General features: G+C 59.7%; 55 protein-coding genes and 3 pseudogenes (2 of these 58 only partly in view). 27 read left to right on the top strand and 31 right to left on the bottom strand.

Annotation, left to right across the window (positions count from 1 at the left end; genetic code table 11):
• Positions 1–392: the 5' end (the start) of an MFS transporter gene (locus QA648_RS11155; protein ID WP_283046914.1), read on the bottom strand. Its footprint begins 1009 nt before the window's first position; the window shows 392 of its 1401 coding nt (coding positions 1–392); its start codon is at positions 390–392; the stop codon falls past the left edge of the window.
• A 121-nt stretch (positions 393–513) separates the two neighbouring features.
• Here QA648_RS11155 and QA648_RS11150 point away from each other — a divergent pair, with 121 nt between their 5' ends.
• From QA648_RS11150 to QA648_RS11120, 7 genes are all read left to right on the top strand, one after another.
• Positions 514–1509, top strand: coding sequence for a LysR family transcriptional regulator (locus QA648_RS11150; RefSeq protein WP_283046912.1), 996 nt, complete (start codon positions 514–516; stop codon positions 1507–1509).
• Positions 1510–1528: 19 nt separating this feature from the next.
• The gene (locus QA648_RS11145; RefSeq protein ID WP_283046910.1) at positions 1529–2047 is read left to right on the top strand and encodes a GNAT family N-acetyltransferase; all 519 of its coding nucleotides are present in this window, start codon (positions 1529–1531) and stop codon (positions 2045–2047) included.
• A 128-nt stretch (positions 2048–2175) separates the two neighbouring features.
• Positions 2176–3285: a hypothetical protein gene (locus QA648_RS11140; protein WP_104823926.1), complete on the top strand. Its 1110-nt coding sequence runs from the start codon at positions 2176–2178 to the stop codon at positions 3283–3285.
• 397 nt (positions 3286–3682) lie between these two features.
• Positions 3683–4255, top strand: coding sequence for a PE-PGRS family protein (locus QA648_RS11135; RefSeq protein WP_104823925.1), 573 nt, complete (start codon positions 3683–3685; stop codon positions 4253–4255).
• 124 nt (positions 4256–4379) lie between these two features.
• Positions 4380–6119: a type I secretion system permease/ATPase gene (locus tag QA648_RS11130; protein WP_104823924.1), complete on the top strand. Its 1740-nt coding sequence runs from the start codon at positions 4380–4382 to the stop codon at positions 6117–6119.
• Positions 6116–7558: an HlyD family type I secretion periplasmic adaptor subunit gene (locus QA648_RS11125; RefSeq protein ID WP_283046908.1), complete on the top strand. Its 1443-nt coding sequence runs from the start codon at positions 6116–6118 to the stop codon at positions 7556–7558. The genes QA648_RS11130 and QA648_RS11125 overlap by 4 nt, the downstream gene beginning before the upstream one ends.
• Positions 7559–7671: 113 nt before the next feature.
• Positions 7672–7950 (top strand): transposase, encoded by a 279-nt coding sequence (locus QA648_RS11120; protein ID WP_028751823.1) that lies wholly within the window; start codon positions 7672–7674, stop codon positions 7948–7950.
• Position 7951: 1 nt separating this feature from the next.
• Here the strand turns inward: QA648_RS11120 and QA648_RS11115 are convergent, their stop codons facing one another.
• The 12 genes and pseudogenes from QA648_RS11115 to QA648_RS11060 all read right to left on the bottom strand — a co-directional run bounded on the left by QA648_RS11115 (position 7952) and on the right by QA648_RS11060 (position 20479).
• Positions 7952–8671: a response regulator transcription factor gene (locus QA648_RS11115; protein ID WP_104823921.1), complete on the bottom strand. Its 720-nt coding sequence runs from the start codon at positions 8669–8671 to the stop codon at positions 7952–7954.
• A 625-nt stretch (positions 8672–9296) separates the two neighbouring features.
• Positions 9297–10493: an acetate/propionate family kinase gene (locus QA648_RS11110; protein WP_104823920.1), complete on the bottom strand. Its 1197-nt coding sequence runs from the start codon at positions 10491–10493 to the stop codon at positions 9297–9299.
• A 184-nt stretch (positions 10494–10677) separates the two neighbouring features.
• Positions 10678–10803: pseudogene (gene cydX, locus QA648_RS11105) on the bottom strand (cytochrome bd-I oxidase subunit CydX).
• Positions 10804–10826: 23 nt separating this feature from the next.
• A pseudogene (gene cydB / locus QA648_RS11100) lies at positions 10827–11980 on the bottom strand (cytochrome d ubiquinol oxidase subunit II).
• Positions 11981–11985: 5 nt separating this feature from the next.
• Positions 11986–13587: a cytochrome ubiquinol oxidase subunit I gene (locus QA648_RS11095; RefSeq protein WP_283046904.1), complete on the bottom strand. Its 1602-nt coding sequence runs from the start codon at positions 13585–13587 to the stop codon at positions 11986–11988.
• Between the two features lie 80 nt (positions 13588–13667).
• Positions 13668–15359 (bottom strand): thiol reductant ABC exporter subunit CydC, encoded by a 1692-nt coding sequence (gene cydC, locus QA648_RS11090; protein WP_283046903.1) that lies wholly within the window; start codon positions 15357–15359, stop codon positions 13668–13670.
• Positions 15356–17110 (bottom strand): thiol reductant ABC exporter subunit CydD, encoded by a 1755-nt coding sequence (cydD, locus tag QA648_RS11085; RefSeq protein WP_283051300.1) that lies wholly within the window; start codon positions 17108–17110, stop codon positions 15356–15358. The genes cydC and cydD overlap by 4 nt, the downstream gene beginning before the upstream one ends.
• A 3-nt stretch (positions 17111–17113) precedes the next feature.
• Positions 17114–17689, bottom strand: a complete 576-nt coding sequence (locus tag QA648_RS11080; RefSeq protein ID WP_104823915.1) for a GbsR/MarR family transcriptional regulator — start codon at positions 17687–17689, stop codon at positions 17114–17116.
• Positions 17690–18084: 395 nt separating this feature from the next.
• The gene (locus QA648_RS11075) at positions 18085–18606 is read right to left on the bottom strand and encodes an arsenate reductase ArsC (protein ID WP_104823914.1); all 522 of its coding nucleotides are present in this window, start codon (positions 18604–18606) and stop codon (positions 18085–18087) included.
• Between the two features lie 178 nt (positions 18607–18784).
• Entirely contained in the window at positions 18785–19198 is a 414-nt protein-coding gene (locus tag QA648_RS11070) for a DoxX family protein (protein ID WP_283046900.1), read from the bottom strand.
• A 177-nt stretch (positions 19199–19375) separates the two neighbouring features.
• On the bottom strand, positions 19376–20170 hold the full coding sequence (locus QA648_RS11065; protein WP_283046899.1) for a polysaccharide deacetylase family protein: 795 nt from the start codon (positions 20168–20170) through the stop codon (positions 19376–19378).
• Between the two features lie 147 nt (positions 20171–20317).
• Positions 20318–20479 (bottom strand): hypothetical protein, encoded by a 162-nt coding sequence (locus tag QA648_RS11060; protein WP_283046897.1) that lies wholly within the window; start codon positions 20477–20479, stop codon positions 20318–20320.
• Between the two features lie 250 nt (positions 20480–20729).
• On the opposite strand from QA648_RS11060, the gene QA648_RS11055 reads away from it, so the two are divergent.
• On the top strand, positions 20730–21545 hold the full coding sequence (locus QA648_RS11055) for a DUF2971 domain-containing protein (RefSeq protein WP_158704487.1): 816 nt from the start codon (positions 20730–20732) through the stop codon (positions 21543–21545).
• Between the two features lie 52 nt (positions 21546–21597).
• On the opposite strand, the gene QA648_RS11050 is transcribed toward QA648_RS11055, so the two are convergent.
• Positions 21598–21864: a hypothetical protein gene (locus QA648_RS11050; RefSeq protein WP_260303089.1), complete on the bottom strand. Its 267-nt coding sequence runs from the start codon at positions 21862–21864 to the stop codon at positions 21598–21600.
• Between the two features lie 272 nt (positions 21865–22136).
• On the opposite strand from QA648_RS11050, the gene QA648_RS11045 reads away from it, so the two are divergent.
• Entirely contained in the window at positions 22137–22343 is a 207-nt protein-coding gene (locus tag QA648_RS11045; RefSeq protein WP_283046893.1) for a hypothetical protein, read from the top strand.
• Positions 22344–22807: 464 nt separating this feature from the next.
• On the opposite strand, the gene QA648_RS11040 is transcribed toward QA648_RS11045, so the two are convergent.
• The 6 genes from QA648_RS11040 to QA648_RS11015 are packed head-to-tail and all read right to left on the bottom strand — an operon-like array spanning position 22808 to position 30243.
• Complete coding sequence (locus QA648_RS11040) at positions 22808–25003, bottom strand: TniQ family protein (protein WP_283046892.1); 2196 nt, start codon at positions 25001–25003, stop codon at positions 22808–22810.
• On the bottom strand, positions 25000–26022 hold the full coding sequence (locus tag QA648_RS11035) for an ATP-binding protein (RefSeq protein WP_283046890.1): 1023 nt from the start codon (positions 26020–26022) through the stop codon (positions 25000–25002). Before QA648_RS11035 ends, QA648_RS11040 begins: the two co-directional genes overlap by 4 nt.
• Before the next feature lie 13 nt (positions 26023–26035).
• Entirely contained in the window at positions 26036–28411 is a 2376-nt protein-coding gene (locus tag QA648_RS11030) for a Mu transposase C-terminal domain-containing protein (RefSeq protein ID WP_283046888.1), read from the bottom strand.
• A gap of 3 nt (positions 28412–28414) precedes the next feature.
• Positions 28415–29200: a hypothetical protein gene (locus QA648_RS11025; RefSeq protein WP_283046887.1), complete on the bottom strand. Its 786-nt coding sequence runs from the start codon at positions 29198–29200 to the stop codon at positions 28415–28417.
• Entirely contained in the window at positions 29190–29396 is a 207-nt protein-coding gene (locus QA648_RS11020) for a hypothetical protein (RefSeq protein ID WP_283046885.1), read from the bottom strand. Before QA648_RS11020 ends, QA648_RS11025 begins: the two co-directional genes overlap by 11 nt.
• Positions 29397–29412: 16 nt before the next feature.
• Complete coding sequence (locus QA648_RS11015; protein WP_283046883.1) at positions 29413–30243, bottom strand: hypothetical protein; 831 nt, start codon at positions 30241–30243, stop codon at positions 29413–29415.
• A gap of 39 nt (positions 30244–30282) precedes the next feature.
• Between QA648_RS11015 and QA648_RS11010 the strand changes: the two genes are divergently transcribed.
• Together QA648_RS11010 and QA648_RS11005 are read left to right on the top strand one after the other, a co-directional pair.
• Positions 30283–30933 (top strand): hypothetical protein, encoded by a 651-nt coding sequence (locus tag QA648_RS11010; protein WP_283046881.1) that lies wholly within the window; start codon positions 30283–30285, stop codon positions 30931–30933.
• Between the two features lie 50 nt (positions 30934–30983).
• Positions 30984–31397 (top strand): hypothetical protein, encoded by a 414-nt coding sequence (locus QA648_RS11005; RefSeq protein WP_283046880.1) that lies wholly within the window; start codon positions 30984–30986, stop codon positions 31395–31397.
• On the opposite strand, the gene QA648_RS11000 is transcribed toward QA648_RS11005, so the two are convergent.
• Positions 31350–31745, bottom strand: coding sequence for a hypothetical protein (locus QA648_RS11000; RefSeq protein WP_283046878.1), 396 nt, complete (start codon positions 31743–31745; stop codon positions 31350–31352). The two genes, QA648_RS11005 and QA648_RS11000, sit on opposite strands and share 48 nt — an antisense overlap.
• Positions 31746–31929: 184 nt before the next feature.
• On the opposite strand from QA648_RS11000, the gene QA648_RS10995 reads away from it, so the two are divergent.
• From QA648_RS10995 to dnaE2, 7 genes and pseudogenes are all read left to right on the top strand, one after another.
• Positions 31930–33018: a dsDNA nuclease domain-containing protein gene (locus QA648_RS10995; protein ID WP_283046877.1), complete on the top strand. Its 1089-nt coding sequence runs from the start codon at positions 31930–31932 to the stop codon at positions 33016–33018.
• Entirely contained in the window at positions 33015–33248 is a 234-nt protein-coding gene (locus QA648_RS10990) for a hypothetical protein (RefSeq protein WP_283046875.1), read from the top strand. Before QA648_RS10995 ends, QA648_RS10990 begins: the two co-directional genes overlap by 4 nt.
• A complete protein-coding gene (locus QA648_RS10985; RefSeq protein WP_283046873.1) occupies positions 33202–34770 on the top strand; it encodes a hypothetical protein in 1569 nt (522 codons plus the stop codon). Before QA648_RS10990 ends, QA648_RS10985 begins: the two co-directional genes overlap by 47 nt.
• 95 nt (positions 34771–34865) lie before the next feature.
• The gene (locus tag QA648_RS10980) at positions 34866–36206 is read left to right on the top strand and encodes an AAA family ATPase (protein WP_283046871.1); all 1341 of its coding nucleotides are present in this window, start codon (positions 34866–34868) and stop codon (positions 36204–36206) included.
• A 113-nt stretch (positions 36207–36319) separates the two neighbouring features.
• On the top strand, positions 36320–36937 hold the full coding sequence (locus QA648_RS10975) for a hypothetical protein (RefSeq protein ID WP_283046870.1): 618 nt from the start codon (positions 36320–36322) through the stop codon (positions 36935–36937).
• A 56-nt stretch (positions 36938–36993) separates the two neighbouring features.
• Complete coding sequence (locus QA648_RS10970; protein ID WP_283046868.1) at positions 36994–37599, top strand: hypothetical protein; 606 nt, start codon at positions 36994–36996, stop codon at positions 37597–37599.
• A gap of 5 nt (positions 37600–37604) precedes the next feature.
• A pseudogene (dnaE2, locus tag QA648_RS10965) lies at positions 37605–38103 on the top strand (error-prone DNA polymerase); the annotation flags it as partial.
• Here dnaE2 and QA648_RS10960 read toward each other — a convergent pair.
• From QA648_RS10960 to QA648_RS10950, 3 genes are all read right to left on the bottom strand, one after another.
• Positions 38103–38819, bottom strand: coding sequence for a hypothetical protein (locus tag QA648_RS10960; protein WP_283046866.1), 717 nt, complete (start codon positions 38817–38819; stop codon positions 38103–38105). The pseudogene dnaE2 and the gene QA648_RS10960 overlap by 1 nt on opposite strands.
• 434 nt (positions 38820–39253) lie before the next feature.
• The gene (locus QA648_RS10955) at positions 39254–40378 is read right to left on the bottom strand and encodes a LuxR C-terminal-related transcriptional regulator (protein WP_283046865.1); all 1125 of its coding nucleotides are present in this window, start codon (positions 40376–40378) and stop codon (positions 39254–39256) included.
• A gap of 316 nt (positions 40379–40694) precedes the next feature.
• Positions 40695–42251, bottom strand: a complete 1557-nt coding sequence (locus tag QA648_RS10950) for a hypothetical protein (protein ID WP_283046864.1) — start codon at positions 42249–42251, stop codon at positions 40695–40697.
• A 272-nt stretch (positions 42252–42523) separates the two neighbouring features.
• Between QA648_RS10950 and QA648_RS10945 the strand changes: the two genes are divergently transcribed.
• The 4 genes from QA648_RS10945 to QA648_RS10930 are packed head-to-tail and all read left to right on the top strand — an operon-like array spanning position 42524 to position 46084.
• Positions 42524–43141: a hypothetical protein gene (locus QA648_RS10945; protein WP_283046863.1), complete on the top strand. Its 618-nt coding sequence runs from the start codon at positions 42524–42526 to the stop codon at positions 43139–43141.
• 42 nt (positions 43142–43183) lie between these two features.
• On the top strand, positions 43184–45100 hold the full coding sequence (locus QA648_RS10940) for an AAA family ATPase (protein WP_283046861.1): 1917 nt from the start codon (positions 43184–43186) through the stop codon (positions 45098–45100).
• A 12-nt stretch (positions 45101–45112) separates the two neighbouring features.
• Positions 45113–45640: a hypothetical protein gene (locus QA648_RS10935; RefSeq protein ID WP_283046859.1), complete on the top strand. Its 528-nt coding sequence runs from the start codon at positions 45113–45115 to the stop codon at positions 45638–45640.
• Between the two features lie 39 nt (positions 45641–45679).
• Positions 45680–46084: a hypothetical protein gene (locus QA648_RS10930; RefSeq protein WP_283046857.1), complete on the top strand. Its 405-nt coding sequence runs from the start codon at positions 45680–45682 to the stop codon at positions 46082–46084.
• On the opposite strand, the gene QA648_RS10925 is transcribed toward QA648_RS10930, so the two are convergent.
• Entirely contained in the window at positions 46056–46520 is a 465-nt protein-coding gene (locus QA648_RS10925; RefSeq protein WP_283046855.1) for a hypothetical protein, read from the bottom strand. The two genes, QA648_RS10930 and QA648_RS10925, sit on opposite strands and share 29 nt — an antisense overlap.
• Before the next feature lie 120 nt (positions 46521–46640).
• Between QA648_RS10925 and QA648_RS10920 the strand changes: the two genes are divergently transcribed.
• A complete protein-coding gene (locus QA648_RS10920; protein ID WP_283046853.1) occupies positions 46641–48203 on the top strand; it encodes a hypothetical protein in 1563 nt (520 codons plus the stop codon).
• A gap of 38 nt (positions 48204–48241) precedes the next feature.
• Here QA648_RS10920 and QA648_RS10915 read toward each other — a convergent pair whose 3' ends face one another.
• From QA648_RS10915 to QA648_RS10900, 4 genes are all read right to left on the bottom strand, one after another.
• Complete coding sequence (locus tag QA648_RS10915; RefSeq protein ID WP_283046851.1) at positions 48242–48763, bottom strand: hypothetical protein; 522 nt, start codon at positions 48761–48763, stop codon at positions 48242–48244.
• Positions 48764–49143: 380 nt separating this feature from the next.
• A complete protein-coding gene (locus QA648_RS10910; protein WP_283046849.1) occupies positions 49144–49506 on the bottom strand; it encodes a hypothetical protein in 363 nt (120 codons plus the stop codon).
• Complete coding sequence (locus QA648_RS10905; RefSeq protein ID WP_283051298.1) at positions 49499–50371, bottom strand: DNA cytosine methyltransferase; 873 nt, start codon at positions 50369–50371, stop codon at positions 49499–49501. The genes QA648_RS10910 and QA648_RS10905 overlap by 8 nt, the downstream gene beginning before the upstream one ends.
• A complete protein-coding gene (locus tag QA648_RS10900) occupies positions 50293–51378 on the bottom strand; it encodes a DNA cytosine methyltransferase (RefSeq protein WP_283046847.1) in 1086 nt (361 codons plus the stop codon). Before QA648_RS10900 ends, QA648_RS10905 begins: the two co-directional genes overlap by 79 nt.
• Before the next feature lie 427 nt (positions 51379–51805).
• Between QA648_RS10900 and QA648_RS10895 the strand changes: the two genes are divergently transcribed.
• The 3 genes from QA648_RS10895 to QA648_RS10885 all read left to right on the top strand — a co-directional run bounded on the left by QA648_RS10895 (position 51806) and on the right by QA648_RS10885 (position 53750).
• Complete coding sequence (locus tag QA648_RS10895; RefSeq protein ID WP_283046845.1) at positions 51806–52474, top strand: hypothetical protein; 669 nt, start codon at positions 51806–51808, stop codon at positions 52472–52474.
• Positions 52475–52820: 346 nt separating this feature from the next.
• The gene (locus tag QA648_RS10890) at positions 52821–53405 is read left to right on the top strand and encodes a hypothetical protein (protein WP_283046843.1); all 585 of its coding nucleotides are present in this window, start codon (positions 52821–52823) and stop codon (positions 53403–53405) included.
• 12 nt (positions 53406–53417) lie between these two features.
• A complete protein-coding gene (locus QA648_RS10885) occupies positions 53418–53750 on the top strand; it encodes a hypothetical protein (protein WP_283046841.1) in 333 nt (110 codons plus the stop codon).
• Positions 53751–53774: 24 nt separating this feature from the next.
• On the opposite strand, the gene QA648_RS10880 is transcribed toward QA648_RS10885, so the two are convergent.
• The gene (locus QA648_RS10880) at positions 53775–54464 is read right to left on the bottom strand and encodes a LuxR C-terminal-related transcriptional regulator (protein WP_283046840.1); all 690 of its coding nucleotides are present in this window, start codon (positions 54462–54464) and stop codon (positions 53775–53777) included.
• 213 nt (positions 54465–54677) lie between these two features.
• On the opposite strand from QA648_RS10880, the gene QA648_RS10875 reads away from it, so the two are divergent.
• Complete coding sequence (locus tag QA648_RS10875) at positions 54678–55235, top strand: recombinase family protein (protein ID WP_283046839.1); 558 nt, start codon at positions 54678–54680, stop codon at positions 55233–55235.
• 21 nt (positions 55236–55256) lie between these two features.
• Here QA648_RS10875 and QA648_RS10870 read toward each other — a convergent pair whose 3' ends face one another.
• Positions 55257–56819, bottom strand: the 3' portion of a protein-coding gene (locus tag QA648_RS10870; RefSeq protein ID WP_283046837.1) for a flagellin. 126 nt of this gene lie beyond the right edge of the window; the window shows 1563 of its 1689 coding nt (coding positions 127–1689); its start codon lies off the right edge, out of view; the stop codon is at positions 55257–55259.

Genomic DNA, 56819 nt, shown 5'->3' with positions numbered 1-56819 from the left:
TCCCCAAATACGGACAGCAGCAGAGCGAGTGCCGCCGGCGCGGTGAAGGCTGCGGCAATGCCCTTGATCAGACGTGCGGCGATCAAGGTCGGCGCGCTGTCGACGAAACCGCCGGCGATGCTGGCGGCGGCGAAGACGCCGAGCGACCAGAGGAAGACGCGGCGATGGCCGAAAAGATCGGCGACGCGGCCGCCGAGCAGCAGAAAGCCGCCATAGCCGAGCACATAGGCACTGACGGCCCATTGCAGCGATGTCGCCGGAATGCCGAGCTCTGTCTGGATTGCGGGCAGGGCTACGCCGATGGTGGAGACATCCATGGCGTCCAGGAAGTTGGCGGCGCAAAGCAGCAGCAATGCCAGCCCGGCTCCGCTTCGTGGTTTGGAATAAGTCATCGGGATCGTTCCTTCCTATGCTGCCGCCTCTCGGGAGGTTGGCGGGCGGCAGGGAACGAGAAAATGTACAGCTTCCAACCCTATTGCAAATTGATAGTAACCATGTCAGGTATTACTGGCGATGATGAACGACGCCACGCTTCGAAAGATCGACCTCAATCTGCTGCTCGCCTTTTCCGTGCTCATGCAGGAACGGAATGTGAGCCGTGCCGCCGAGCGCCTCTTGCTTGGCCAGCCCGGCCTGTCCGCTGCTCTGCGCCGGCTGCGCGAGACGCTCGATGACGAATTGTTCGTGCGCGTCGGACGCGGCTTGCAGCCGACGCCTCGCGCTCTTTCCATTGCCCCGGCCATCGAGGATGCGCTTTCGGGCATCGAGCGCGCCATCCGCCCGCCGGCGGCCTTCGATCCCGGGAGCTGGGAGGGTGAGTTCCGCATCGGGCTATGCGACAATTTGGAATCGGCTTTCTTCGGGCCACTAGCGGCGCGGTTGCGGAAGCTGGCGCCCGGCGTTCGGTTGGGCAGCGTGGCGTTCGACAGGCGCGATGCCGCGCGCCTGCTGGACGAAGGAGCCTATGAGTTCAGCATCTCGGTGCATGACGAACCCGCCTCCTGGCATATTCGTGCGCCTTTGTTCGAACAGGCCTCGTTGTGTATCTATGATGCCCGGCATTTGAAATGCGCGATGCCGCTGAGCCTGAAGCAGTTCGCGAATGCGCCGCATGTGACGGTGTCACTCGAGGGCGCCATATCGACCAATGTCGATGTCGCTCTTGCACGCCTCGGCCATCGCCGCCAGGTGGTGGCGACAGTGCCGCGTTTTTCCGCTTTGCCGCCGACATTGCGCGCCATTCCGGCCATTGCGACCGTTCCGGAGTCCATTGCCCGCTGCATGGCGCAGCTTCACGATCTGACGATTTCAGCGCCGCCGTTCGAATTGCCGGCTGACCCGGTGACGATGCTCTATCGCCGCGTCGATCAGGCCGACAGCCGGTCGGTCTGGCTGCGTCGCTTGTTCGTGGAAGTCGTGGCGGAAGCGCTGAAGGCGAGTGGCTGCAGCATGGGCGTTTCCACGGCTGCCTGCTGCTTCGATAAGGTTCCTTTGGACGAGGCGGTGTGAACTTCGAGAGAGGGATCCCATGCCATTACCTTTGGTTCGACGCACGAAGCGCCTGCTGTTGCGCTCGCCCGTGGAAGCGGACCTCGACTTCGTGACTGCCCTCTTTGCCCGGCCGGAACTCGTCGCGCACCGGCCCGATCCGACGCCGGATACGCCTGACGCAAGTGCGCGACGACTCTCTCGTGACATGGATCACTGGTGTCACCATGGGTTCGGCCGCTTGGCTGTGGAGGCGGATGGCAGGCTGATCGGCTTCGGCGGCGTGACCGTGTCGAAGGAATTCAATGGTCTCAACCTGTCCTATCATTTACATCCGGATAGCTGGGGACATGGCTATGCGACCGAATTGGTGAGCGATGTTTTATCTTTCGCGTTCAATAGCTTACATGCAGAACAGGTGATCGGCCTCGTCCGCTCGGCAAATGCCGCTTCCAGACGCGTCCTGGAAAAATCCGGCTTCGCCTTCGAGCGGGAAGTCATGCTGCACGGTGCGCCGACCAATCTCTTCGTACTCTCCGCCTACGGCCAAAGAGTATGACCGCCAAATGGCTGTTATCCTGCCCATATGGGCGTAGACGAATTGCAGGCTCTTCTTTTTGTCCGTCCCACTCCACAATGGGGCTCGACAATCCGCGCCATGCGCGAGACTGCAAGGGGGAGACCGCGATGACGGAAACTCGTCTGACAGGGGAAGACGCGTCCAACGCGAGCATGAGTCAAAACGTGCTCTCCGGTTCCGGTGCAGGACATTTGGCGCTGGTTCCCACATGGATGCCGTTGGATCTTGCATCGAACCAAAACGTCAATTCCGCAGGAAGCGGCGGCGACGGAATCGCGACCGGCATTATCAGCAGCAATCCCCTCGCTATCTTCACCCCATCCAACATGGCGATAGCCGGCCCTCATTCGACAGCGGACGCCTTTCAGGGCAATGGTGCGCTTATCAATCAACACTCCACCGAAATGGCCGGCCTTGGCGGCGATGGCGGCAGCGGCAATATCGCGCTCGGCGGTATCGGCAGCACCTCCGTCAACCATGCCGGAACCGGCGGCAACGGCCTGTTTTTCGGCGGTATCGTGAGCTCTGATGTTGCCGTCTTCGCGCCGGTGAATACCGCCGTTGCTGGCGGTGAGGGATCCGTGGCGCATTCGGAACAGACGAACAACGCAGCGTTTCTGCAAGGCGCAACCCAGATCGGCGGCGTCGGCGGCTCGGGCGGCGACCATAATCTGGCCGCTGGTGGCGGAGGGACGGAGAGTGCCGCTTCAAGTGCCGCAAACACCCTCATTTTCAATGGTGACAACTATGCTGGCCATGGTGGCGACGGCCACTTCATCGGCAGCATGATCGATGTGAACGTCGCCATCTTTTCGCCAATCAACATCGCGGTCGGCGCTGCTGGCGGCTCGGCGGAAGCTCATCAGACGAACGATGTGATTTTTGACCAGGGCGGTATCCAGATGGCGGGTATCGGCGGCAACGGCGGCGGTTTCAACCTGTCGTCGGACACGATCTTCACCGGAAACAGTATGGGCGGCGGTGGCGGAGCGGGTTCTGCGAACGGAAGTTTCGTCGATGTCAGCATCGGGTACTTCCATCCCATCAACATTGCCGTTCCCGCCGGCGGCACGGCCGACGCCCAGCAGATCGACCATATCCTCACCGATCAGCATACGCTGCAACTGGCGGGCATTGGCGGTCATGGCGGTGAGGGTAACCTGACGGATGCCCATTCGGCTCTCGTCGATGACATCCTCAATTTCATGCATAGCTAGGTCGGCTGAGCCGTTCAGAGACTGCTTTATCTTTTGTTTTTTCGCAGTTGCGGATGGAAAAGCCGCTCAGCATTTTTGTCGAAATTGCGTCAGAAGCGCGTGTTCGCTGGAACACGCGCAGATCATTTCAGTTCCGCGTTCCAACTCTCAACGGAAGTGTTCGTGGAGAGCATCGCCCCCTTTTTGCGAGCCCCGTGCCTGCTGTTATTTCGGCATAACCATTTGGGATACATCCTCTTTCCCGGCCATACCCCACCCAAAGGGACATCTCCGAATATCCGGCTGGTTCACCGGTTGAATTGCGAGCACTGTCTGCAAGCGGTTTTCTTGCCTGGTAATGACGTACCGGCATCGGGCCGTGGGAGACTTTCGGACCGAATAGGAGAGGAGTTAAACTATGCCTATTCCACAGATAACTGATACGATCAATCTCACCGATCCCACTGCAGGCAACGCCAATGCCGGCAATGGCGGCGACGGATACGGCAACGGGAATATTCATTACGATCCCACTGCCTATGTCAATAACTACCAGGACGTCTACGGGGCCTCAACTGATCTCCATAATGGCGATCACGTTCACCAGATGGCTGACTGGGATGCCGGCGGCGGCGGAGCTGGCGGATTGGCCCAAGCTTATAACGCCGCGCTTTCCGCACTCACCGCAACCGGTGGAGCTGGCGGGAGCGCCACTTCGAACGGTAGCCAAGGCTCTGTGAGCGGCGGCGACGTAGCAGCGGTTTCTGCAGCCACGACAGCCACGCAAGACACTACATCGTTGATCGACCAGCATGCCACCATCATATCCGGCATGGGTGGCAATGGCGGTAACGGCAACACGGCACTAGGCGGTAGTGTATCGACTGCGTTGGTTCATACGGACACCATCAGCACGGCCGTATCGAATGCCTTCGATCATTTCGACAATTCTTTTGGCGGCAGCATCGACGTGCACCACCTCGGTACGTGATCGATTATGCCAACCGGCCCGTGAATTCGGGTCCTGAGGATCGCAGGTTCCGGCCAGCGATCCTCGTATTTATGACAGTTCGACCAAGCATTCGCCTTGTCATAATCCGGAGCTGCGAGATCTGATGACGCCAACAAATCTTGCACAAGCCCAGCGCCAGCAGACACAACTGGTCATAGCCCTTCGGGCCTGCGCCGGAGCCTTCGGCTTGGTTTTTCTTTATAGCTGCGGCTACAATCTCTTTCTTCTCGCCCCTTCCATCTATCTCTTGCAGATATACGATCGGGTGATGTCGAGCCGCAGCATCGATACGCTGATAATGCTGACGCTCATCATCTCGGTTGCGGTAGTGGTCGGCTCCACTCTTGATATTGTGCGCAGAGCAGCACTTTCGCGCATCGGCAGTTGGCTGGACCATCGATTGCGTCCGGATGTCCTGAACGCTTCATTCGAATATGCGTCCCGTGCAGATAGCAGCGTTGCGGCCGATTGTTACCGCGACCTTGCCTCGCTGCGCCAGTTCCTCGATTCGCCGGCAAGTGCGCTTCTCTTCGATATTCCCTGGGCGCCGATTTTCCTGCTGCTGCTCTTTCTCGTTCATCCCCTGCTGGGTGCGATCGGTCTTCTAAGTGCAGTCGCTCTCCTGTCGCTTGCCCTCCTGACGGAACTGGCGACACAGCAGCCGATCGCGCAGGCCAATCTCGCGCTGTCCCGAAGCTATGGGCGGCTTGCGACCGCTCTCCGATATATTCAGGTGATCCGCGCCATGGGGATGCAGGACGGTGCGGCGCAAATCGTCTATCGCGATGCCGAGGCGGCCAGAAAAGCGCAAGACACCGCCATGCACCGCACTGAGATCATTCTGGGATTCTCGAAGTCCATCAGGACATTAACGCAGATTCTGGTCATGGGGGCAGCCACATGGCTGGTGCTCGAGGATAACAGCAGCCCCGGCATCATCTTTGTCGCAAGCCTGTTGCTCGGCCGCGGTCTTGCGCCGGTCGAGGGCGCGATCGGCGCGTGGCGCTCGTTCGCGTTTGCACGTAACTCCTTCAATCGTCTCAACAAGATGCTGATCGTGGTTTCTTCGCAGGATGATCTCCGCACGATACCTGTCCCCGATCCCAGCGGTCTCATCCTCGACAATGTCGGCTACGCCCTGCCGTTTGCCGCCCGACCCATATTGAAAGGCGTCACGCTGCACCTGATGCCAGGTGACTGTGTTGCGCTCATCGGCCCGTCCGGGTCCGGGAAGTCGACACTCGGCCGGATCATGGCCGGCGTCCTGCATCCGACAAGCGGATGCACGCTCCTGGGCGGCGTCGACATTTCTGCGCTGCGCCTCTGCGCCAACACGCGTCATGTCGGCTATCTGCCGCAGGATATCGAACTTTTCGGTGGAGCCATCAAGGATGTCATCGGACGCCTGGATGGCGCAGATCCCACCAGGGCCATCGAAGCGGCAAAGCTGGTCGGGCTGCATGAGACCATCATGCGGCTGCCGCAGGGCTACGAGACCGACATAGGCGAAGGGGGAAACCTGTTGCTGCGCGCTCAGCGGCAGCAGCTCGGATTGGCGCGCGCCGCCTACGGCAATCCCTCGCTGGTGGTGCTCGATGATCCGAATTCCAGCCTGGACTATGAAGGCGAACGCATCCTGTTCAACGCGATCGAACGCATGAGATCCAGGCGAATGATCGTGGTCATCATTACCCACCGAATGGGAGTTCTTCCCGTCACCAACAAGATCGCGATCATGCGCAATGGCATGGTCAATGCGTTTGGAGAAAGCGAGCATATCTACGACACCTATCTTCGCCCGCCATCGCCGACGCAGACACTGGAAGGAAAGGCCGCGTCATGACCACCATCCTTCCTTCCGGCGCCCCAGCTAAATTCATAAACGCGTCAAACCCAAGCAGCCGGTCTGCCCAGAGATTGGAAGCCGCCAAGAAATTCCTGAGCTATGCGCCGGTTCTCGATGCGGATTTCATGAGGCTGGCGCCGCCGTCGCCGATGCCGGTGCTGCGGTCGGTGAAGCGGACGGGCAACCTGCTGATCTGCATCTTCATCCTCGGTTTCGGGATATGGTCGCTCCTGGCTCCGCTGAAGAGCGCAGCCGTCGCGTCCGGTGTCGTGGAGCCGGAGTTCAGCCGCAAGACCATCCAGCATCTGGAGGGCGGAATCATCAGGCAGATTCTCGTCAAGAACGGCGACGCCGTCACCTCGGGACAGGTGCTCATCCAACTCGACGATACGAAGTCGCGGTCGGAGCGCGACAGTGTTCAGGGGCAACTCTGGGACACCGAGGGCATGCATGCGCGCCTGGTTGCCGAAGAGAGCGGCACCGACCAGATCACCTTTCCTCCAGACCTTGTCGCGTTGATGAACGACACTCCGTCGGTCAGAGCTATCATGGTTGGGCAGCAAAGGATATTCGAGACACGCCGCCAGGTGATGCTGTCCGAGATTGGGATCACGCAGGAGAAGATGAGGCAGGTCCAGCAGGAGATCATCGGGCTCGGCGCGCAGAAGGCATCGCTCGCCGACAGGGCCGAAATCTCGCGGCAGGAGATGGAGTCGGCTACCAGCCTCGTTTCCAAAGGAGCTGAGAGAAAGAGCAGGATTTTCAACCTCGGACGCGAGAAGGCAGATATCGACGGTCAAACCGGCGAGGTGGACGCCCAGATATCGCGCGCCTATCAGGTGATCAGCGAGGCACAGGCCAATTTGGTGAAACTGCAGAGCGATCGGCTGAATGAAGTCGCCCAGGGTCTGCGAGATAGCGAAAGCCAGATCCTGCAGTTGAGCGAACGTTTGCGGGCGATCGACGATCAGCTTGCCAGAACCGAAGTCCGGGCGCCCGAGGACGGGGTAGTCATGGACCTGCGTTTCCATACGGCAGGCGGCGTGGTCGGCGCGGGCGAACCGCTCGTCGATCTGGTGCCGCGCGAAGCCCATCTCGTGATATCGGCACATGTACGGCCGGAGGATATTAATTTGGTGCATCCGGGGTTGGAAGCACAAGTTCATCTTCTACCTTATAATCAGAGGCGTGTTCCGCTGCTGAAAGGTATAGTGGATTATGTCTCGGCAGATCGCCTTGTCGATAAGCAGACCGGTCAGGCCTACTATGCGGCGACGATCCGCGTAACAGACGAACGATTGGCGAAGATGCACGATGTCGCGATGGTTCCGGGCATGCCCGCCCAGACATTGATTGAAACGGGCAAGAGCAGTGTCGCGTTTTATGCAATCAGACCGCTTCTGGATAGCTTCAACAGAGCGTTTCGTGAGGACTGAAGCGAAACCCGGAGCAGGGCTCGGAAATGCGACGCGAATATGGATTGGTACTCCCACCATTCCTTCCTGGCGCCTCTGAATTTCTAGCATGTCGCCGTCGAAGGGACGCAGTGATGGGTAAACGAAAATTCAATGATGACAGGATCATGGACATTCTGAAGGAGCATCAGGGTGGCATGACGGTGACGGACGTGTGCAGCAAATACGGGATCAGCGAACCGACCTTCTATCGGTGGCAATCCCTGCAGCTCAAGAATGTCGGCTTCGACGTCAAAAGGCTGAAGGCTTTGGAGGAGGAAAACCGGAAGCTCAAGAAGCTCTTGGCTGAAACCATGCTCGCAGCGGCAACGTTAAGCGAAATGCTTGAAAAGACATCCAAGGAAAGCGCTTAGTTTACGATGCCGCCGCATCATGTCCGTTGGTTAGCCTGTAACCCAAACGGGCGACGACTTCGGTCCGGTTCTGGACCTGCAGCTTGCGCATGATGTGCTGCACATGCATTTTTACCGTGTGGCCCGAAAGGTTGAGCTTTCCTGCAATCACCTTATTCGAACAGCCACGCTGCAGTTCGGCGAGCACATCCGCTTCGCGCGGCGTGAAGTCGGCAAGATCGGGACTATGCGCCCGCGCCTCTATCATCCTTTGACTATCATCATGAGAGTCGGCGTGCCTGGCTAAACCGTTCGTCAGCGCATCCAACGGCTGCGGGTAGAATATGCCGCCCGCGAGAACCAGCCGCAGCCCGGCAAGCGCGATCTCTATGGGAATGGAGGTGGTGAAAAAGCCACGAATGCCCATTTTCAGCGCCTGGGACGCGATAGAGGCGTCATCCGTACTCGACAACAGTGCGACCGGCGCTTCGGAAAAGCGTTCTGCGATAGCCGTGAGATCGTCCAGCAGTCCCGCGCTTTCTACGCTCCTGCCCTCCAAGCCCAAAGCAATCAGACGGACGTCCATTCCGAGAGCCCTATCAAGACTCTCAGTAGAGACCATATCAACAAACTCCCAGCCGACGAGTTCGTGCTCGAGAAGCTTCACGATAGTCGTACGGGCAAGTGTATGGTGGTCTATGATGATGACCGTCGGAGCATTGCGCCCGATCCGGCGTTTCATTCCTGAACTGATGGACACGTGTTGCCCCCCAAGGATAAATGCGTTCCATCTAGGCCCGCGAATATTATACCGCTTGTTGTGTCATGTCATGATAAAATGGGGATTAATCCGCCTGCAACCCAGTGTGACGCAATATAAGCATCTTCTAATCACAACCTTTAGACGTATTTCTATGGCCCCAGAGGTGCTCTCGCAAGGCCGTTTTCAGGTGCTGTTTTTTTGAATATCCGCCGCCCGAAAAGCTTGACTACAGTAGCGCGGCAATAGTCACCATCGTTTGATAGAGAGGCGAGAGCTATTGAAAAATAAGGAACGTTGGGGTCGTTCGGCGCTATCCCAGCGAACGGGCAAGGCAAGATCACCCAATCCCGTATCTGCGTCCGGCCCGAATGTCGATGCTTGCGGAGGCTGCGATTCAACGTTGGATGGAAGGTTATCAGAGTTCACTATCTTGCTCCTGTTACCGGCCGTCTTCTGCGGACGGTTCGGGGTGTGCAACGCAATGTAAGATTCCGCACATATCCTATCAACAAACTTGCTAGACTTTGATCGGTATCCGATAAATTTGTAGGTCGAGGCTTCAAAGGTCTTTCGAATACGAAACTATCGCCGACCGGCGCGGCGCTTATGATCTGGATCGCTCGCCCGCAAAAATCGACAGGGCCTCATCGGCAATGATCTGCTCTTCGTCCGTCGGAATGACGAAAGCTGTAATAGAACTTGATGATGTGCTGACGATAGGCGCGTTGGCGGCGTTCGCGTCCTCGTCGATCTCAAGGCCCAGCCATCGCAGGCGGTCGCAGATATCCGTGCGAATTTCCGGCTGGTGCTCGCCGATGCCGGCGGTGAAGACAAGACTGTCCAGGCCGCCGAGCGTCGCCGCCATTCGCGCGACCTCGCCGGCAATGCGCAGACAAAACAGATCGATCGCCTCTCGCGCTTCCAGCTTCGAGCTTTTCAATAGGTCGCGCGTGTCGGCGCTGATGCCGGAGACACCGAGCAGACCGGATTTGTGATAGAGCATGTCTTCCACATCTTTCGGCGTCCTGCCTTCCGGCCCAAGAAGATGCAGCAGCACGCCGGGATCGAGATTGCCGCAGCGCGTCGCCATGGGAATGCCGTCCAGCGTCGAGAACCCCATGCTGCAGTCCCGGCTTTCGCCCTTGTCGAGGGCGCAGAGGCTGGCTCCGCTGCCAAGATGGGCGACGATGACCCTGCCGGCCGCGGCCTGGGGTGCCCGCCGCCGCAGTTCGGCGGCGATGAAGGCATAGGAAAGGCCGTGAAAGCCGTAACGTTTGATCCCTTGATCGTGCAGCGTGCGCGGAAGGGCGAAACGGCGAACGAGATCGTTCTGCGTAGCGTGGAAGGCAGTGTCGAAGGAGGCAGTCTGTGCGAGCGCCGGTCGCAAATGCTTGACGGCGCGGATCAGGCGCAGCGCCTGTGGCTGGTGCAGGGGCGCGAGCACGGTCAGATCCTCAATGTCGCGGATGCGGTCTTCATCGAGGCGCACCGGGCCGGTGAACATATCGCCCCCGTGGACCACGCGATGGCCGATGGCGTTTATCGCGGACATGTCGAAATGCTCGCCGAGGATGCCGAAAGTTTCCTCCACGACCTCGTGCAAGTGCTCGACCGCATCCGTTTGTAGAGAGCGATCGAAGGTGGCCCGGCCTGCCGTCAAATGGAAGGCGAGGGGTTGGAGGCGAAAGTCGATCTGGCCCTTGCCGACGCGGCAGGCTTTGTCTTCCCGGACCTCGAACACGCCGATTTTGACGGTCGAGGAGCCGGCATTGAAAGTCAGAAGCAGGTTTCCGCTCGTCATGGGCCGGTCTCGTCGTGAGAGTGAGAGACTTAAATTTGCCGCCATATGCAAAGCGAAGACTGGAACGCCACCAAACCGCAGGATTCATAGCGGCAAAAGATAATTTCGGCTGCTGTTTGTTCCATTGGAACCGAAATGTCGGGCCAGGCGCGACGAACCCGCGCCTGGCAAATCGGCAAAATCTTCAGGGAGCCTTCTTCGGCCCCCCTTGCGTCTTTGCATTGTCGTCGACGAGTTCATACCACATTGCATTGAGGACGGCGAAGGCGGCGGCTAGGGGGAAGCCGAGGAGTCAGGCGAAATACCACATGTTCTTTCTCCTTCTTTGAGATATCAGTAGGCGTGGCCGCCCTTATCGTTGACCGTCTCCGCGTCGATCTTGCCCCAGAGAACCCGGTAGACCCAGGCCGTATAGAGAAAGATGATCGGCAGGAAGATCAGCGAAACCACCAGCATGATGAACAGTGTCATATGGCTGGACGACGCATCCCAGACAGTGAGGCTGGAGCGCGGGTCGAGCGAGGAAGGCAGGATGAAAGGAAACATCGAGACGCCGACCGTCGAAATGATGCCGAAGATGGCGAGTTTGCTGAAGAGCAGCGGTGCCACTTCACGGCGGGCAAGCATCGACAGAAGGGCTGCGATCGCGCCGAGGAAGCCGATGATTGGAGCGACCAGCATCCAGGAATGGCTGGCATAATTGCCGAGCCAGGCACCGGCCGCGTGATCGACGGTTTTCAAAAGCGGATTGGACGGCCCGATCGGGCTGATCTCGCTGGTGATGCGGTAGCCATCGACGCCGTACCACAGGGCGAGGCCGCCGAGGGCAAAGAGCACGATCGTTGCGAGCGCCGCCAGGCTGCCATAGCTGCGGGCCCGCTCCGCTACGATGCCATTCGTCTTCAACTGCAGCCATGCCGCGCCGTGCATGACAAGCATGGCGACGGAGAGCAGACCGCAAAGCAGGGCGTAAGGATTGAGCAGGCCGAAGAAGGAGCCTTCGTAATAGATCCTCATATCGTCGGCGAAGCGGAACGGCACACCCTGCAGCACATTGCCGACAGCGACACCGAAGATCAGCGAGGGGACGAAACCGCCGATGAACAGCGCCCAGTCCCAACCGGCCTTCCAGCGAGCGCTGTCCCGCTTGGCGCGATATTTGAAAGCCACCGGCCTGAGGATTAGTGCGAAGAGGATCGCGAACATCGCCAGATAAAAGCCGGAGAAGGAGACCGCATAAGCGGCGGCCAGGCGGCGAAGATGGCGCCGCCGCCGAGGATCAGCCAGACCTGATTGCCTTCCCAGGTCGCGCCGATCGAATTGATGGCGATGCGCCGTTCGGTATCTGTCCTGGCAACGAAGGGCAGGAGCGTGCCGACGCCGAGGTCGAAGCCGTCGGTCACCGCAAAGGCGATCAGCAGAACGCCGAGCAGCAGCCACCAGATGACACGCAGGGTTTCGTAGTCGATCAATTCATGAAGGATCATGGTGGTTACTCCGCAGCGGGAACGAGGGTTTCGGAAATGAGGTCGGCTTCCGGCTCGTCATCCGGTTCCGGGCCCTTGCGAATGGCCTTCACCATCAGCGTCATCTCGATGACGATCAGCACGGTGTAGAGCGCAGCGAAGCCGAGCAGGGTGAGAAGCACGCTACCGGCTCCGAGATTGGAGACGGCGGCGGCGGTTGGCAGCACGCCTTCGATAACCCAGGGCTGGCGGCCGAACTCGGCGACGACCCAGCCAAATTCGATGGCAACCCAAGGCAGCGGAATGGCAAGAACGGCGATCCTCAGCAACAGGGGGTAACGGTCGAGCTGGCGGCGGGCCGAGAGCCAGAAGAAGGTTACCGTCAGCAGGATGAAGAACATGCCGAGGCCGACCATGATGCGGAAGGACCAGAAAAGGGTCGGCACGTTCGGAATGGTATCGCGGGCGGCCTGATCGATCTGGGCGTCGGTCGCCTGGCGGGGATCGTCGACATAGCGCTTCAGAAGCAGGGCGTAGCCGAGCTCATGACCGATATCCTCGAAGGAGGCGCGCGCCTGCTCAGTGGAGGTGTCCTGCGCCGTCGTACCGGCGGCGGCCGGTTGGGCGGCGCGGATCTGCATCAGCGCGTCATAGGCCTTGATGCCGTCGCGGATGCGGATCTTCGCCTGCTCCTCAAGCTGGGTGATGCCGGGGATTTCGGTGGTCAGCGAACGGGTGCCGATCAGGCCCATGACCCACGGAATGTGCACGGCATAATGGGTCTCGCGCGCCTGCTGGTCCGGAAAGCCGAAAGCCGTAAAGGCGGCGGGCGCCGGCTCGGTTTCCCACATGGCTTCGATCGCAGCGAGCTTCATCTTCTGATGCTCGGTGGACAAATAGCCGCTTTCGTCGCCGAGGACGACGACCGAAAGAGCCGAAGCCAGGCCGAAGGAGGCGGCAACCGTCATCGAGCGCTTGGCGATCTCGATGTGGCGTCCCTTCAGCATATACCAGGCCGAAACGCCGAGCACGAAGATGGAGGCGCAGACATAGCCGGCCGATACTGTGTGAACGAACTTCGCCTGAGCGACGGGATTGAAGACGACATCGAAGAAGCTGGTGATCTCCATACGCATCGTCTGCGGATTGAGTGCCGAACCGACGGGATTCTGCATCCAGCCATTGGCGATGAGGATCCAGAGGGCGGAGAAGTTGGAGCCGAGCGCGACCGCCCAGGTGGCTACGAGATGCCCGACCTTGGAGAGCTTCTCCCAACCGAAGAAGAACAGGCCGACGAAAGTCGCCTCTAGGAAAAAGGCCATCAGCCCTTCGATCGCCAGCGGCGCGCCGAAGATATCGCCCACATAGTAGCTGTAATAACTCCAGTTCATGCCGAACTGGAATTCCATGACGATGCCGGTGGCGACGCCGAGGACGAAGTTGATGCCGAATAGCGTGCCCCAGAATTTGGTCATCTGGCGCCAGATCTGCCGCCCGGTCATGACATAGGTCGTCTCCATGATGGCAAGCAACACGGAGAGGCCGAGCGTCAGCGGCACAAACAGGAAGTGATAGAGCACCGTCATGGCGAACTGCAGGCGCGATAGCGCCACGATGTCGAGTTCCATAATTTTTCTCCCACGGTCCCACGGGGTTTGGTCGATACGGCGCTTTTCGATACGCCGTATTTATACGTTCAGTTTGCGCCTCAGTCCGGCCGCAGCCGGTTCAGGATGGCGTCGAATTCTGGTTCGCCGCGCCGCGCCGTTGCCGTGACTCGGCCGCGTTCGAGCATGACGATGCGGTCGGCGATCGCGGCTTCGCGGCGTATGTGAGTGGCGATGACGAGGCTGCGGCCAGTGGCATTGCCGGCGATCTCACGCAAAACGGCGCGCGCGGTATCGCCATCGAGCCCTTCCGTCGGTTCGTCGAACAGCCAGAGCGGCGTGTCGCGCAGGAAAAGCCGGGCAAGTGCCAGCCGGCGCGATTGACCGCCCGAGAGGCCGATGCCGCCTTCGCCGAGGCGGGCCGAAAGCCCTTTTGGCAAAGCCTTGATGTCGGCAAGCAGGGCTGCGGCCTCCAGCACCTGAAGAAGCCGTTCGTCGCTTGCATGCGGGTCGGCGAGCAGCAGGTTGCCGCGGATCGTATCGTCGAAGAGCTCGGTGCGTTGCGTCAGCGTCGTCGCCTTGACGCCGGTAATCGTGCCGGATGCCGGAGCGATCTCGCCAGCAAGCAGAGCCAATATCGTGGATTTTCCGGCGCCGCTGGCACCGACAAGAGCAATCCGCTCGCCGGCGGCCAGCGACAGGGAAAGGCTCTCGATTGCCGGATGCCGGGCGCTTTCGTACCTGGCGCTAACGGCCTCTAACTGGAATGCATAACCTTCGTGCGGTAGTGCGGTCTGAGAGGCTGCCTTTTCCGAGGCGAGGCGCGGGGCAATACGCTTGACGGCAAGCAGCGTGCGGCCGAGCTCCAACGCGCCACGACGCAATGCCGCGAAAGGTTCCGTGGCGGCAAAGGCGACAAGCAAACCGAAGGCGGCGGCCGGAGCGCCGATGACTCCCTGTTTTGCCAGAATGGCGACAGTCAGAAGTGTGGCTGTCAGCAGAAGCGTCGAGGCAAGCGAGAAGCCGACGCCCACGGCGTTTTCGATCCTGTTCAACGCATGGTCTGCTTCCGCGAGCCGCCGGTCGGCATTGCCGATGGCGATGCGTTGCGCCTGCAGGCGGCCAGTCATGGCGAGATCCGTCTGGCCGGCGATCAGATCGATGATACGCGCGCGGAGCGCTTCCATCGTGTGGGCACGGCGGCGTCCGGGCTTCATTGCCATGCGACCGGCGATCAGGGGGATGCCGAGGCCGGTGGCGACGAGCCAAAGGCCGACCAAGGTCCCGAAGAGCGGCTGCATTAGACCCAGCGCAATGCCAACGGCGAGCGCCGACAGCAGAGCGACGCCTGCCGGCAGCAGCACCCGCAGGTAAAGCGAATCCAGCGCATCGATGTCGGCCGTGAGCCGGAACAGCAGCTTGGCCGGACGGCGCATCATGGCCGCGGCGCTGCCGGGCGTTGCCCAGCCGCGAAAGAGCCTTTCGCGCAATGCCGCGAGAACGCGCAGGGTCACGTCATGGGTCACCAGCCGCTCGCCATAGCGTGCCGCCGTGCGGCCGATCGCGAGCAGGCGGATGCCGGCCGATGGCGCGAAGACGTCGAAGACGATGGCAGTTGCAGCCGAACCACCCGCAAGCGCGGTCGCGGTGATGAACCAGCCGGAGAGGCCAAGCAAACCGACGCCAGCCAATACGGCTAGTGCCGACAGCGCCGCGCCGAGACAGAGACCGCGTCCGCGTTCGGCATGGAACAGGCGGATGACCGGGAGAAGCATTGAGAGGCTCCGTCTCATGCCGCAATCTCCTTGTGATGGGGTTCAAGCCGAATGGTGCGGTCGAGGCGTGATGCAAGCAGCGGATCGTGTGTCGCGACGATCAGTGTCCGTCCCTTCGCCAGGGCCAATAAAGCTTCGGTCACCTCGGCGGCGGTGGCGGCGTCGAGATGGGCGGTCGGTTCGTCCGCGAGAATGATGCCGGCCGCACGGTTGGCGGCCACGCGGGCCAGTGCCAGCCGGAGCGCTTCGCCGCCGGAAAGGCCAAGGCCGCTTTCGCCGACCGCGGCGATCTCGTTTGCAGCAATCACGGTGTCCAGGCGCACGGCACGCAGCGCATCGTCTATGGCGCCGTCGTCGATATCGGGACGTCCAAGGCCGATATTTCTCTTCAGGCTACCGGAGAAAATATGCGGCCGTTGTCCGATCCAGGCCATGCGCTGGCGAAGGGGAGCGGCACTGTTCTTCGTCAGCGGGACGCCGCCGATCCTGATCACACCGGCTTCCTGTGGCGCAAGTCCCGCGATCAAGGAGAGGATAGTGGTCTTGCCGGAGCCACTCGCACCCCAAAGGGCAACATGTTCTCCGGCCGCAACGTTGAGACCGAGTTTGTCGATCACGGCCGGAAGATCCGGCGCATAGCGGAAGATGAGCCTGTCGATCTGCACGGAGGGAGCAGCAAGCACCATCCGGTCGTCGCTGGCGTCTTGTTCATCGGCATCGAGAATAGCAGTTCCTTGCGAGGACAGAGCGTCGAGTGCTGCGAGCGCCGCTTCGCCATTGGCGCGATCATGCCAAACGGCCGAAAGTTCGCGTAAGGGTTCGAAAAAGGCCGGTGCGAGCAGAAGGATGAAAAGCCCTTGCGCCAGGCTCAGCCGGCCATGCCACGTACCGACATCGATCGAGCCCAGCAGGCTGAAGCCGATGTAAACGGCTGTTGCTGCGACGCCTAGGGCGGCGAAAAGCTCGAGAACGGCGGAGGACAGAAAGGCGATCTTCAATACCGCCATCGTGCGCTTTCGCAGAGAGTCCGCATCGGCGCGCAACCGTGTGGCCGTAATATCGACGGCACCGAGCGCCCGGATCGTCGCAAGCCCACGCAGGCGATCGAGCAGAAAGGCGTTGAGGCCACCGGTTTCGGCCAGTTGCTTTTCACTGGCAGCCTTGGCGCGCCAGCCGATCAAAGCCATGAAAATCGGAATGAGCGGTGCTGTGACAAGCAGAATGAGCCCCGCGATCCAGGAAACGGGAAAGACGCAAGCGAGGATGACGAGGGGTACCGCGCTCGCCTTCATGCGCACCGGCCGGAAACGGGCGAGATAGGGAACGATCGCCTCGGCCTGTTCGCCGACGACGCTCGCGGCGAGACCGGAGGCCGGCTTGCCGATATCAAGGGGCGAGCGGGCAGCGAGTGCCGCAACGGCGCGATTACGCCGCGATGTCAGCTCGTCTCTCGCTGTGCGGAAGGCGACACGTGCGCCGGCGGCATCAAGAGCGGCGCGAACAAAGCCAAACGCCAGTACCGCCAGCGCTGCCCACACCACGTCCATCGTGCTGCCGCCGTCGCTTATGACGCCGATGCTGAAGGCGAGGAGGGTTGCCTGCGGAATCCAGATCAGCGCCGCCGCGGTTTGCAGGCCTGCAGCTAGCAAAAGCCCCGCGGGCTTTCGGCTCCGGGCGGCCTGACTTCGTCTCGCAGCCGGCGCGGCTTCGGGCACCGCCTTCTGGGTTTCTTCCGGAGTGAGATCAGGATCGAAGAAAGCCGCAGTCATCATTCAATCCTCTTTTGTCGTTTTGGAACGGCGGCGGCCGAGCGAGACGACGCGGTCCTTGGCCTCCAGCAGCTTCGTTACCTTCGAGCCGAGCAGCAGGAGGGTCGCGAGCCGCTCGGTCTCCAACTGCTTGACGTCCTCGTACCAGTTGGTCAGGCGCTCGATCAGGCCGTACATCTCGCTCATCCGCCCCTGCGCATAGCGTTCGGTGTCGCTTGCCGGCTGCTGCATCAGGATTTCGCGCAGCATCGAGAGCGTCGGATCGACCTCGCGCTTCTTGCGCTCTTCAGCGAGCGTGCGCAGGATCTGCCAGACATCATCCGGCGTCGTGAAGAAGTCGCGGCGGTCGTCGGGCTTGTGCTTGAGGAGCACGAGGTTCCAAGTCTGCAATTCGCGCAAGCTCATGGAGACGTTCGAACGGGAAATGCCGAGGGCTTCGACGATTTCCTCCGCGCAAAGCGGTGCCGGGGAGACGAAGAGCAGGGCATAGATCTGTCCGACCGTGCGGTTGATGCCCCAGCGCGAACCCATTTCCCCAAAATGAAGCACAAAGGATTGTACGAGAGGCGGAAGATTCATGGTGATACCTCGTTGTCAGTGATTTCAGAAATTTCTGAAATCACTGTAACTATAAGCCGGCCTGCTTTTCAATCAGTGTGTCACCCATGCGTCAATCTGCGCGAGCAAACCGATTGCCGGTTTCATTGCTTCCAGACGAATTCTTTGCTCGTCGCTGACCCATGCCGCTGCCCGCTTCCGGAGCCGCGGCTCGCCGGTCTGCAATTGATCTATGTCAAGGGCACACATAAGTCTGCGATACATGTAACCTCCTGGTGCAGAGCCAAGCTCACCGGATTTTTCATGCCTCGGTTATGCAGGTTTGGAACGCGACAGCTTTGACCGAAGTCAAAGCCTTCGCTCGTCAACTACCCCGTCTGCGCAACGTGATCATGCGCAGCAAAATATCGTGCCGTTTAGGCCCGCAACGATGTCGAGCCTTCCATCTGGCCGATCTCCTGTAGATGCGCTGCCACCGCCAGCCGGTCGATCGTTGCAATCGGCAGGTTGACCAGAAGCATGATCCGATTTTTAAGGTAGCGAGCGGCCTGCGCAAAGGCGCGGCCTTTGTCCAATTCGGAGCCTTCCACCTTGGAGGGATCCTCGATGCCCCAATGCGCGGAAGCGGGATGGCCGGGCCATATCGGGCAGACTTCGCCTGCTGCGTCATCGCAGACGGTGATGATGAAATCCATGTGTGGCGCGCCCGGCCCGGCAAAGACATCCCAGCTCTTCGAACTGAAGCCGGAAGAGGGATAGCCCAAGGCTTCGAGTGTTTTTACGGCCCAAGGATTTATCTGGCCTTTGGGAAAGCTGCCGGCCGAAAAGGCTCGAAAGCGACCCTTGCCTTCAGTGTTCAAGATCGATTCAGCAAGGATTGAACGGGCCGAATTGCCCGTGCAAAGAAATAGAACATTATAGACGTGATCATTGCTCATTGCGCTTTCTCCCCCCAGGTCCCGAGTAAAGCAGATGATAGTCACAGCAGCCGATATGCGGATTTCCCGATGGTAGGCGGCGCCCCTCATTCAGGAAGCGCGCCAACCTTCGGAAGCATCGCGGCAACTATACACTATAAGGCGAGAGATGCGTCACTCTTGAAGAAAACGGTTGCGATCAGATGCCGGTCTCAGACCGCAATATGCCGACGCGAACGGCCAATTTTTCTCCGGGACCGTGAACTGCCGCAAAGAGCAGGCCGGCGAGAAAGGTGAAATGATCGATGAAGAAGCCAAATTCCGCTTGAGCGCCGGTCCAGCGGTTTGGCCCGTGGAAGCTGAAGGCAAGGAAGACGACGTAGATGCCGGCAAGCAGCGCGGCTTCGGAGAAGAAGGCTCCCGTCAGCAGGCAGATCGCCAGCGCACTTTCGAAGAAGGCGGCGATCCAGGCGAGGAACAGCGGCAGCGGAAAACCGGCCAATGCGATATAATCCGCCGTCGATTGCATGCCCGCGAATTTGAAGGCGGCCGCCATCACGAAGACGGCTCCGAAGATCAATCTGGCTAGGCAGATTGCGATTGTCTTGCCCATGTCTATATCCTCCGTTGTTCGACTCTTCGGCGATCCATGTTACGGTATCGCCGATCTCATCCCAGGACGGAAGACAGGCCGTGTTTCCGACACGCTGCGGGAAATGTTTTTGCGTTGGCGGTTGGATCGCGTGATCCGAACATCTCATGATGCCCGGTTGGAGTTGCGTAACCAAAATTACTTTGACGATGAACGGATGAGGGTTCCGGTATAGGGGTTCGGGTCATATTGCTTTATGTCGCCAAACGTGTAGCCCCTTTGCTTCAATTGCCGGATGAGGGCTCTAAGCTTTTCCTTGCCGTCGAACCGATCCTGAAACATCTCATCATGCATCAAGAGGATCATCTCATTGCGTTTCATGAACCGGCCATAGGCGAAGAGGTGATCGATTTCGCTGAGCAGGAGATCGACGGATTGCACCGGTTTTCCGTCTCCCGAATGCGCCCATTCGAAGTCCCAGCCATAGATCAGGAATTTCATTGCGGCCACATAGTCATAATCGACCACCTCGCGCTCGTAGCGGGCGGGGTCCATTGAAAGATCGTCCTTGGAATAGTCGATCAGGCGAAAGACATCGCGTCCGGGCAGGCGGGCATAGACCCAGGGCGTCAGGCCAAGCACCGTATTGGCCTTGAGCATATCCGCGACGACAGCGTCGGTGTTGGAATAATAGTCTCTATAGTGATTGTTGGCGTGGCTGTAGCTGTGGTTTCCAACCGTGACCAGAGGCAGCGTCTTGGCGCGCATCAGCAGCGCCCTTTGTTCGGCGCTGGATTCGACATGAAGCCCGACCATGAACATCGCGGCCGGAATCTGCTCTTCGGCGAGGACATCCAGAACATTCGCCGTCCCCGACAATGGCCCGTCATCGAAGGTCAGATAGACAACCCGCCCTGCCGCATTGGCCGACAAGGGGCTACAAAGCAAGGCGAGCGCGGACAGCATCGTGCGAAGGTAATTCCCAATGGACATGGATAGCGCCCCTCGTTTCCCGGCTCGTTATCGCATGTCTATGGCGGCAGTTCCATTGGGACTGCTTTATCGTCTCCTCATCGAGGGAGGCGCCGGCGCGAAGATATCGAAGTTCGAACCGGCGAAGCTGATGGATGCGGGGTCCAGTTATGACTTCCGATTGGCTGAAGCCGGATGAGGAGCGTTCGCCTGCGCGGCGTCCATGCTGTTGAAGAGTTCCTGAACGAGCTGCGTTATCCGCTCCGGGGGTGTCCCCTTGGCGCGTTCTTCTTCGATCCGGCGTCTGACGAGCATTTCCAAATTCGACATATCTATCATCTCCGTTATCCGGCGCGACAGAAGTGTCATCCTCTATGGGCGGAGAGGCAAGTTACGGTTTGTTCATGGATGTTGGGGGACTACCGCATGCGATGCTGGCCGGCCCACCAAGCGGCCTGAACGTGATATCGGAATGCGCCACGTTCAAGAGAAACGTCGCCGCCTGTGCTATTCTCAACTCTGGATGTAACACTGTGAAGAAGCCAGCCAACCGCCGGCATTTCGAGGACGAGGACAAGAGATGAAGCTGTATCACTACACGACGTTTCCTGGTGCTCTTGGGATACTCGGGTCGAGGTCGATGTGGGCGTCCTGCATTCATTTTCTGAACGACAAGGAAGAGTTCCGGCACGGAATTATTCTTGCCTCAGGGATTGCGGAAAGCCTGATCGAGACGCAAGGACCAAATGGAAAGCGATTGCTGGAGAAGATTATTCAAATCCTTCCAGCACTTGCGCGAAACTTCGTCTGCGTTGCCTCCTTTGCCGAGGATGGCGACTTGCTTAGCCAATGGAGGGGATATGCCGTGCCGGGTGGTGTTTCCCTGGGCTTTCAAAAGTCCGCACTGGAAGCAGCTGCGGAACTGCACGGCTTCAAGCTCCTGAAATGCATTTACGGCGATCGTGACAAAGTCGATCTCATCACTGACTACCTGAACATGTTCCTGCAGAACATCGAGACCCTCGAAAACGCAGAGAGTAAAGACATTTGGAACCTTGCCGAGGGCTGGGTCGCGGCTTTCCATGTCTATGCCTCAAGCTTCAAAGATCAGAGCTTCGCGGAGGAGAATGAATGGCGGCTGATCTCAGATCCCATCCCGATAGACCATTCTCAGGTCGCCGTCCGGCCGGGACCTGGCCTTCCCATCCCCTATTTCGATCTCCCGCTGCAGCAAGCGACTGTCGATCGGCAAATCGACCTGGGTTTGGACTCAATTGTGATCGGGCCTCATCGCGAACAGGAATTGGCGGAGAATGCCCTTCGTATCGCTGCCGCAACCAAAAATATCCGCGTCGAGAAATTCACGCGTTCGGCTATTCCATATCGGAGTGTTTAGCTGGGGCGTGAGAAACCTATCCACCATTTCGCTGTGCCAAAGTTAGCGCCGATCATCGCAACGCGTCGATCACCTTCGCTTCTGGTTTGGCAGTGCAGGCTTTGTCGAGAGTATCCCCGAACTTGCTTTCTTTGAGCGCGCCAAGCTTTGGGTCGCTTCTCGTGGCATCGTACAAAGCCGAGATTATATCGAGCATGCCCTGGTGGCTGCTCGAATTATACTCTTTGCAGGTCACAGTGGCTGGGTCGACAGTAGCCGCGCGAAGGGGCGACAGCGCGAGCGTGACGAAGACGAACGATAATGCAAGGATGCGAACCATCTGCCTCTCCATCGTAAGGTGACCGATCCAGGCGACAAACGCTACCCTACCAGATTTCGCGGCAGATGTCCGTGGGGGCTAACCGACATATCCGCGAGATTATGCAGGCACCCGAGCGTTGCGAGCCACCGCCGTCCGCCTCGCTTTCTGCTGCAGATCGACCTGCCAGGACCCATGTCCATCACACGGAAATCCGAATAGCCTCTAGTTTTCACTCGATACGAAATCGAATAACATCTCCGTCTATTACAGATGGTCAAAGAGCATAAGGGATGTCTATGCAGCCGATCCACAACGGGCTCACGAGGGCAGTTGCCCTGGGCATTCTGATTATTTTTCCCGCTGTTTTCTTTGTTTCCTGCTCGACGGTCGGCGGAACCGGCGGCTCATCTCGTCCGGTAACCGCGAGCAAATCGGCAGATCCCGCCAACGCCAAAGACAAAGCGGCCGAACGTCGGCGATGGGAAGAGAGAGTCTAAAGAGATAATCAGCTAGATCCAAGCGGGTCAACACCGGGCTCCTATGGCTCTTTCGGTCCTCGTCTCACTTGGTGAGGGATAGATTTTCAAACTGCTCGGTTGATGTCCGAACCCGATTGAACGGATTTTCATTCAACAATGAGTGGCTACTGGTGCCGTGGCGAATAGATTTCGATCAGCACGGGCGAAGAACCGTAAGCTGACTACCGCAAAATATTGCAGATGAATCAATACGTTAGAATTCTCGCGCTCTCCAAATGCGCGGAATGGGCGATATTGAATTCATTCGATAAATCCCATCACGTCGCAGTGTGAAGCGTACTCGGCCCGGCATGGGTGCGAACCTGTGTCAACGGCTCATCATGAGTGCGAAACGCGATTTAGGTTGCTTTCATCGCCAAACATAAACAAAGAGCGCCGGCGGAGACCGCCGGCGCTCTTTGTCCGTATCGATGTTTGGGCGCCTATCGCTTGCTCTTGCTGCTTCCCGAGGGAAGTGGAAAGTACCGCTCGTAAGCGAGAAGCGCGTCAGCGGCGACGGCGACGTCGCGTGCTTTCGAGATCAGGAAGCGGCAGTGAACCTCGTCTCCCTCTTCGCTCCATTGGAAGACGGCCATATCCTCTTCAATCTCTTTCCGGTGCGCGGCGAAAATTGCCCACTCGCGCGCGCTCTTCGTTGAGAACGTCTTCTCGATAGCGATGCCTGAAGCCTCGACCAGGAACCTGACGAACGTCCACCGATTGGACAGCACGGACTTCGCCCCCTTCGTTCCGATCCTTTTCGGCAGCGCCAACCTCGTCTTTCGCCCCGACATCTCGTTGTAAAGGGACCGCCATAGGGCCTGCATCCGTTTCCCAGGCTCCGTTCTGACGCCGAGCACCCTCTCCAGCGAACGCCGATCGACCATGTAGAGCCTGTCGGGAGCGACGACGTCCGCGAGTTCACGAGGGATCCCCAGCTTCCGCAGCGCCTGTTCTAACCCGAGGAAGGAGCACCCGATTTCTTCCTGAAACATGCGCGCGTTTACGTACCGGTCGTGGAACTCCTCGAAGGATTGCCGTTCCACGACCACCGACGTCTGGTGCGTTCGAGACTTGAGCACGCCATAGGCGATCAGGGCTGCGATCTGCGGTCGTGGCAGTCCTACTGTGACGGCCGCCTCCGCCATTGACAGGTCGCCGTCGAAGTCGCGCCTGACCCGCCATCCCCGTTTCCTCGGATCCACGAACCGCCACGACATCAGCCCCCGGCGCGGATCGGTAGGCGTGGAGGGCGAGATCTCCCCCTTCAGGACCCGGTCGATCACCGCGGCCTGGGAAAGTCCTCGCTTTTCGGCGAACTTGTGAAGACCTGACGTTTCTCCGTCCGTGGGCGCGATGGTGGCCGATCCTGCAAGCGAACTCAGCCGTTCTACGTCGGCGCGACGGGTCGCGATGCCGCCTCCCTTATGACCGAAAAGCCTCGTGCCTTCAAACGTGCGGAGATGGCCGAGAGTGGAAAGCTCGCGCACAACGGGTAGTCCGCAGCCGAGGAGCGTCGCCGCTTCCCGGAGCGAGACGAGCTCGCCGACGAATGCTTCGACCCGCGTCACGTCGCTCTCGGCCAGGAACCAGTGGAAGTCCGCTTCGCCGCGAACGATGCCAAGATGAGCCACGATCGCGCGTACCCCGTCGACATGGATTCCCGTGCGCCGGGACAGCTCTCTCAGCGTCGTTCCCCTGTGCGCCAGGGACCTGTCGCCAAGCCCCATCCGTCCGATGTGACCGATCTTCACGAAGGCCCGCTGCAGACTGGCATGAAGACGTGGCCACGCCGGACCCTTCACGTGCGTTCTTCCCTCGACGAACCACCCCGTCGACTGCGTCAGTCCGTTGAGCTGTCCGGACGCCGGAGCGTTTGCTTCGAACCAGTCGGCAAGGCGTGCCACGAGATGCTCGTCGTCCCGACTGACGGCATCGTAGCCCTTGCGGAAGTCCGTGCTCTTCTTCGGTGGTGCCTGGAAGCTGAGCGGGTTGCTCAGCAGACGTCCGACCGCTCCGCAGACGTCTACCACAATTCCCAGGTCGACGTCGTCGAGGAGCGGACGAAGGCGCGTGTCGCCGATGTCGACGCCCAGTCTCTGGAGGAGGTACACTTCGAAGGAGTCCTTCTCGCAATCTCGCGGCGATGTGACTGCCATCCTTTCGCCATCGGGAGCGTGCTCGAAATCCGGCCACCACCATTTTACGACGTGGCCTTCCATGGTCCGAGACCGGACAGGCATTTGGTGAAACGGACAGACTGTGAAGCTGGCGATGTCCCACCACGCCCTGTGCCAGGGACCTTCTGCAAGGCATGCCGGGCAGAACCTTCGACGCACGTGGGAATAGTGGGACTGTCGGACGCGCTGCCCCGAAAGGATCACCCATCCCGGTTCGTCGACCGGAGTCCAGCGGCGAAGACTTTCGCGGTAGCTTCCGGCAAGAGGCAGTTTCAAGACCTGCTCCAGAAGCGAGGCCGGACGCACGTTTCGACCATTGATCTCCAGATCGTCGGCATAGACCCGAGCGCTGACGTGGTCCTGCTCGCGCACAAGCCGGACGAAATACGCGTTAGCGGGTTCGCCAAACTCGGGCTTGGCCTCCCAGGAGGAGAACGGGAGCGGTCGGGCGTCGGTCATCGTGCACCTCCCTTGCGGAAGTACTCGTAGTCGTCGCCCGCCTTGGGCCGAAGGGCTGCCTCCTCGTATAGATGCTCGAGAAGGATGCGCGAGCTTCCCGCCGCGATTGCTCTGACCGCGGCGTAGCGCACGAGGTTCATTACCCGTCCGATCATCCCGTCGGAATATCGGTAAAGGTCTCCCGCTACCGCAACCCCGTCCAGGCCCGACAACTCTCGGAAAGGCAGCCGCGCGTCGACCTTCTTCATAAGCATGCGGAACATCTCGAACTCGGCGACGCTGTCGCCCAGGGGGCGCAGCATCTTGTGGGGAAACCCGCCCCGGCCACTCAGGAAGGCGTGGCCACCGATGAACTCGTCGATCTTTTCCTCGCCGACGAGCAGGACGTTCAGCGCCTGTGAATCGGCCAGAAGCTTTAGAAAGCTCATGAAATGCTTCATTTCAGTTCTGGTTCGTCCAAAGAACAGGTACTGTGCGTCGTCAATGATCAGAAGTTCGCATTCCAGCCGAACCAGTCGCTTGATGGCGTTTCTGATGACTACCGGGGTCTTCAGCTTACCTGGCACGGACTGTGCGCCGGTCGCGAAGTAGACGAGTTCGGCCATCGACGTCGGTGTCATGTCGTCGGAGGCGGGGATATAGACGACAGGATAGCGTTCGCCATCCTCCGTGATCCGGACAGGCCACTTCGAACGATAATACGTGCAGACGGCGGTCTTGCCCACGCGGGTCTCGCCAAGCAAGCCTCCAATCGTCCCGACGTCGGGGAGTCCGATGTCTCTGTCGCCGACGTCGTCGGCTCCGATCAGGTCGTCGGGCTTCGCCGGGTGATGGAAGCGCGCGGCGAACTCGACCATTTCGTCGAAGATGGGGTAGGGGGCAAGCAGCTCGCGCACCAGGCGCTGCCGCTCCGAGATCGAGAGCTTGCTCGCGACGAGGCGGGCAGCGGCGTCCCTATAGGGAGCCGTGTGGAAGTTGAAGGCCGGCGAGCCGCTTTCTGCGTTGGTTTTACCTGTCATCGTTTTTCTCCTGTCAGTCGTCCCAATCCGGGAGGTTGGCTGCAATCTCGCTGATGTCCCTATGTCCTCCGGTGTCGTCCGGCGGTTTCTCGGCCCTGGCCGTCTTCCGCCTGGCGGCCTTCGGCTTCGCTGGCGGAGCCGGGCCGACCTCCGGAACGCTGTCTGGCGTGACGTTGGAAAGCGCGTCGGTCAGCGTCTCGTCGTCCTCGCCGTCGAAGATCATCGACCCGTAGGTCTTGGCGATCGCCGACGCGTTCATCATCGGCGGCGGGGTCTCCGCCTCCGGTTTCGCGATGTCCATGCGGCCGTCGGCAGTGATGCGGGCCATCTCGACCACGCGGCCGCGTCGGTGCAGGCTTTCGTTCTGGTTGTAGAAGCGGGCCAGCGCGGTAGCGGGGTCGTGCTTCTTCCGCCACTTGTTGATGAGGTCCATCATCACCTTGTGGAGCGCTTCCTTCGCCGCGAGGAGGTCGACGTTGTTTTCGGCTTCGCGCTGAAGCTTGAGCTGGTATTTCCTGATCTGCCTGTGCTGGAACAAGGTCAGGCCGTTCGCGTAGTCCGCGTCCCGGTCGATCACCTCGCATTCGACGATGCACATGCGGTACGGGTCCTCGACCCAGATGCGGCCCAGGTTGTTGGGATCGCGGGTCGCCTTGTACTTCGGCGCCTCGACGCCCTTCTTCGCACGGCGGTTTTCGCTATGGGAGTAGATTGCGAGCAGCTCGGGGTGGAAGTACTTGATGCCGTCCCAGCGAACGCCGTCGGCCTGGACCGTCACCTTGCCGACTTCGCCGCCGAGACGTGCGAACAGCGTCCGATCCATCAGCGGACGGCGGGGCGCGTCCTTCATCTTGGATGTCCACAGTTCCGCGGGCACCCCAGCCCACGTCGTTACGTCGCCGTGCAGGCCCTGACGCGGCGTGTAGTGGTAGTGGCGGGCAAGATAGTAGTCGAGCATGCCGCGCAGCTCGCCAAGCGAGATGACCGGGATGGCGACGGGTTCGCCATCGTCGAACAGGTCTCGAATCTCGGGCGAGCTCATGGTGGTGCCGGGGACGCCGTGGAACAGGTCCTCGTTGAAGGTGCTGAACGTGTGTTCGAGCGCGCCCTTCAGCCATGGCTCCGCGGGGCGGTATTCCACGATCGAGAAGCCGAACGCCTTCGACGCGGCCTCGATCGACTTGCCGAGAAACTCGAGCGCGTTGTCGACGCCTAGCCGGCGGAACATGCCCCACCACGGATAGGTGCATCCCGGCGGAAGGAGGGCGGGATCCTTCTCGAAGATCGCGTGCTCCATGCCCTCGAGAAAGGAAGCGAAGCTCGGGCCAGCGAACGAAATCGACCGGCCGAGCACGATGCCGGTCGCACGGTCCCTGAAGACGATGAGATGAGGCCGCCCGAAGGCGACCGCGAACTTCTCGTCGTAGACCACGACGTCGACGGTGGTGTAGTCGACGTCGACGATGTCGAGCGGTGCGAAGGGAAGGTTGCGGCGCAGATAGAGGCGGTTGCGCACGGCCGCCTTCTCGGGACCGAAGCGAAGGAGGTCGCGCGTATATAGATCGACGGAGGCGAAATGCGTCTGGATCGTCGTCCGTCCGATCTTGAGCCGGCCCGCTTCGTCGATGACGTAGTCGCGAACGGTGAAGAAGCGCTCGTCCTCCTTCACCAGACGGTTTAGCTCCTGGCCAACGGTCTTGTAGGTGCCCTTGAGCGCCGACCATCCACAGTAGACCGCCTCCTGGAGGGCGTCGTAGACGAGCTGCGGAAACCGGAGGGTCTGATTGCCTACGCGGGTCGCGTAGGCAAAGTTCATCAGGCGGTCAAAGGAGCTTCCGTTCTCGTCGGCGAGGATCTGGTCGCGAATCCAAGTGTAGCCGGGACGCTGCTCGCCTCGACGGTCTGCGACCTCCTGAAGGACGCGCATCGTTGCTTCCTTGGGGATCCTGTTCGTGCCAGACAGGTCCCATTCGGCATAGACGGCGTCGACGTACTCCATTGCACGTTCCGCGACCGCGCGCTCCTCCTCGTGCAGCATGAGCGAGGTGCCGGGGAGGAGGCGTCCGAAGGCGTGGTCCGGCGATGCGGGGCAGACGCGCTTCGCCCTCTCGAGCTTCGCGATCTGGGAGTTCGACAATGGGATCTGCTCGCTCGTCTCCGTACGGACGAAGATCGCGAGCTTGCCGCCTGAAGCGGCAAATTGGATCCATTCCTTGAACCGGACGACCGAGTAGCCGCGCTTGCTCTCGTTGAAGAGCTGCAGGGTGTCGCCCGGCTTGAAGTCGTAGAACTGCCCATCCAGTTCCCCCGGCTCGCGCGGAGGAATTTCCAGGTCGGCGAAGGTGAGCACCGGATTAAGGAATTCGAACTGCTTCGAGCGCATGGACATCGGTCAGGCCTTCGCGCGCGTCACCCGCGTCCTCGGCGAGAACGGACGCGAGATGTCGAGTTCGATCTCGCCCCGGTAGGCGAGCTGCATGCAGGCGGTGAAGACGACGTTGACTTCCGGCACGACGCGGAACGCACCTGCCGGCTCGTCCTCCCATCGAGCGACGAGGGCGTTCGGCGCGGACATTCTGCACAGTTCTCCGATGGTGGACGGCAGCGGCTGACGCATGATCGCCCTGCAGGTCTCGTCGATGCCAGCGTGCTGGTAGGGCAGCGGCTTGTGCGCCTCCATCAGGTTGAGATTGCTGAAGCGCGGCTGGATGTAGATAGACCGCTCGTCGTGCACCGCATACTCGGCGCCGTACTGCTCGAGATGCAGCCGCAGCTCGGCCGTCCTCTGCTTCAACCAGGGGAGGTCCTGCTGGAGGCGGAAAGGGATCCAGTCGACGAACACGACCTTGCCGCTTGCCTGCAGCACGCCGACATCCGGGATATGGCTCCGACCGACTACATTGCCGTCGCCGTTGGCCGACAGGAAGTCGAAGGTGGTTGGGTAGGCGGCGATCGCGACGACGTTCGGATCGGTGTCGAGGTGGACGAGGCCGTCGAGCATTAGCGGCAGCCTTGTTCTGATCATCCCCGTCGAGCGGCACTTTTCGGTCGGGAACCTTCCCCGCATGTTGCGGTGACGGATCCTGGGCTTGTAAGTCTTCACCGGCTTGTGCTCGGGGCCGAACACGTGCTTCCAGAGGGCGTCCAGGCGGGTCTGACGAGCGACTTCACTCAGCATTTACAATCTCCTTGCCTAATTGGGAGAGATGGAAACGGCGCACGGCGATCGTGTCGAATTCGATCTCTGGCACCAGTACGAGCGGGGACGTGCCGAGGAACGAGAGACGTTCCAACAGCTCGGCCCGGATGTCGAAGAATGGAAGCTCGGTCGTTCCGAGCTTCCGAAAATGGGGTTCCATAGACTGCTGTTTCATCGGTTTCCCCTACAGGTCACGCGGCTGCGGTCGCCGGGCCACGCGTGGTACCCAGAGAGCTGGCGGGCCTGCGACGGGATGGGGGCAATGGACGGACTTCACCGAGCTGCGGTCGGAAGCGCACGACGGTGTGCTGCGAGAACCGACGGTTCATGTCGACCTGGACTTGACCCGCCATGGCAAGCTGCGCGACAGCGGTGAAGACCGGGCCAGTCTCGTCCGACCAGTCGGACGATAGGACGATCGGCCTCACGCGGCGCATAAGGTCGCGAATACTCAGAGGGAGAGGCTGCTTGAGAATGCTCCGAGCGATTCGATCGTAGTCTGGATGCTGGCCAGCAACCTTTCTAAGCGACCACATGTGGCGGCGGTTGTCGAAGTGCGGCTGCTGACGAATGGTCTTTTCGTCGAGAAGGACGTAGTGGGCTTGGAGACCTTGGTAGTGTGCCTTCAGATCGTCCGTCCGTTGGTCGATCCCTGGGCGCTCGGCCTGGTTCGCCGTGCTCATCACGTCGATCACGGCCACCAAGCCGTCGCGCATGAGTACCGCCAAATTCGGCACGTGACTGCGGATGGTCGGCTCCCCGTTGGTCGCGACTGTCCAGTACTCCACCTCTTCCGGGTACTCCGCGATCGCAATCACGTCCGAGTTGACGTCCAGATGGGTCAGCAGATCGTGCATGAGGGGTTCCCGCGTCTGGAGGAGACGGCTGACCGACTTCGAGGTCGGGAACCACATGGGAGGCTTGCAGGAAGACTCCAGCTTGATGCTCCGGTGCGCGATGTTGTCCGCGGAGAAGACGTGTTTCCAGTGCGCCTTGTTCTGCAGCTTCTTTTCGAATTCCATTACTGCCTTCCTTCTTCTGGCCGGAAGCACCATGCGGACATGGCTTTCCCGTTCGCGCTCCGGGCCTCGGAAGCGACGTTGTTTGCATCAGGTTTGGTCGGTGGCTGGTGGAGCCGATCGGCCGGGTACGGGACCCATTTGGCGTATCCGGAGCTTCCTGACAAGATCTCTTCAGCCAAAATCGACGGCAATAAAATGTTGCCGTATCAATGGCTTAGTGCCAATGCGAATCCTTACCGAGTGCGCGAATCCTTGCTGAAGGCGAAAGGATTCGCCCTCTCGTTCCCAGGTATTTTCGTTTCGGCGGGAGGAGCGGAAGCCGGCGTCGGAAAAGGACTTTTCCGCACTCGTGGGATGCCCGCCGCAAGGATTCACGAATCCATGCGCAACGAGCGAACCATCGACGACATGACGAAGGATTCGAGGCACAGGAGGCGTCGAAATCCGTTAACCAAGATCGAACGATTGTTGCTCGGACTGCCGAATTTTCTGACCGGAAAGGAGGTCACGCGCTTCGTCTCGGGTCATCAAGCCCGACCGACGGTACCTATTCGTATCTGCAACGTGGCCATCACATGTCTCCTCAGGGAAACGAAGAAGGACATCCGCCGCTGTCATCACGGGATCATATGGATGTCGTGCGAGGCATATGTTCTTATTTCGTTCGCGGCGTCAAGGACCTTCGCTTAAGATCTTGTAGATGCCCGAATGCTATGCGGTCGCTTCATAAGGAGTGCCCGATGATCATCGTTTTCTTCGAATATAACGCAAGGCCGATTTTCTTCGGCGTCACCACGGGAAAGCAGGTGACACGCTGCTCCCTATCCCGTGAGGAAATCGCAAACGAACTATATGATCTCCAGCAAGCCGAGTGGGAAGAAGGAGCCGACATCCCGAAACCAGAAGAAGTCCAGGGCGTTGCCCGAAGGGAGCCCGCTTTCGTCGACGGCCGATGGGTTCTGCTAGACGTTGTCGACGGTGTAATATTCGTGGTGGCGAACTTGGGAAGTGGGTTGGACTACTTTCTTATGCAGGCCGCGGCACCGAACGAGGTCTATGCCGCCGAAGACGAAACCGATGCTTACGACGCCGCCGAGCGTTTCAGCTCAAATATCGCTGACACCTCTGTGCCGATGCCGCGTCGCCGCTTCTAGGATCGCCGCAGGTATCTTCCCACGCTTGATCTCAATCTTGACGGCGGCATGGTCCAGATTGAGCAACGAGCCCTGTCCAAGGACCTTTTCCTTGTCGAAATCTACTCGGACAAGGTCGCACACGCGCAGGATTTCTTCAGTCAGATTTTTTTGTGTGGGAAGAGACGCCAACTGATCCAACGCGGCCCGAGCGGTCGTAACATCTCCCATTTTCTGGGAGATTCGAGCGATGCCCAGCAGCCTTTCCTGCGCAGTTCTTTCGGGCCGCTTTTTCGGCAGGTAGGCACCGCGACCGAGCGGGTCCGGCGTTACAGATCTCGTGGAGTGTGGTGTTCTTAGATCGTCCATCCGCACAGGATGCGGCTCAAGCCTGCCGGCATCAATGCTTCGGAAGCCGACAAGCGCGCACGGCGTCCACCACCGGCACCACAAGGGCTAGTCCAGACTTGTAACGACCCGTCCGATTGCAACTTCCACTTCCATTTTCAGCAACAAGTAGTAAAAGATTCAAACCCTTCCGGAACGAGTCTCCTTGCCAAAGCCCACACTAACGACGGTAGCATCGAAACAGCCTCGCGAAACCGCGGGCTCCTCGGCGTTCAAGGCCTTCGACTACCAGGTGAACGTGTCGATGGCGCTGGTTCTCGACCTCTTCAGACAGGGCAAGGAATTCGTCGCCCTGTTCGATCATCACGACGACCTCGTCGTCTTCGTCGGGGAGGGGGAGAACTCCGAGTTGTCCTTCTACCAGGTAAAGTCTAGCGGCGAACTCACATGGACTGCGAAGAGGCTCGCTCGGCGAAGCCCCAAAGGCGAGCTGCCAAAATCCATCGTCGGCAAGGCGTACTACAATGTCGCTCAGTTCGGACCCGAAATCCGACGGGCGTCGATATTGTCCAATAGGCCGTTGAGCGCCACCTTGGCGACGGCAACGAAATCCGATCTCCACGACGGCGAGCTTTCGGTCGCCGAGCTCTGCTCCGCCGATCAGGATGCGCTGATGAAGGCGTTGGAGGCGGACTTCCCTGCCGGCTTCGACAAGACCTACACGACGCTTCTGACCTTCGAGCGCGTTCCCTTCGACCTGGAGAGCTATCGCGCCACGGTGCTTGGCAGGATCGTAACGATGCTGGAAGAACTCGACCCGGACTTCGTAGCGGTCTCCAGCCCCTTCTATACGGCCCTCTTGGCCGCTGCCGGTGAGTGCACCGGCAACAAGACGAAGTCGGCGACAGTCGAAGAACTCCGCAAGCGCGTCGCCCTCGATCGCGAGGCGATCAGTCGTCTGATCGTCCGGGTTCAAAGCAGGTCGAAAAATCTCGTCGAGTGGTGGCCTACCGTGAACGACGAACTCGCTGACGACGGAATGCGTGCGCTGCAGATCCAGCGCATCAAGAACAGGTGCATGTCCTACGTCAACGCACGTCGCGCAGGTGACCGGACGGCCGCCAAGCTGAGCGCGGCGATCGGCGACGCCATCGGCAAGACCTCGGTGAGCGATATGGACAGCGTGCTCGAAGCGGCCATAGCCTTGAAGGCCCACGGTATAAACGAACCCGCGTCGGAGCTCTACGATCTCCAGTCCGCCATGATCGTCGAACTGATGGAAGCCATGACATGACAGAAGACGACACGACGAGACTGCGACGCGTCCTTCGAAAACTGAGCGAGAGCAGCAATGCCAACGGTAAAATTCATAAATCTCTACCTGTTGTCGCAGGTCGAAAAGAGAGCGTTGCACGTACCATTGCACTCGCAAAAGCTGTTGATCCAAGGCGCAAACGGCTTTGGAAAATCGGTCATAATGAAGAGCCTGTACGAGGCCCTGGGAGCGACGCCGAACAAGATTGACGATCGCTGGAAGAGTGCCAACGTCTCAAGCTGCCTTGAATTCGAGTTCGCGGGATCGACCTGGTTTTCGGTGAAGGCGCATGGCGTCCATTCGCTCTTCGACGAAAAGGGCGACAGACGGTTCTGGGGTCAGCGGCTGGTCAAGGACTGGGGGCCGAAGCTTGCGGAGTTCTTCGGCTTCAAGCTGGAGATGGTGGACAAGGACGGCGATACGCTGACCCCTCCGCCCGCGTATCTGTTCGCGCCGTTCTACGTCGACCAGGACGGAAGCTGGGACAATACCTGGGTTTCCTTCCGCAAGGACTTCTACCTGCCGGAAAGCGCGGTCACGCTTGCCGACTATCATTCCGGCATACGGCCGGACGGCTATTATGCCGCCAAGGCAGAGCTGACCAAGGAGAAGATCGTCCTCTCCAGTCTGGAGACCGCCGTCGAGACGCTGCGTCAGGCGATGACCCAGATCGAGGAGATCGAAGGCACGACGCCGACCTACGACCTGCAGGAATTCGCCAGCGAGTGCGAGGACCTCGTCGCGGAAAGCGAACGGCTTCTTGTCCTGCAGTCAGACCATCGCCGCACGGTATCCGACCTCCATGAGGAATCGCACCTCGTCAGGGCCGAGGCGGTCCTCCTCAAGAACGCGCTCAATGAAATGCGGGGCGAGTTCGAACTGGCGTCCTCATTGCCGCGGCAGGTCGAGTGCCCGACCTGCGGGCACGAGTATCAGAACTCCCTTGTCGAAAGATTCGCATTGATCGAGGACGAGGGTGTCCTGTCGAAAGCGCTGACCGACGCCCAGTCGAAGCTGGAGAGGCTGGTCGAAAAGGAGAGGGCCGAGCGCGGCAAGCTCGAAGCGATCAGCGCAAGCCTCTCGCGCGTCCAGAAGATCCTCGATACCCGGAAGCAGTCGCTGTCCCTAAACGACGTGCTCGTTGCGGCCGGTAAGACGGAGGCTGCCAAGCTCCTTCGGGTATCGTTGAACGAGAAGATCGTGGCGGCGGATGGCTCCAGAACCAGAACCGACACCCTGCGCGCTTCTATGAACGAGTTCACTGACAGGACGCGCACGTCGGACATCAGGAAGTTCTATCGCACCCGTCTTTCGATGTATTCGCAGGAACTGGACGTCCATCTCGACGATCCGGACAAGCAGTCGATCGTTTCCATCAGCGTGGCGCGCGGCAGCGAAGGCCCGCGCGCGCTACTGGCGTACTATTACGCCTTCCTCCACACCAAGATCAAATTCACGACGAACGTCAGGTTCCCCGTAGTCATCGACTCCCCGAACCAGCAGGGTCAGGACAAGGTTCATCTTCCCCAGATGGTGAAATTCATTTTCGAACACGTTCCAGACGACGCGCAGACGATCGTCGCGACCGAGGACGCTTCGGGACTTGATTTCGAGGGCGTCACCATCGCCACTTACGGCGAGGCGAAGCGCCAAGTTCTTCGAGAGAAGGAGTTTGAAGAGGTGAAAGCCGTCTTCGATCCGTTCTTCCAGAAGATCCTCGCGATGGAGTAGGCGACGGTTGCGTTTCACTTGCGCGCGTCTGTAAATAGATGAACGCCAAAGGATTCCCGACCAGCATTGGTCCTGCCACAACATGAGAGTGCCTGATGAGGTTGACCGAACTCGAGATCAAGAACTTCCGCAGCTTCGAGCAGCGCAGTTTCAGATTTCATCCGGAGTTCAATCTAATCATCGGCGAGAATGCTTCCGGCAAGACGACCGTCCTGGAAGCGGCCGCGGTCGCGGTCGGCTCGTGGCTGCTGGGATTCAACGGTCCCACTTCGCGCAACATACGTGAGAGCGATGTCCGATACGTCCTCGACAAGGTCGAGACCAGAGCACGGCGCCTACCTCAATATCCTGTCGAGATTATCGCCGCCGGCGACGTTGATCACATTGAAGCACCGCTTACCGAGCACCTGCGATGGCGTCGAGAATTGAAAGGTCCCAAACGGAAGACGACGCAGACCGATACTGAGAACTTGCAATCGGCCGCGCGGCGTTACGAACGGGCTCTTATGATGGGCGAGCGCCCGACGCTTCCGGTCGTTCGCTACTTCAGCGCAGGACGTCTTTGGGAACCCGAAAAACGCGTGACCAGCGGCCGTAGCACCGACACTGATTACCGCGATGTCGTCGACAAATATTTGGACTCCCTTCGATCGCCCCTGGTCGGATACGAATCCAGCATGGACCCTGGAAACAGCTCGAAGAAGCTCGTTTGGTGGATGGTCGAGGAGCGACGGATCGAGCTCGACGAAGGACGCGAATCTGCGTTTTTACAGGCGGTCTACGGCGCGATCCACTCGATGATGCCTGAACTCGCGTCGGTCGCCGTCAACCTGTCTCTCAAGGATTTGGTTTTGCAATACGCCGAGGGCCGCTCCGTGGCCTTTTCGGACCTCAGCGATGGTTACCGCAATGTCGTAGCGATGGTTGCCGATCTGGCCATCAAGATAGTGATGCTCAATCCCCATCTCGGTGCCGAGGCTCTCGCCAAAACCGACGGCGTTGTCATGATCGACGAACTCGACCTGCATCTCCATCCGAAATGGCAGCGTCGGATCGTGGACGATCTTCGGCGGACGTTCCCGAATGTGCAATTCATCTGCACGACCCATTCGCCGTTCATCGTCCAATCCCTGCGCTCCGGCGAGGAACTGATCGTCCTCGATGGACAAGCGATCCCGGACGTCGCGAACTTGTCGATTCAGGAGGTCGCCGAAGGCTTGATGGGCGTCGACGACAGCGGCGTCAGCCGCAGGTACGGCGAGATGAAAGACACCGCGCGAGAACTTCTTGAAGAGATCGAGGAGAATCGGCCGATACCGAAGGAGTCTTTTGGCGAGTTCAAGGCGAAGCTGGCCGAGGCGACCGCTCCATACGCTGACAATCCGGCCTATCAAGCCTTTCTTGAGATGCAGCTTGCCGCAGGCAAGTACGAATGAGACCCATTCGACGGAACCTCTCGCCTCAAGTGGGCGACTTCAATCCTTACGGGGATGCCAGGGACCACCTTCGAGGGCGCATCGGCTGCTATTGCAGCTTTTGTGAGAGACGTGTGGATTCCAACCTCGCGGTGGAACACATCCAAGCCAAAGCTATACCTGCCTACGCCCACCTGGAGGGACGGTGGACCAACTTCCTTCTTGCCTGCGGGAACTGCAATTCATCGAAGGGATCGAAGCCGTTCGCTCTAACGGACGTGCTCCTTCCGGATCGTGACAACACGTTTTTGGCATTCGACTATACCGACGACGGGAAAGTTTCGGTGCGCGCGGGTCTCACGGCACCTCAGACCGCGGCGGCGACCAGAACCCTCGAGCTTGTCGGCCTTGACAAGGTGGTCACGCCCTTCATGGACGGCAACGAGAAGCTCGTCGTCACGGACCGAATATCGAAGCGACAGGAAGCTTGGGGACACGCGGTTGTCGCCAGGCGGAACTTCCTGAAGAATCCGGACGACGAAGACCTTCTCGAGATGGTATCCAACAGCGCGATCAGCGAGGGCTGCTTCAGCATATGGATGAAGGTATTCGAGGATCAGCCGGCTGTTCTGGCTCGGCTCGTAAACGACCACCCAGGGACGCGTGAGAGTGGCTGCTTTGATCCCGCTACTAGCGCCGCCAACTCGCCCCATCCAAACGCCGACGGGCTCGCCCACGGCCGAAAGCTCTGAACCTGTCCCCGAACGAGGCTCTGGCGTCATAGGTGCGAATCTGGCATCCGGATGCCATGCAACCAGTTTCCGAATTCCTGAAAAGCCTCCCCGGCGTCGCGCCACGCAAGGCATACACCCTTGTCATGGAGGGAGACCTGCTGTCGAGGGAGCTGAAACGCGACCTTCATCCCCGCAGCGATAGCCTCTTCGATCTGGTCACGGTGATCGGCCCCGACGCGGCGGCCGCGATCTTTCAGGCGTACAAGGAAGGCTTGCTTCCAATGCAGAAGGGGAAGTCACCGCAGGAAGCGCCGGAGGCCGAAGCATACGCCCGCGACGACGAGCCATTGCGGGAGGAAATCCGAGAGCGCAAGCGCAGGAAGGACTGCGTCGAAGCTGTAGCTCTCATGCGCGAGAGCGATTTTCACGACCATCACCTCATGAACCGCGTCTTCTTCAAGAACGCTGGGCCGGGGCCGGGCAGCCTGACACTGGCCGGCATTCCGGTTCACAAGGACATCCGCGGCTTCTCCAGCAACAGCGGGAAGACTATCGGCTACGAGTCCATCTTCACCTGGACGGGCAGCGACGGCGTCGCTCGCAGCTCCGGTTCGGGACTTCCGTTCGAGGCGTTCAACCGCCGGAACGATGAGAAGCGGAACTGGGGACTGCACGAGTAGAGCGGATCCCGGAGCAGCAGGAGCCGTTAATCGAGCTCAGGCAGATGACGCGCGGCGATAACTTTGTCGAAGACTACGGCGACGTCGGCCTGACGCTCCGAGAGCACCCCATCGCATTCCTTCGGCGGGATCTCCAGAAGCGCAACATCGTCACCTGCGGCGACGCCATGAATGCCTGCGAACGCCGTTGGCTTCTGACGGCCGACTTGTTTTCGTCCGTCAGAAGCCCGGCTCCGCGAAGGGCGTTGTTCATCACGATCGAGGACAAGACCGGCCCGGCGCACGTCGTCATCTGGCCCTCGCTCTTCGAGAGACGCCGTCGGATCGTCGTCCGGGCTTCCACGATGGCGATGAACGGCTGCATCCAGAGAGGAGGCGATGTCGTCCATGTCTTGCACAACAGCTTTACGACCTTTCCGGCGACCTGTGGCGTCTGGCCGATCGGGAAATCGACGTAAAGAATCCGATGGCAGGGGCGATGAGTTCGCACACGGGTCGCCGGGTCAAAACGTAATGTCGCGGCACCCTGGTTGGCCATGGTTAACCTGGCTGCTGTTGAAATCGCCGCGGCAAGTCAGTCTTTCATTTCTTGCCATTGTGCATTTTCCACTGGAGTACCATTGATCGGCGACGTCGTTCCGCACCCCCTCTACAGTGATGAATGCGTCGACCCAAGACCTGCCCTCACCAAGACCGCGCACCGGTGTCCAGGTGTTAATTCTGACAAGGGCCGCTGTTAAGTTCATGTCGATAAATGATGCACGATCGCCGCTCGCCGGAACAGCGGAGTAAAAATCCATTTTCATGTGGCAGAAGGAATAGCCTGAAGGCAGTTGAAGATCATAGAACGTATTCTCTCCGCCCTGAGTGACGTTGGGAATAAAATCCATTGCCATTTTAGCGGACCCTTCCGGAATCCCGAACTCTGCCAGCGCCGCATCTAAGGCGCCGTTGCAGATCTCATTACCGGTGCACTCACGCAAAACAGTTCCAAGATTTTTAGCTGCGCGCTCCGGGTTGATTCTGGTGGCGATGACGACGATGTCGTCAGTATTTGATATGGCGGCTGCCTGTGTATTGCTTCCTGGAACGGGAATAACAGAAAGACCAGGCGGCGGTGGGCCAAGCGGCGGCACCAAATTGAATTCCGCGTTGGCGTGCGAGGCCGCGAGCAAGGCAGACGAGTAGAAGCATATTGCCGACAGGTTCTTTAAGTTCATCTTTTCATCCTTTGGTGATTTCAAGGCCGAACGTTCATTTTATACTTTTCCACAAATAGGTTGTGTTCTATTTACCTGTGCTCATGAGCTATATATTCTGTCATGATTCTTTTTTTCTTATAGCATTCACGTAAACACATTGGCCTCCTCCAATTGAGGTAGAAGTCACAAGCCTGCTATAGCCCAGACAGGTTCGGACTAGGTCGTGAACGACTTATTACGTTCAAAGGAACGGAAACGACGGAGCATTTGCGTGGACAGGACCGGCCGCGGCCTGTTCTCGTCTGCGCTGGTGGCTTTTCTAGAAATCGTTGCCTTCTATCCGGATCGCCGAACCGCCTCCCCCAAATCATGAGACTGGGCGGAGGCATGCGCGGGGAAGAGAAGGCTTGTATCTGACGAGTGTCGACACGTTGAACCGATACCCAGCATCCTCAGTTGAGCTTGTTGAGTAGCGCAATCAACTGTCCCTGCTTGGAGGTGTCGGTTTTCGCAAAGATAGCTCGAAGATGCGTCCTGGCAGTCTCATATGTGACATTGCAGACGTCCGCGACATGGCTCAGTTCCTTACCGGTGGCAAGTAGGCCCGCAATCTTGGCTTCGGTTCCAGTCAAGCCAAATAAAGCACGTGCGACGCGCAAGTCGCCCGGACGTCGATTCTCGTCGGGATCGACCAGGATTCCGATCGCCCATCCCGTATTGAAGACATCCAGCAGGTTGCCGCGCAGTCTTTGTATTTTCAAAACAAGATCGCGCCTGCCATCCCGCGCCAGTCTGACGAGGCCATCACCATTCACTGTTCCACCTGGGTTCAGAATGGCGTCGCATGCGGCCGCTTTCACACGGGCGCCGTCTCCACCGCGCGCGGTGGAGATCCGGCCTTGCTTGAGATTGACACCATGCGTGAGCATGGTTTCTGCTTTCGCATTGACCCGGATGATGTTGCCGGCCCGGTCGAAAAACAGTCCTGCGACGTCCATGAGATCGAATGCGTCGTGCATCGCTTCTATTTTTGCGTGCGCAAGTTTTCGAGCCACCGTTCCGGCGACCGACATCTGATTGCGAAAGCGGTGCAGGATCGCCTGCTCCTCATCGGAGAAGGGGGCATCGCCAAGTCCCCGATTGAGGAGAACGGCGTAGAGATCGTTCTCTATGTTGATGCCGACATAAGCGCCATAAAAGAAACCGTGTGGACGCAGGAACTCCTGATAATATGGATCGGTTCGGTATTCTTCTTCCGTCGCGCAATCCTTGTCGGTCATGATCCCCTTGCGTTCTAGAGCAGGAATGCCTCGCGCGCGAACACAGGTTTTGTAGAGTTCGTGTCGAAGATAGAACTCCGTCATTTCCCTCGCGTTGTGGGTGAATTCGATGGAACCGGGTACCTGGGCGCGAATGGGCATGACGTTTGCTCCAGCCGCACCTCCCCCTCGTGCAAAAACATCCAGCGCATCGTGCCAAGATGCGATGCCAATGGACGCCTCGAAGAATAGATCGGTGGCCTTCCCCAGTAGCCCTATATCCACGCCTACCGCCTCGGGTTGGAATTCCCGGAACATGATAGCGACTTGGTCACAATATACGCCGTTTGTAAACGGCCTGTCGATGCTGCGCCCTTCTCCCGTCGCCGGATCGGAATGAGCTTCTTGTCGAGAGGCTCGCAATTTCTCCTCCAAATGGATGATGGAAGCGAACAGGGCCAGAGCTATAGATCGAGTCAGTTTAACCAGAGGATCAAGAGATGAGACTGCCAATACGACCGTTGCGTCTAGCCTGATCCTCCGGCTTCCCGGTGAACTGGGTCGAATAAACGTCTATTCCTCGAGATGGAAGATATCGCCCAACAGGCTCAACAAAACACGGCGGCTCAAGAACTCACCACCATTGCGACCGCTTCCTCGCCCTGCTGTAGTCGCCATCCCTGAACATGGCCATGATGTCCTTCCGTTCCTGCGCGTTCTCGATCCGATGCCTCACATCGAGTTCGAAGTCGAGCTGCGCGAAAGTGTCCTGCCGAAGGTGTTTCCGCTCGCTCGCGAAATCCATTCTGGATCGGAAGCTGTTCCGGAGACTGATGAACGCCGACACGGCTTCGCCGGCGTGCCGATACCTCCAGTTGGAGCCGGACATCTCCACCGCCAGATCGAAATCGATCTCGTGCGGAACGTTGTCCCCGACATCGGCGAGGCTGGACCTCATCTGGTCGATCGAGAGATAGACGTCGGCCAGATCACGTCGGGACTGCCCAATCCGAGTTTCGATGTCGGCACAGTCCGAGCACACGTCCACCCACCTCATTTCCTGAAGGTGCAGGTCGTTTGGGAAACCTGGAAACAGGCGTTCTCGAAGAGTGATTTCGTCCTCATCGAGAAGGATGTCGTGCTGGGCGATTGCTCGGATCGTCCCCGTCCATTTCTTCTTCGAACTCAGTCGCATCGAAGCCCGCTTCCCGCGTCCGCAGCAGGGGCACGTCCAGTCTTCGCCGGTCTCGGCCCATTTCCTGGCAACGTTTTCTGGGACGTAGCTGCTATACTCCTCGTCAGTGGGGCGACGGACAACTGTCTTCGTCCGCTCCCGCCTGACGACGTCCTTCTGCACAGAGCGAGCGAGGAAGTCGCTTCGCATCGTCTGAAGCAGCCCGGTGTTGACCGTGCCCTTCGCCGACCTCAGGAAGGCCTTGTGGAGATTCTCTTCGGCACCGATCCGCTGGAACATCCTGCGGTCTACGCGGAGCCTTCCTTCTAGCCGGCGCTGCAGCCGGCCGGCAGCGAGATCGTCGACGAGCATGTCGAGGATGGCCACACGCCGTTCAAAGCCCGGCCGCTCCCCATCCCACACGGCTTTCGCCGCATCGACGTCGATTTCGTGGTCGTGATGGGGCATCGCCTTCGCAAAGGTCCGTATCTCCGCGGCCGCGAAGCTGAAGCTGGGATCGGCGTCCACGGCCTTCTTAGCCTTTCCATCGGCCGCGTTGCATTCGGAGCAGACGAGGGCCTCGTCGAAGCGCACGACAAGCGACCGGATCGTATCCATGACGACCGTCGCACCCTCCATGAGCTTTCCCTTCCATTCCGGCCCGAGAAGCTTTTCAGGTCGGCGCAGGCCCTCGTCCCACAGGTGGTCGTGATGCAGTTCCAGCTTCGCAAGGAGTATCCCATTCGCCGACTTCCGGAAGATTTCCGGCTTGGATCGGCCACAGCCCGGACACGACCAGAACTGGTTTTCGAGCGCCCAGTTGGAGTTCATTTCGAGACCCTTGGCAGCGAAGTTCTCCATAGCCCGCTTCGTCTGCCTGCTCCATCGTCCGTCGTATTCCGGGAAGTAGTAGTCCATCGCTTCGTCGTCGAGCTTCGCAGGATGCGGAAAGACGAGCGTTTCTGACCAGAGGCGGTCGTCCTCGAAAATAGGGTCGAAGTCTGTCGTACCGTCCACCGAATCCTCCGATCACGTTCGAGGCGCACCTTATACCAGAGGGGCCGGGGGAGGAGCCTAGCCATTCCTTTGCCGTTCGCGCGAATTGCGATCGGAGCGTCGCGCGTCACCGCTCCGTCGCGAAAATTGGTTCTTGACGTCCGTGATCTCGTTCTCTAAATGTTCCTGCCATCATGTTTTACATCGCTCGCTACGCCTCGGCACGAATACGCTGACCGACCGCCGGACCTGGTTCGGCGTCCGCCATTCCGTATTGTGTTCACGAGGGTGCCATGAAGAGCAGTCCCTTCGAGAGGCCGCCGGGCGATGTCGTCCCGCGAAACGAGCCTCCTCGTTTTTTCTATCCGCTTGCCACCGTCAAATGCGCCGGGCCTCCCTTCTTTCGGAGCCAGGACGCCCGCGACTTCGCCTGCCTTCTCGACGTCGATCCGGATGTTGCACGATGGTCGTGCGAAGGCGTCGAGCTGTCCTATGGCGGCGAACTCTACCGGATCGACTTCCTCGTCACCGGGACGGATGCCCGAACGTTCGTCGTTGACGTCGCCGAGGACGCACCGAGACCGCCCGACTGGATCGAGCTTGCCGTCGGCCGTGCGGGGCACGCCTACCGTCCGGTCGCGATGCGCGACTTCACCGACAGCAACCGGCTTCTCAACGCCAAAGATCTCCTCCGCTACGGGTTCTATAGATGCCCGCTTGGCGACCGCGTGCGCATTCTCGCGGCCCTCGACGAGATGGGATCGCTGACCGTCGCCGAGGCGCTTTCCGCCTTCCGGGAGGGCCGACCGATGGCCTGCCTTGCCGCGCTGATCCTGCAAGGATTCCTGGAGATCGACATGGACGAGGCCCTCATCGGGCCGGAGACGGTCGTCCGCCGGATACGGGACTGAGGACTGCACATGCATCTTCAGAAGCCAATCCAGGACACGATCATGAGAAATCCGAAATCCTTGAAGGAGGGCCACGGCCTTCCGGAATACGTCGCCTACGCCAACCTCAGGCAGGGTATCCGACCGCTCGTCCGGGCGAACCGCTACTCCATCGCAGTCGTCCGGCCGCCTGGCACGGACGCCGCCGCCTACCAGTCGGCCGCCCGCATCTACGTAGGCAGCCGTCGCTTCGAATCCAACCGGGTCGTCGACTTTTCGAAGGAGAAGCCCTATCAGGCCACGGCGCTCGCCTTTGAGGCCATGCGACATCCGAAGTCCATCCTGCTTTTCCCCGACATGGATTCGGTGCCGGATCTCGTTCGGGCATCGGTCGACCTGCTCGTCGAACTGAAGCCGCCGACGATCGCGCTGATGAAGGGTGTCTTCCAGTGGCGGGACAAGGTGGCGATCACCGACAAGCAGGCGGAAATCTTCCTGCTGCTGGACGACGACATGAAGCGGGCGATCGCGCGTCCGGGACGGAACGTCGGCCGCATGCTGGCCCAGCTCGTCATGCGGCCACGTGACCGGGAATCGCGGCCGCAGCCTGTCGCGTCGGCCAACGAGGACTTCGACCACAGCCTGGAGTCGATGCCCGGCTACGGCGAGGCGAGAGATTGGGGCTTGCAGCTCTCCGACGATCTGGCCGACTGGAAGGCCGGCCGCATCCCGTGGAGCGATGTCGACACGGGCCTGCTGCTCTCCGGGCCGTCGGGCGTCGGCAAGACGATCTATGCACGCGCGCTCGCGAAGACCTGCGACGTCGAGCTGGTCGTCGCCTCTGCGGCCCGATGGCAGTCGAAGGGGCATCTCGGCGACATGCAGCGGGCGATGTTCAAGTCTTTCGACGAGGCGAAGAAGAAGGCGCCTGCGATTCTCTTTATCGACGAGGTCGACTCCTTCACGGATCGCGACCGCGAGCAGAGCCACAATGCCAGCTATGTTCGGCAGGTCATCAACAGCTTCCTGGAATGCCTCGACGGGACGGCAGGCCGGGAAGGGGTGGTCGTCGTCGGCGCCTGCAACAACCCTACCGTCATGGACGCCGCAATCCTTCGTCCCGGTCGGCTCGACCATCACATCCGGCTGGGACACCCGGATGCCGAAGCCCGCGTGGGAATCCTTCGCCTGCATCTTCGCGGTGACCTTCCCGATGCGGACTTCTCCCAGTTCGCTGACGACAGCTTCGGCCTGACGGGAGCCGATATCGCCCGGCTCGTCAGGCTTGCGCGGCGCGTGGCCCGACGTCATCGCCGGGCGGTCACCATTGAGGATGTCATGGGTAGTCTGCCGGGGCGCGTCGTGCTTTCGGAAAAGTACCGCTGGGCGCTCGCGATCCATGAACTCGGTCACGCCGTCGTCGCGGTCGCGACCGGAGCGCGGAAGCTGACCGGCGTATCCATCGAGAGCAAGGCGTCGGCGACCCTCGACCAGCAGATCCTCGGCGCTGCGATCCTTGAAGACGTCGAACGGGCGAACCGCGGCAAGCAGTTCTATCTCGACAACATCGCGATCCTTCTAGGCGGCATGGCCGCGGAGCAGGTCTTCATCGGCGAACACGGCGACGGCGTTGCCTCCGACCTGGACGGCGCGACCCGTATCGCGATCATCCTCGACCGCCATCTGGGCATGAACGGCGTCCTCAACGCATGGCCGGCCGGCATCGACGAGCGGCTCATCGACGGCGTGCGGAGGTTCGACAACGCACTCCTCGACCGCGTCGAACCCATCCTGCAGGAGCAGCTCGCCCGCGCGAAGGCCATCGTCGGAGCCTACCGGACCTCCATGGAAGCCTTGTGGCTCGATTTGATCGGCGGCGGACACCTGACGGGCAAGCAGATTGCCGACGGCCTCAAGCCGGACGCGGAACGACCGACGCCAAAACCGCGCCGAAAGATCAGACAGCGACTTCACGGATAAAGGAGAGAAAGCATGACCATCCAATCCATGACGACGACCACGCGTCCGACAGTCACCGGCTGGAAGGGCCTGAGCGACGCCACTCACTTCGAACGGCTGAAGACAGCCTTGTTCCGGACGAGGGGACCAGCCCGCTTCGACCGGGCGGGAGCCGACCGCATCCTGGACGATCTCCGGCACGTCGCCTACAGGCGCGGCCTCGAGGCGGCGCAGGTCTTCCAGTTCCTCGATCAGGACTTCATCGACGCGGACGAAGACCTGTCGATGGCGCAGGACGACCTGAACCGGATGTCGAAGAATCTGCCGTTCCTGCGGGAGGTTACGGCCGTGGCCGAAGAGATCGAATCCATACGGGACACGATGGCGGAGGAGGCGAGGGTCTTCCTCGGATGGCGTCCCTATGCCGGGAAATGGGCATTCCCGAATCCTGTGTGGAGCGAATTGAAGCAGGCGTTTCAGGAGGGGAGGGATGACGCGGAGGGGCAAAGATCTTGCCCGATATTTGTCGGCCTCCAACACATGGCGACAGGGCTTTCTTAAGACTTGCGTGGGATGGATCCCGAAGAAGGAGATGTTCCCATGGCTGGTATCGACGTGCTCACCTACGTGAGTGGCAAACAGGTCTTCATCCTTACAGGAGACGGGATCGAAGGACATCACTCGTTCGACAGCTATCGGGAAGCGATGGACGCACTGAAAAAAATCAAGGCATTGAAAGACGACTACAAGCGGCTTCAGGCGACCCGCGATATGGCCGTCTACCACGAGGCGGCGGGAGAGGCGATGCCTGACGGGTACGCGCTATTCATATTCAAGATCGGCGATGAGGTCGTTGCAGGGATTGTCCGTGGGCCGAGCGGATACCTTGCTCGATCTCATGACGTCGCCAAGTTGATAAAGGATGCATGGCTGCATTCGTCGAAACGATCATCGAGCATGGCATCTTCCCCCAGCTCTACGCTGATGCCACGCCGTCTGAAATAGCATGTCCCCCGACGATATTTGAGCGCATCCTGCTTTCCAAGGCTTCAAGCTGCTCGAGGTGATGGGCGCTCCCGTAGAGGCGTACGATGGGCGCGCATTTCGCGTGTTGAGCGTTTAGCACTTCCCATTCGCCATCATCTCCTTGAAGGATCATTGCCTTCAAGATGATGGCGACGTTGCTCTGTTCGAATTCGCTGTACATACTCAAGCCTCGTCCGCCTCTTCCTTTTAGGAGACGACGAACGGCGTGGACGCACAAGACGCCACTCCTGATGCTCGGACGCGAGCGACGGAGAGGAAGATGACGACTACCCGTGTGGCAGACCCCGTCCTTCGTAGTCATGATCCGAACGCTCTCTTGCAGCACTTCGGTGAACCAGTCGAAAGCGTCTGCGAGAAGTTCGGTCGTGCCGATTTCGGTTTCAGCTTCAGGCATTCGAATCCTCCAATTGTCCACTAGCCTGGCCGGCGTTCTGTGGACTGGCAAGTAGCGAACACGCTCGACTCTCGCTAGGATTCGAGCCGTCATCTATTCGAAGGATTCGCGCGGATTGCGATGGTCGACAAGCCCAATAACGTTGGAGACTTTTTCGAGCAGCTCCGGCCGCCGATCATCCGCTCTGAAGGGGCGACCGAGTCCGAACGATATCTCGCGAAGCTTGCCGACCGAACGTTCCTGAACCTTTGGTCCTATCCAAATCCGTATCGCTCTCAGAAGCTGGGTGGCGCAGGGGATGGAAAGGAAATCTGCGACCTTATCGTCGTCTGCGATCCGCATATCCTCATCTTCTCCGAGAAAGAAATCACCTGGACTGACAAGGCTGTCGAGGTCGCGTGGTCGAGGTGGTGCCGACGGGCGATCTTCGATGCCGCCAACCAGCTAAAGGGCGCGGAACGTTGGATCAACGAGTTCCCCGACCGAATTTTTCTGGACAAGCTTTGCGAGGTCCCGTTCCCGCTCGGCTTACCCGAACCAGGACGTCGTCGCGTCCACAGGATCGTGGTGGCCCGCGGCGCAAAGGAAGCATGCCGCAAGTTCTTCGACGGCGGGCTTGGCACCTTCGTCGTGCTGCCGGATCTAAAGGGGAGTGATCACTGCAAGCCCGATGCTTCGACCTTCATGCCGTTCGCGATCGGAGACATCGACCCTTCCGGTGATTTCGTCCACGTCTTCGACGACGTTTCGCTCGACATCGTCATGCGCGAACTCGACACCATCTCGGACTTCACCGACTACCTGGACAAGCGTGCCGCGTTCATTCGATCCGGTCGACTTGCGAGCGCCCACGGCGAAGAGGATCTGCTCGCCTACTATGCGATCAGGATCAATGAGCAGGGAGATCATGACTTCACGCCGCCGGAGGGGCGGACTTGGGACGAGATCAATGCGCTCGTGATCGAGCATGGCAACTGGAGCAGATATGTCACCGATCCGCGCTACGAGGCGAAGAAGCTCGCCGACGAGGTCTCATACGCATGGGACCGGCTGATAGAGACATTCACAAATCACCTACTGGGCGGAACTTCGATCTCGCTCGAGGGACACACCTACTCGCTCACCAACAGCGAAATCGCCGTCAGGCACATGGCCCTTCAAAACCGATTTTTACGCCGGAGCCATAGCCAGGCCATCCTCGGTGCGCTGGAGATTGGTCGTAGGAGAGACGTCTTCTTTCGGGCCATGCTCTCGCCGGAAGGTTCGAAGTACCACGAGACCGGGTTCTTCTTCGTCACGTTGAAATACCTGAGCTGGATGGACGGTCTCGGAGGCTACGAAAAATACCGGCTGATGAGAGCGTTCTACATCCAGACCTACGCGCAAGCTTTGCTCATGAAGCATCCGCACCTTCGGCAGGTGATCGGCATTGCGATGGAGCCTCCCAACCAAGGCCGCGGGACGTCCGAGGACATCATCTTCGCGGGCCAGACCGACTGGACCGAGGAGGATCGAAATCAAAACAGAGAAGACTGCGCAAATCTGAACATCATGGGCCAGATGAAGGAAACGCCTTATCATGGCGAGGAGTTTCCCGTTGTCGAAAAGGCTCCACCACGGATGTTGCAAGGTAACCGAAAGCAGCGGCGCGCGATGGCCGCCCGGAACAGAGGTCGAAAATAGCTTTCTCATAACCGGGCTTTGGGAAGGATCTGCCAAGATCACTCGCAGTGCTTCGGCGCCTTCAGCGTCTTCACCAATCTGTCGATGACCGGGCCGTACCGCTTCTGCTGCGCGGCCGGATATTCCAGCGTGAAGTTGCCCATGGCGTCATCGCATAGCGCGATCTGCCGCATATAGATGATGCGGTCGCCCTTCACCCCGGACAAGCTTGCCCACGACGCTCCGCGCTTCTCGTAGGTAAACCTCCAACCGTCGTCGATCGCGAACTTCCTGCGGAGATCCCTCTCTTGGGAGAAGCCGCCTTCGGTGAGGTAGTTCCCCCAGATCGAGAGCTTCGCCTGGCCGTCCGCGCTCTCGAGACCGATGCCGTCGCCATTCTCCGGCACGAGGATCGTCTTGAAGCCGGCCGGGAGGTCGACGCTATAGCCGAAGCGGCCGTTCGCGTATGGTTTCCAGTCGGCGGCAACGGCCATCGTCGCGGCAGCCAAAATCGCAAGGATGACAACGTATCGTCGGTGCATGCATTCCCATTCCGTTGCGGCCGGCAGGCCCTCGTTCAATGATGTCTCCATTGACTGAAGGAGACATCATTTATGATTGGATTCGCCTGTGATGCAAACCGTGGAAGACACCATCACGCCAGAACCCGTGCGGACAGTATCCTTGTGGTGATGCAACGAGCCGTCCGCCGTGGCTCATTCGACACGCTTGAATTGATGCTGAGGTGCCGTGCGGACGAAATCAGGGGCATAGGCGGTTCTTCTGACGTCGCGAAGCTAGAGGTTGTCGAGCGTAATCTTGCAAGGGGGCGAGAGATCGAGGCAAATCATGGAGCAGGAGCCTTGCTCGACCTACAGGACAGCTCCGTTCTCGAATGCATAAAGAGGGGCCTGATACCCGAAGAGCAACGTATCGCAGCGGAGCTGTATCAAAAGACCCGTCACCGGCCGTATTTCGTCTTGTAGTAGGTCCAAGCGTCGTTTGCCACGTCGATGGGATCAGACCCTGGACCCGCGATCCTGTTGCCGATCTCGTCCACGACAATATAGTTCGTACCATCCCAAAGCATGACATAACCATCAGGGATATCTGCCAACCTGTAGACGACGAACCAAATGCCTGAAGGCGGCGTGTGGGTGTCGTCGGCGTCCAGGTGAGCAACTCGGCTCCGATGTTCCGCGAAGTCCATCACCGGTACCGGCCCGCAGGAAATCGCGGAGTCGTAGCTGCGAACGACAACAACCTGTATTGTCGGGCGCTCGTCGTTTTCATCGCCTTCGACAACGTAACCGAGTTTAGACATAGGTGCGCTCCTTCTTTACTGTCTCATCGTCGTGATTTTCGGCATAATCCTCTGCGGACAGGGACGGCGGCAGGACGAGAACTCTTCGCGTCGACGCCACTTCCATCATGGCCTCCCAGTCGATCGCCCACCCCTTCAGTGACGAAAGCATCGCCAGTCCCATCGCCTGCGCGACAGCCGGCACGACGGCGTTTCCAATCTGGTCGGCGACCGGTCCGAGGCCGCCGACGAACCTCCATTCATCCGGGAAGGCTTGGATCCGGGCGCGCATACGGTTCGTGAGGCCGGGCACGAATCCTTCACGCGACGCTTCCTCGTTCGTCGGAGCGGCCTTCGCCGGAGGAGCATAGGAAAGCTGACGTTCTGCCGCACGCACGGCCTCTCCGACATGCGGGCTGCCTTGGTAGCCCCTGATGGTGTCCGACCGATAGTCGCGGGCGCGCATCGCCTCCAGCCAGGCATCCGCGCCGATCCAGCCGTTTTCGCCCATGAGGTCGGCAAGGACGACCCCAACGTTGGTCGACAGCTCCGGGAACCTGGGCGGCATCCTGAAGGTGCCTGCCAGATCCTTCCGCATGCCGACGAACATGATCCGTGATCTGTTCTGCGCCACGCCGTAGTCCCTGGCGTCGATCCGATGGATTTCGACCGAATATCCAGCCTTCGAGAACTCGCGCAGAAGGAAGGCCACGTAGTCCGCGTGCCGGGCATGCAGGAGGCCCTCCACGTTCTCGAACAGGAACGCCTTCGGGGCAATCTCGCGTAGCGCCCGGACGCCTTCCCGCATCAGGTCGTTCTCGTCGTGTCGACCTTTCTTGGCGCCGACGGTGCTGAACGGCGTGCACGGAAGGCCTCGACCCTGTATCGCGTGAAGTCCACCTTCCGGACGTCCGCCTCGACGACGTTCCAGTTCGGCCGATTCGCGCGCAGCGTGGCGACCGCGTTCCTGTTCATCTCGATCAAGGCGACATGCTCGAACCCCGCGCGCTCCATGCCGAGCGCCAGACCGCCGGCGCCTGCGCACAGCTCGAGAACGCGCGGACGGAACGCAAGCCCCGGCAGGGCCGCGAGAGGCTTCCGGAGCCGCCCGTCGAACGAGACGCGAGATTTCCCGGCGACCGCCTGCAGCGCGTTCGTCTGCATCGGCCCGATCTCGGAGAGGTGGCCGGAGGCGATGTCGCCCAGCACCTTGTGCGCAAGCGCGATCCTGTACTGAGAAGATGCCGGCTTCAGAGAGGCGAGGGCGGGCTGTTCCGTCCCGAACAAGAATTCGAAGTCGTTGCGGAGCTGTCCGGCCTGATGACGAAGGCCCGCCTGCACGACCACGCGGTCGTCCTGCCCCTTCCGGAAGTGGAGCCGCAAGTCGTCGGAGAAGGAGGACATCTTCTCCTCGAAGGAGGAGATCGCCGCCTTCGCGTGCCTGCGCGCCGCCGCGGCGGCAGCCTTCCGGTTGGCGGCCGCCATGGCCTCCGCGGGCGTCAGCCGAGCATCGGCCAGCCTGCGCCGGATCGCGGCGACGTCCTTCGTGTCGACCTGGGCGCCGATCTCCATTCTTTCGAGGATTTCCTGCCGAGTTTCCACGTCAGCCGCAACGAGCGCCTTCACGACAGGAAAGGAGGCGCGAGTCCTTTGAAGGACGTCTTCCGAACCCTTCAAGGCCTTCGCGAATCCCAGATAGGTCGACATTTCCGTGGCGGGGAGATTGCATCGCGCCTTCAGGAAGGCTTTCGCTTCCGCGGCCGGGACGATCTCGGTCAGCTTCTCGACTTCGGCTGCCATCTTCAGTACGCGGTCGGTCATCTGCTTCTGAAGCTCGATGATCCGCGTCATGGCGGCGGAAAACGCGTCTGCCTTCGGGTCGATGTCGGCCATTTGGAGTGTCCCCTTTCGGGACGTCCATACGACATCGGATCTTTCGGGGCAGGTAACCGGATTAGTAAAATTCACGCGATCTCAAAAGGATTCGCAGGTTAAAGGCCTGGGGAGGTCCCCAGTCCCTACGTGGAATCGCAGGGGCTGTCACCTGCGGTGATAATTCTTCAAACGCTACGCAACCGGACGATTGCCATATCGAAGATTTTTCGGAGCTCCCGATGGCAACTTTTGCGCCAATTACAGTTATCGCCCGAGCAACAATCACGTCAGAACAGTCGTCCGTATCAGGCTGCTCTAGGAGTGCACCCTTATCGGTAAAAATTCCCATTGACTATTACTTATACGTGAAGCAATTTTTGCGCGTAACATGCATCTTGAGGGGGCAGAGATGCGAAGAGGACATCGGCTTTCGCGCGTGGTCACAATGACTGCGGTCTTTGCGGTGCTGCTTGCAGCTTGTGGGGGGCCACAATTTCGCGAGACGCAGGTTACAACTCCGGTCGTCCCGGTAGGGACGGTGATCAACAGCTTGAAATGCGGACTATCTAAAGCCCTTGAGTTGGACAAGCTAAAGCGAAGTGGCATTCAAAATGCCGTCGCCGTCGTCACGCTTGACGTGAACGTGGTTCAAGGGGTGAATCTGGATGGCTCCTTCTCGGCCGGTATACCTATCTCAGGCGGTGCCGGCACGTTTACGCCAAGCTTTAGCGCATCCAATCATTCGACGCTTACCAACAACACGACGACGCAGTTCAACATAGAAGTCGCCGGGCGAAACAGCGCGGCGTGCAATGTCGTGAACGGCAAGTATCAAGATGCCGGCTTCTCGACGTGGCTCGCGCAGGTCGTAAATGACGTTAACGGTGCGGTGGGCGGACCTCCTTACGCGTCGATGCAGAAATACACCTTCGACAGTAATTTCATTATTACTCGAGGGGCCAAGGGGGGCGTTGATTTCAACATTGTGCCGGTCAAGCTCGGAGCATCTTTCGACGCCTCGCGATCAGACGTTCAGCATATCAACATCCAAATCGGCGCGGTCGGTTCGAAAAAGGGGATGCCGGGAGGTCCTCAGTGGATTATTGTTAACTAGCCCGTTCGTTGGGCAGACTCGTTCTCCGCTACGCGACGACAGCAAAGCACCCACTGCGGGCGCGCGAGCTGTATGCCGCCTGGGCCTGACCGCGGTAATGGTTCAAAAATGTGGGAACCTCAAAACTTTGAGAGATTCCACATTTGGGTTAGTGGCTGGCTCAGGTCCTCGACAGTTCTTTTACCTCGGTGTCCATGCGTGAGGACAAATTTTCGTTTGATTTCAGAGAGGAAAACGGCACAACGGGCAAGGCCGGTTTCTGACATCGGGTAGTTTCCCTATCAGCTTTGGGCGACTCTCTTAATCGGAGGATGCCAGCTTCTCCCTGAGCAACAGGGAGACGTCCATGTCCGTCGAAAATAATGCCAACATCGTCCGGGTCACTGGCACCGTGAAGGAGATCAACGGCAGATCGTTCTTCGGCCGCAACGGGTTGGATGACATCCATCACTATGCGTATCTGATTATCGAGGACATGAGCGGCCAGCTCCTTAAGTTCGAGCGGGTCACCACGAACGAGAAGATCGATCCGGAGGTTAAGGTCGGCAACGTCTGCACGTTCTATTTTCGAAGAATATGGTCGTGGAGGAAGTCCGTCTTCCATCTGATCGCCACCGAGAGCGACAATCGCGGCATCAACCACTTCGCTCTGTGGCAGGGGGCCAACAAAGTGTCGCATGGTTTGATGATGGCGAAGGCCGTTCCTGGCGCCTACGTCCTAGGCCTGTTCCTGTTCGCGCTGCCGGCGCGCTTTACGGTAGGACTTGGCAACGTCTTCTGGCTCGCCCTCATTCCTCCAATAGCTCTCATCGTGCTCAATCGTGTCACCAGCCTGGATAAGGTGCGGAAGGACTCTATCGCCTTGCAAAAGGAGTTGGAGCGTTCGCGTATCGGGCAGAAGTTCGATGGCCGCGAATTGAAGACGATGTGACTGGAGGTGGAGATGTCCGACAGAGACGCCGGAAAACGGACCCTCGTCATCTTCCTGGGAAGCCTGGTGGGCGTCCCCTTGATCGCCACGCTCGCGATCGCCGCCGTCGTCGTCGCCAGTACGATGGGCGCGATGGTCTGGAATTCGTGGTCCGCCAACGAGTCCCGCCTGCGACAGGAAGAGGAGCGCGGCGCGCGGATCGAGATGGCCGCGCGGGAGCAGACCTTTCTCACCCTGTGTCCGGAATATTTCCAGGCGTCGTTCCTGGACAGGTGGTTCAGATACAGGCGCCTCTCATGGTGCGAGGATTATCGCGACCGGTTTCCTGGTGGCCATGCCCGGTGAGGCCGGATGCCTGCATCTCGTGGGTCAAGGGTCCTTAGCGACGATGCCGCCGAGACCGGCGGACACCGACAGCACGGCCAGATGGGCGATATTCCGGGCCTGGAACCGGGATTTCAAAATATCGATCCGATGCTCGATCGTCCGATGCGACAGGTTCGAAGCTGACGCGATTTCCTTGGTGGACGAGCCTTCCGCCAACAACTGAAGGATAGTGAGATCGACGTCGTCGAGGCTCCCGTCCTTCGATGCTGCCGGCAGCAGGAAATGGATGTCGAGCAGGCCGATGCACCATTCGCTTCGCCCCGAGGAATTCTTCTGCGGCAGAATGATCTGGTCGTAGCCGATGACCGTGTCGAGGACTCTCGTCGCGACTCGTCCCATTGTCGGACGCTGGCGCTGCACGGCACCGACATAGGCTGGAATCACGGTTTCGTTGAGGTATTTTGTATCCGGAACGTCGGCGAAAGAGCGCGATCGCTGCAACGTGCCGATATCGGCCAATCCCGTCGGCAGTCGATAGCCTTGGATGACGTCGATGCCGAAGTCCAAAGGATTCGTCGCACGGACGTCGACGACGAGCAAAACCATATTGGGGCGTGCCAGTTTGCAGAAGGGACCATAGATATCCTCCGGATTGCCAAGTCCGTCCGGGCTGGAGATCCACGAATCCATCAGCGACCGGGATATCTGCTTGAAAGTCGCCCGCGGTCTCATCGCCGCAATCCGGCAAGGTCGTCGGCGCCGAAGCCGCGTACAAAAGACAGAAACGAACGGTTTTGTCAGGACGCTAAAGGCGGTTTTGTTCCATGCATAAGTCCTTGTCACTGTTTTTCATAATGATTTCATCGCACCTCCGAATGCCTGCTCCGCGAAACCGTTCGTTTCTGTCAAGGCGTCGCGCGGCGCGGACAGGCATGGAAGGATTCAATGGCAAGGATTGGATACGCGCGGGTGTCGACGGTCGATCAACATCTGGACCTGCAACGGAATGCATTGCGGGGAGCAGGATGTTCGCGGATATTCGAGGATCACGGGGTTTCCGGTGCGCGGGACAGGAGGTGCGGTCTCTCTTCGATGCTGAGAGCGCTCCGGAAGGGCGATGTTGTCGTCGTCTGGCGATTGGACCGGCTTGGCAGATCGATCAGGCATCTCATTTCCGTCGTCGAGAACCTGACGCGTCGCGGTATCGAGTTCCTGTCCCTGACGGAGAACATCGACACCTCGTCGGCAGGCGGCAAGCTGATCTTCCATATCCTTGCGGCACTTGCCGAGTTTGAGAAGTCGCTGATCAGGGAGCGGACAATCGCAGGGATCGAAGCGGCGAAGGCCCGAGGAAAACGCCCCGGCCGGCGGCCTGCGTTGACAGAGGCACAGTGCGTCGAAATCCGGACGGCGGTCAATGCGGGCACGTCGGTCCAAGATGTCGCCCGAAGATACCACGTTCATCCGAGAACCGTCCTCAGGGGGATCGAGCGCCTGCGGTAGTCGCAGGCATGCCGAAGCGCGCTACTGGAACAGACTGAGGATCAGGCTTGGCGACTGGTTGGCTATCTGAAGCCCCTGAAGCGCGAGCTGCTGCTGGGCCTGCAGCGCGCTTTGGGGGACCGAGGCCTCTTCCATGTCCGCATCGACGAGTCGGCCGACGCCTTTGTCGATCGTGTCCATCATGGTCTTCGCGAAATTCGACTGCATGTCGAGGCGGGACTGGAGGGATCCGAGCGCGGCCGCCCCGGACACGACCCTTCCCATCGCGGTCTCGACGTACTGGATATAGCCGTCGATCAGTGCGGGATTCTGGGCGACGTCGACGTCCATGAAGTTCATGGTTGGCAGCGGTTCGATGTTCACGTTGATGCCGTCGATCCCGATCATGCTCTTCTCGCCGGACTTGCGGTCGACCAGCGGGGCCGTCTTCAGCGATACGGTGCCCGGATCGGTCGCTGAGACGATTATGTCCGGCCGGTTGATGACTGCGGCAAGCAGCGTTGCCATTTCGTCGGAGGTCTCGACCTTGCCGTTGTCCTTGCCGAGCGCGGTGTCGACGAGGTCCTTGTCGAAGGAAAGGTTGGAGTACCCTCCGTCCACCCGAAGACGCATGCTGATCACGACGTCGTCGTAGACGGTGAAAGGCTCGAAGTCCAAGGTCATGGCGGAATTGCGGGTGCCGTACTCCACGGCTTTGTCCGCGATCTGGTTGGCGGCCGTCACGCCGTTGAAGGAGACGTTTGAGATCGCCATCGAAGATCCGTCTTTCGTGGCGAGCCCATTATGGACGATGCCGATGACGTCCGGAACGTCGACCCAGGTCCGCGTCTGCCCCGGCGGATCGAACTGCGTGTAGGTGGTCGCGGTCAGTCCGGATCCGACAAGAGCGGAACGGAGGACTGCCGCGTATTCCTTGTAGGTGTTGATCGTGCCGTCCGTTCGCCCGAGCGTGCTGTTGACTTTGGCGGCGTCGATGACGATCGAGGTCGTCTTTCCGGGGTCGTACGGCGGCGATATGCCGTCGGCCGGATTGTCAGCGTCCACGGTCACGTCGAAGGAGATGCTGCCCCCCGCGCCGAAGGTGATCGGGGACGAAAAATCGAAGGTGAAGTCGGTCGGCCCCCAGCCCCCGGTGTTGCGCAGGCTGTAGCTGCTCATCAGGCCGTTGCCAAAGTCGAAGCGCAACCCGCCGATCGTCTTCAGGTCGCGCGGGTCGGCCTGGAGCATTCCTCCGCCCGTGCTGTTGAACAGCGACGACTCGACCATGGGGTAGTCGATGGAGTTGACCGAGACCGTTCCATCGGCATTGCGTGTGAAGCCGGAGACCACCGATGCCTTGTTCAAGTCGGGGTCGTAGATGTCATCAACGTTGGTGTTGAGCCAGTTCTGCCCGTTGAAGCTCGCCGACTGCGAGATCGAGACGACCTGCGCCTTGAGCTGGTCGAGCTGGTCCTGGACCTTGTTGAGGTCGATCCCCTTTTCCTTGGCGGCGACGAGCTTGGCCTTGAACTCAGCGAGGACGTCGACCACCGAAGTCATCGCCGAGTAGGCCGTATCGACCTTGGCGGCCCCGACGGCCAGCGC

The organism is Rhizobium sp. CB3171, assembly GCF_029714265.1.
In the GTDB taxonomy this organism is placed as follows: Bacteria; Pseudomonadota; Alphaproteobacteria; order Rhizobiales; family Rhizobiaceae; genus Rhizobium.
Note: the sequence above shows the minus strand (reverse complement) of the source record. Positions and strands in the feature narration are given on the sequence as shown.

Coding starts and splice junctions, on each gene's coding strand:
- QA648_RS10930 (WP_283046857.1), top strand. CDS start 45,680: ATGGCTGGTATCGACGTGCTCACCTACGTGAGTGGCAAACAGGTCTTC.
- QA648_RS10920 (WP_283046853.1), top strand. CDS start 46,641: ATGGTCGACAAGCCCAATAACGTTGGAGACTTTTTCGAGCAGCTCCGG.
- QA648_RS10900 (WP_283046847.1), bottom strand. CDS start 51,378: ATGGCCGACATCGACCCGAAGGCAGACGCGTTTTCCGCCGCCATGACG.
- QA648_RS10935 (WP_283046859.1), top strand. CDS start 45,113: ATGACCATCCAATCCATGACGACGACCACGCGTCCGACAGTCACCGGC.
- QA648_RS10895 (WP_283046845.1), top strand. CDS start 51,806: ATGACTGCGGTCTTTGCGGTGCTGCTTGCAGCTTGTGGGGGGCCACAA.
- QA648_RS10960 (WP_283046866.1), bottom strand. CDS start 38,819: ATGAACTTAAAGAACCTGTCGGCAATATGCTTCTACTCGTCTGCCTTG.
- QA648_RS11030 (WP_283046888.1), bottom strand. CDS start 28,411: ATGTCCATGCGCTCGAAGCAGTTCGAATTCCTTAATCCGGTGCTCACC.
- QA648_RS11150 (WP_283046912.1), top strand. CDS start 514: ATGATGAACGACGCCACGCTTCGAAAGATCGACCTCAATCTGCTGCTC.
- QA648_RS11060 (WP_283046897.1), bottom strand. CDS start 20,479: ATGTCGAATTTGGAAATGCTCGTCAGACGCCGGATCGAAGAAGAACGC.
- QA648_RS11020 (WP_283046885.1), bottom strand. CDS start 29,396: ATGAAACAGCAGTCTATGGAACCCCATTTTCGGAAGCTCGGAACGACC.
- QA648_RS11140 (WP_104823926.1), top strand. CDS start 2,176: ATGACGGAAACTCGTCTGACAGGGGAAGACGCGTCCAACGCGAGCATG.
- QA648_RS10970 (WP_283046868.1), top strand. CDS start 36,994: ATGCAACCAGTTTCCGAATTCCTGAAAAGCCTCCCCGGCGTCGCGCCA.
- QA648_RS11005 (WP_283046880.1), top strand. CDS start 30,984: ATGATCATCGTTTTCTTCGAATATAACGCAAGGCCGATTTTCTTCGGC.
- QA648_RS11035 (WP_283046890.1), bottom strand. CDS start 26,022: ATGACAGGTAAAACCAACGCAGAAAGCGGCTCGCCGGCCTTCAACTTC.
- cydD (WP_283051300.1), bottom strand. CDS start 17,110: ATGACTGCGGCTTTCTTCGATCCTGATCTCACTCCGGAAGAAACCCAG.
- QA648_RS11080 (WP_104823915.1), bottom strand. CDS start 17,689: ATGAATCTTCCGCCTCTCGTACAATCCTTTGTGCTTCATTTTGGGGAA.
- QA648_RS10985 (WP_283046873.1), top strand. CDS start 33,202: ATGAAGAGCCTGTACGAGGCCCTGGGAGCGACGCCGAACAAGATTGAC.
- QA648_RS11145 (WP_283046910.1), top strand. CDS start 1,529: ATGCCATTACCTTTGGTTCGACGCACGAAGCGCCTGCTGTTGCGCTCG.
- QA648_RS11050 (WP_260303089.1), bottom strand. CDS start 21,864: ATGGTTCGCATCCTTGCATTATCGTTCGTCTTCGTCACGCTCGCGCTG.
- QA648_RS11065 (WP_283046899.1), bottom strand. CDS start 20,170: ATGTCCATTGGGAATTACCTTCGCACGATGCTGTCCGCGCTCGCCTTG.
- QA648_RS11095 (WP_283046904.1), bottom strand. CDS start 13,587: ATGGAACTCGACATCGTGGCGCTATCGCGCCTGCAGTTCGCCATGACG.
- QA648_RS11045 (WP_283046893.1), top strand. CDS start 22,137: ATGTCTATGCAGCCGATCCACAACGGGCTCACGAGGGCAGTTGCCCTG.
- QA648_RS11135 (WP_104823925.1), top strand. CDS start 3,683: ATGCCTATTCCACAGATAACTGATACGATCAATCTCACCGATCCCACT.
- cydC (WP_283046903.1), bottom strand. CDS start 15,359: ATGAGACGGAGCCTCTCAATGCTTCTCCCGGTCATCCGCCTGTTCCAT.
- QA648_RS10955 (WP_283046865.1), bottom strand. CDS start 40,378: ATGTTCCGGGAATTCCAACCCGAGGCGGTAGGCGTGGATATAGGGCTA.
- QA648_RS11110 (WP_104823920.1), bottom strand. CDS start 10,493: ATGACGAGCGGAAACCTGCTTCTGACTTTCAATGCCGGCTCCTCGACC.
- QA648_RS11075 (WP_104823914.1), bottom strand. CDS start 18,606: ATGAGCAATGATCACGTCTATAATGTTCTATTTCTTTGCACGGGCAAT.
- QA648_RS11010 (WP_283046881.1), top strand. CDS start 30,283: ATGGCTTTCCCGTTCGCGCTCCGGGCCTCGGAAGCGACGTTGTTTGCA.
- QA648_RS10880 (WP_283046840.1), bottom strand. CDS start 54,464: ATGAGACCGCGGGCGACTTTCAAGCAGATATCCCGGTCGCTGATGGAT.
- QA648_RS10990 (WP_283046875.1), top strand. CDS start 33,015: ATGACAGAAGACGACACGACGAGACTGCGACGCGTCCTTCGAAAACTG.
- QA648_RS11120 (WP_028751823.1), top strand. CDS start 7,672: ATGGGTAAACGAAAATTCAATGATGACAGGATCATGGACATTCTGAAG.
- QA648_RS10925 (WP_283046855.1), bottom strand. CDS start 46,520: ATGCCTGAAGCTGAAACCGAAATCGGCACGACCGAACTTCTCGCAGAC.
- QA648_RS10885 (WP_283046841.1), top strand. CDS start 53,418: ATGTCCGACAGAGACGCCGGAAAACGGACCCTCGTCATCTTCCTGGGA.
- QA648_RS11070 (WP_283046900.1), bottom strand. CDS start 19,198: ATGGGCAAGACAATCGCAATCTGCCTAGCCAGATTGATCTTCGGAGCC.
- QA648_RS10890 (WP_283046843.1), top strand. CDS start 52,821: ATGTCCGTCGAAAATAATGCCAACATCGTCCGGGTCACTGGCACCGTG.
- QA648_RS11000 (WP_283046878.1), bottom strand. CDS start 31,745: ATGGACGATCTAAGAACACCACACTCCACGAGATCTGTAACGCCGGAC.
- QA648_RS11130 (WP_104823924.1), top strand. CDS start 4,380: ATGACGCCAACAAATCTTGCACAAGCCCAGCGCCAGCAGACACAACTG.
- QA648_RS10875 (WP_283046839.1), top strand. CDS start 54,678: ATGGCAAGGATTGGATACGCGCGGGTGTCGACGGTCGATCAACATCTG.
- QA648_RS11115 (WP_104823921.1), bottom strand. CDS start 8,671: ATGAAACGCCGGATCGGGCGCAATGCTCCGACGGTCATCATCATAGAC.
- QA648_RS10910 (WP_283046849.1), bottom strand. CDS start 49,506: ATGTCTAAACTCGGTTACGTTGTCGAAGGCGATGAAAACGACGAGCGC.
- QA648_RS10980 (WP_283046871.1), top strand. CDS start 34,866: ATGAGGTTGACCGAACTCGAGATCAAGAACTTCCGCAGCTTCGAGCAG.
- QA648_RS11040 (WP_283046892.1), bottom strand. CDS start 25,003: ATGACCGACGCCCGACCGCTCCCGTTCTCCTCCTGGGAGGCCAAGCCC.
- QA648_RS11015 (WP_283046883.1), bottom strand. CDS start 30,243: ATGGAATTCGAAAAGAAGCTGCAGAACAAGGCGCACTGGAAACACGTC.
- QA648_RS10945 (WP_283046863.1), top strand. CDS start 42,524: ATGAAGAGCAGTCCCTTCGAGAGGCCGCCGGGCGATGTCGTCCCGCGA.
- QA648_RS11125 (WP_283046908.1), top strand. CDS start 6,116: ATGACCACCATCCTTCCTTCCGGCGCCCCAGCTAAATTCATAAACGCG.
- QA648_RS10940 (WP_283046861.1), top strand. CDS start 43,184: ATGAGAAATCCGAAATCCTTGAAGGAGGGCCACGGCCTTCCGGAATAC.
- QA648_RS11025 (WP_283046887.1), bottom strand. CDS start 29,200: ATGCTGAGTGAAGTCGCTCGTCAGACCCGCCTGGACGCCCTCTGGAAG.
- QA648_RS11055 (WP_158704487.1), top strand. CDS start 20,730: ATGAAGCTGTATCACTACACGACGTTTCCTGGTGCTCTTGGGATACTC.